This window comes from Arthrobacter sp. zg-Y895 (genome assembly GCF_020731025.1).
Lineage (GTDB): Bacteria > Actinomycetota > Actinomycetes > Actinomycetales > Micrococcaceae > Arthrobacter_B.
Genome location: NZ_JAJFZY010000007.1, coordinates 1 through 56,046 on the forward strand (window position 1 = coordinate 1; position 56,046 = coordinate 56,046).

At 66.4% G+C, this 56,046-nt stretch carries 59 protein-coding genes, 2 tRNA genes and 1 rRNA gene (1 of these 62 only partly in view); 48 read left to right on the top strand and 14 right to left on the bottom strand.

Annotation, left to right across the window (positions count from 1 at the left end; all coding sequences use genetic code 11):
- Positions 1-252: 252 nt before the first annotated feature.
- The 9 genes from rrf to thiL all read left to right on the top strand — a co-directional run bounded on the left by rrf (position 253) and on the right by thiL (position 6,441).
- Positions 253-369 (top strand): 5S ribosomal RNA (gene rrf, locus LJ760_RS12600).
- Positions 370-449: 80 nt separating this feature from the next.
- On the top strand, positions 450-1,199 hold the full coding sequence (locus LJ760_RS12605; RefSeq protein ID WP_227923561.1) for a DUF1648 domain-containing protein: 750 nt from the start codon (positions 450-452) through the stop codon (positions 1,197-1,199).
- A 45-nt stretch (positions 1,200-1,244) separates the two neighbouring features.
- On the top strand, positions 1,245-2,018 hold the full coding sequence (locus LJ760_RS12610; protein WP_227923562.1) for a fumarylacetoacetate hydrolase family protein: 774 nt from the start codon (positions 1,245-1,247) through the stop codon (positions 2,016-2,018).
- Between the two features lie 41 nt (positions 2,019-2,059).
- Positions 2,060-2,620: a hypothetical protein gene (locus LJ760_RS12615; RefSeq protein WP_227923564.1), complete on the top strand. Its 561-nt coding sequence runs from the start codon at positions 2,060-2,062 to the stop codon at positions 2,618-2,620.
- A 39-nt stretch (positions 2,621-2,659) separates the two neighbouring features.
- Entirely contained in the window at positions 2,660-4,177 is a 1,518-nt protein-coding gene (gltX, locus tag LJ760_RS12620) for a glutamate--tRNA ligase (protein ID WP_227923567.1), read from the top strand.
- A gap of 11 nt (positions 4,178-4,188) precedes the next feature.
- Complete coding sequence (locus LJ760_RS12625; RefSeq protein WP_227923570.1) at positions 4,189-4,914, top strand: HAD family hydrolase; 726 nt, start codon at positions 4,189-4,191, stop codon at positions 4,912-4,914.
- Between the two features lie 112 nt (positions 4,915-5,026).
- Positions 5,027-5,098 (top strand) — tRNA-Gln (locus LJ760_RS12630).
- Between the two features lie 124 nt (positions 5,099-5,222).
- A tRNA-Glu gene (locus tag LJ760_RS12635) sits at positions 5,223-5,295 on the top strand.
- Positions 5,296-5,427: 132 nt separating this feature from the next.
- Positions 5,428-6,441: a thiamine-phosphate kinase gene (thiL, locus tag LJ760_RS12640; protein WP_227923572.1), complete on the top strand. Its 1,014-nt coding sequence runs from the start codon at positions 5,428-5,430 to the stop codon at positions 6,439-6,441.
- 1 nt (position 6,442) lies between these two features.
- Here thiL and LJ760_RS12645 read toward each other — a convergent pair whose 3' ends face one another.
- On the bottom strand, positions 6,443-6,871 hold the full coding sequence (locus LJ760_RS12645; protein WP_227923575.1) for a potassium channel family protein: 429 nt from the start codon (positions 6,869-6,871) through the stop codon (positions 6,443-6,445).
- Between the two features lie 53 nt (positions 6,872-6,924).
- Positions 6,925-7,644, bottom strand: a complete 720-nt coding sequence (locus tag LJ760_RS12650; RefSeq protein ID WP_227923577.1) for an IclR family transcriptional regulator — start codon at positions 7,642-7,644, stop codon at positions 6,925-6,927.
- A 113-nt stretch (positions 7,645-7,757) separates the two neighbouring features.
- Here LJ760_RS12650 and leuC point away from each other — a divergent pair, with 113 nt between their 5' ends.
- The 6 genes from leuC to LJ760_RS12680 all read left to right on the top strand — a co-directional run bounded on the left by leuC (position 7,758) and on the right by LJ760_RS12680 (position 14,436).
- A complete protein-coding gene (leuC, locus tag LJ760_RS12655) occupies positions 7,758-9,212 on the top strand; it encodes a 3-isopropylmalate dehydratase large subunit (protein ID WP_227923579.1) in 1,455 nt (484 codons plus the stop codon).
- 10 nt (positions 9,213-9,222) lie between these two features.
- Complete coding sequence (leuD, locus tag LJ760_RS12660) at positions 9,223-9,822, top strand: 3-isopropylmalate dehydratase small subunit (RefSeq protein ID WP_227923581.1); 600 nt, start codon at positions 9,223-9,225, stop codon at positions 9,820-9,822.
- A 275-nt stretch (positions 9,823-10,097) separates the two neighbouring features.
- Positions 10,098-11,438 carry a UDP-N-acetylglucosamine 1-carboxyvinyltransferase gene (gene murA, locus LJ760_RS12665; RefSeq protein ID WP_227923583.1) on the top strand — a complete coding sequence of 447 codons (1,341 nt, stop codon included), beginning with the start codon at positions 10,098-10,100 and terminating at the stop codon, positions 11,436-11,438.
- Positions 11,439-11,447: 9 nt separating this feature from the next.
- Complete coding sequence (locus tag LJ760_RS12670; protein WP_227923586.1) at positions 11,448-12,242, top strand: lysophospholipid acyltransferase family protein; 795 nt, start codon at positions 11,448-11,450, stop codon at positions 12,240-12,242.
- Positions 12,239-13,282 (top strand): NAD(P)H-dependent glycerol-3-phosphate dehydrogenase, encoded by a 1,044-nt coding sequence (locus tag LJ760_RS12675; RefSeq protein WP_227923588.1) that lies wholly within the window; start codon positions 12,239-12,241, stop codon positions 13,280-13,282. The genes LJ760_RS12670 and LJ760_RS12675 overlap by 4 nt, the downstream gene beginning before the upstream one ends.
- Positions 13,279-14,436, top strand: coding sequence for a D-alanine--D-alanine ligase family protein (locus tag LJ760_RS12680; protein ID WP_442860663.1), 1,158 nt, complete (start codon positions 13,279-13,281; stop codon positions 14,434-14,436). The genes LJ760_RS12675 and LJ760_RS12680 overlap by 4 nt, the downstream gene beginning before the upstream one ends.
- On the opposite strand, the gene LJ760_RS12685 is transcribed toward LJ760_RS12680, so the two are convergent.
- On the bottom strand, positions 14,433-14,912 hold the full coding sequence (locus LJ760_RS12685; protein WP_227923597.1) for a DUF3515 domain-containing protein: 480 nt from the start codon (positions 14,910-14,912) through the stop codon (positions 14,433-14,435). The two genes, LJ760_RS12680 and LJ760_RS12685, sit on opposite strands and share 4 nt — an antisense overlap.
- A gap of 150 nt (positions 14,913-15,062) precedes the next feature.
- On the opposite strand from LJ760_RS12685, the gene LJ760_RS12690 reads away from it, so the two are divergent.
- The 4 genes from LJ760_RS12690 (at position 15,063) to rsmD (ending at position 20,051) form a co-directional block, all read left to right on the top strand.
- A complete protein-coding gene (locus tag LJ760_RS12690) occupies positions 15,063-16,016 on the top strand; it encodes an LCP family protein (protein WP_227923599.1) in 954 nt (317 codons plus the stop codon).
- Between the two features lie 203 nt (positions 16,017-16,219).
- Positions 16,220-17,179 (top strand): DAK2 domain-containing protein, encoded by a 960-nt coding sequence (locus LJ760_RS12695; RefSeq protein ID WP_227923694.1) that lies wholly within the window; start codon positions 16,220-16,222, stop codon positions 17,177-17,179.
- Positions 17,169-19,394, top strand: a complete 2,226-nt coding sequence (locus LJ760_RS12700) for an ATP-dependent DNA helicase RecG (protein ID WP_227923600.1) — start codon at positions 17,169-17,171, stop codon at positions 19,392-19,394. The genes LJ760_RS12695 and LJ760_RS12700 overlap by 11 nt, the downstream gene beginning before the upstream one ends.
- A 48-nt stretch (positions 19,395-19,442) precedes the next feature.
- A complete protein-coding gene (gene rsmD / locus LJ760_RS12705) occupies positions 19,443-20,051 on the top strand; it encodes a 16S rRNA (guanine(966)-N(2))-methyltransferase RsmD (protein WP_227923601.1) in 609 nt (202 codons plus the stop codon).
- Here the strand turns inward: rsmD and LJ760_RS12710 are convergent.
- Both LJ760_RS12710 and LJ760_RS12715 read right to left on the bottom strand, forming a co-directional pair.
- The gene (locus LJ760_RS12710; protein ID WP_227923602.1) at positions 20,048-20,854 is read right to left on the bottom strand and encodes a spermidine synthase; all 807 of its coding nucleotides are present in this window, start codon (positions 20,852-20,854) and stop codon (positions 20,048-20,050) included. The genes rsmD and LJ760_RS12710 overlap by 4 nt on opposite strands.
- The gene (locus LJ760_RS12715; RefSeq protein ID WP_227923604.1) at positions 20,851-22,104 is read right to left on the bottom strand and encodes an aminotransferase class I/II-fold pyridoxal phosphate-dependent enzyme; all 1,254 of its coding nucleotides are present in this window, start codon (positions 22,102-22,104) and stop codon (positions 20,851-20,853) included. The genes LJ760_RS12710 and LJ760_RS12715 overlap by 4 nt, the downstream gene beginning before the upstream one ends.
- A 40-nt stretch (positions 22,105-22,144) precedes the next feature.
- Between LJ760_RS12715 and coaD the strand changes: the two genes are divergently transcribed.
- The 5 genes from coaD to mutM all read left to right on the top strand — a co-directional run bounded on the left by coaD (position 22,145) and on the right by mutM (position 25,413).
- Positions 22,145-22,615: a pantetheine-phosphate adenylyltransferase gene (coaD, locus tag LJ760_RS12720; RefSeq protein WP_227923606.1), complete on the top strand. Its 471-nt coding sequence runs from the start codon at positions 22,145-22,147 to the stop codon at positions 22,613-22,615.
- 227 nt (positions 22,616-22,842) lie between these two features.
- Positions 22,843-23,409: a YceD family protein gene (locus LJ760_RS12725; RefSeq protein ID WP_227923697.1), complete on the top strand. Its 567-nt coding sequence runs from the start codon at positions 22,843-22,845 to the stop codon at positions 23,407-23,409.
- Between the two features lie 2 nt (positions 23,410-23,411).
- Positions 23,412-23,615, top strand: coding sequence for a 50S ribosomal protein L32 (gene rpmF, locus LJ760_RS12730; RefSeq protein ID WP_146364453.1), 204 nt, complete (start codon positions 23,412-23,414; stop codon positions 23,613-23,615).
- A gap of 85 nt (positions 23,616-23,700) precedes the next feature.
- Positions 23,701-24,408 carry a ribonuclease III gene (rnc, locus tag LJ760_RS12735; protein ID WP_227923609.1) on the top strand — a complete coding sequence of 236 codons (708 nt, stop codon included), beginning with the start codon at positions 23,701-23,703 and terminating at the stop codon, positions 24,406-24,408.
- 12 nt (positions 24,409-24,420) lie between these two features.
- Positions 24,421-25,413, top strand: coding sequence for a bifunctional DNA-formamidopyrimidine glycosylase/DNA-(apurinic or apyrimidinic site) lyase (mutM, locus tag LJ760_RS12740; protein WP_227923611.1), 993 nt, complete (start codon positions 24,421-24,423; stop codon positions 25,411-25,413).
- Here mutM and LJ760_RS12745 read toward each other — a convergent pair.
- A complete protein-coding gene (locus LJ760_RS12745) occupies positions 25,349-25,801 on the bottom strand; it encodes a VOC family protein (protein WP_227923614.1) in 453 nt (150 codons plus the stop codon). The two genes, mutM and LJ760_RS12745, sit on opposite strands and share 65 nt — an antisense overlap.
- 208 nt (positions 25,802-26,009) lie before the next feature.
- Here LJ760_RS12745 and LJ760_RS12750 point away from each other — a divergent pair, with 208 nt between their 5' ends.
- From LJ760_RS12750 to LJ760_RS12765, 4 genes are read left to right on the top strand one after another with little or no spacing between them, the layout of a single operon-like run.
- Complete coding sequence (locus LJ760_RS12750; RefSeq protein ID WP_227923616.1) at positions 26,010-26,522, top strand: ArsR/SmtB family transcription factor; 513 nt, start codon at positions 26,010-26,012, stop codon at positions 26,520-26,522.
- Between the two features lies 1 nt (position 26,523).
- On the top strand, positions 26,524-27,609 hold the full coding sequence (locus LJ760_RS12755) for a serine hydrolase domain-containing protein (protein WP_227923618.1): 1,086 nt from the start codon (positions 26,524-26,526) through the stop codon (positions 27,607-27,609).
- The gene (locus tag LJ760_RS12760; protein ID WP_227923620.1) at positions 27,609-28,268 is read left to right on the top strand and encodes a hypothetical protein; all 660 of its coding nucleotides are present in this window, start codon (positions 27,609-27,611) and stop codon (positions 28,266-28,268) included. The genes LJ760_RS12755 and LJ760_RS12760 overlap by 1 nt, the downstream gene beginning before the upstream one ends.
- Before the next feature lie 60 nt (positions 28,269-28,328).
- Positions 28,329-29,828, top strand: coding sequence for an HNH endonuclease (locus LJ760_RS12765; protein ID WP_227923623.1), 1,500 nt, complete (start codon positions 28,329-28,331; stop codon positions 29,826-29,828).
- Positions 29,829-29,839: 11 nt separating this feature from the next.
- Here the strand turns inward: LJ760_RS12765 and LJ760_RS12770 are convergent, their stop codons facing one another.
- Genes LJ760_RS12770 through LJ760_RS12785 form a run of 4 tightly spaced genes read right to left on the bottom strand, consistent with a single transcriptional unit; the run spans position 29,840 to position 35,307 of the window.
- Positions 29,840-30,658, bottom strand: coding sequence for a serine hydrolase domain-containing protein (locus tag LJ760_RS12770; protein WP_331460726.1), 819 nt, complete (start codon positions 30,656-30,658; stop codon positions 29,840-29,842).
- A gap of 10 nt (positions 30,659-30,668) precedes the next feature.
- Positions 30,669-31,667 carry an NAD-dependent epimerase/dehydratase family protein gene (locus LJ760_RS12775; protein ID WP_227923627.1) on the bottom strand — a complete coding sequence of 333 codons (999 nt, stop codon included), beginning with the start codon at positions 31,665-31,667 and terminating at the stop codon, positions 30,669-30,671.
- Positions 31,664-34,288, bottom strand: coding sequence for an alpha/beta fold hydrolase (locus tag LJ760_RS12780; protein ID WP_227923629.1), 2,625 nt, complete (start codon positions 34,286-34,288; stop codon positions 31,664-31,666). The genes LJ760_RS12775 and LJ760_RS12780 overlap by 4 nt, the downstream gene beginning before the upstream one ends.
- The gene (locus LJ760_RS12785) at positions 34,282-35,307 is read right to left on the bottom strand and encodes a 3-oxoacyl-ACP synthase III (protein ID WP_227923699.1); all 1,026 of its coding nucleotides are present in this window, start codon (positions 35,305-35,307) and stop codon (positions 34,282-34,284) included. Before LJ760_RS12785 ends, LJ760_RS12780 begins: the two co-directional genes overlap by 7 nt.
- A gap of 214 nt (positions 35,308-35,521) precedes the next feature.
- Between LJ760_RS12785 and smc the strand changes: the two genes are divergently transcribed.
- Positions 35,522-39,139, top strand: coding sequence for a chromosome segregation protein SMC (gene smc / locus LJ760_RS12790; protein WP_227923631.1), 3,618 nt, complete (start codon positions 35,522-35,524; stop codon positions 39,137-39,139).
- Here the strand turns inward: smc and LJ760_RS12795 are convergent.
- Together LJ760_RS12795 and LJ760_RS12800 are read right to left on the bottom strand one after the other, a co-directional pair.
- Positions 39,136-39,867 carry a glutamine amidotransferase gene (locus LJ760_RS12795; RefSeq protein ID WP_227923632.1) on the bottom strand — a complete coding sequence of 244 codons (732 nt, stop codon included), beginning with the start codon at positions 39,865-39,867 and terminating at the stop codon, positions 39,136-39,138. The genes smc and LJ760_RS12795 overlap by 4 nt on opposite strands.
- Positions 39,864-41,093, bottom strand: coding sequence for an MFS transporter (locus LJ760_RS12800; protein ID WP_227923633.1), 1,230 nt, complete (start codon positions 41,091-41,093; stop codon positions 39,864-39,866). The genes LJ760_RS12795 and LJ760_RS12800 overlap by 4 nt, the downstream gene beginning before the upstream one ends.
- A 62-nt stretch (positions 41,094-41,155) precedes the next feature.
- On the opposite strand from LJ760_RS12800, the gene ftsY reads away from it, so the two are divergent.
- The 18 genes from ftsY to LJ760_RS12890 all read left to right on the top strand — a co-directional run bounded on the left by ftsY (position 41,156) and on the right by LJ760_RS12890 (position 54,715).
- Positions 41,156-42,343 carry a signal recognition particle-docking protein FtsY gene (ftsY, locus tag LJ760_RS12805; RefSeq protein WP_227923642.1) on the top strand — a complete coding sequence of 396 codons (1,188 nt, stop codon included), beginning with the start codon at positions 41,156-41,158 and terminating at the stop codon, positions 42,341-42,343.
- A gap of 211 nt (positions 42,344-42,554) precedes the next feature.
- Positions 42,555-43,853, top strand: a complete 1,299-nt coding sequence (locus tag LJ760_RS12810) for an ammonium transporter (RefSeq protein ID WP_227923645.1) — start codon at positions 42,555-42,557, stop codon at positions 43,851-43,853.
- Complete coding sequence (locus tag LJ760_RS12815; RefSeq protein ID WP_227923647.1) at positions 43,850-44,188, top strand: P-II family nitrogen regulator; 339 nt, start codon at positions 43,850-43,852, stop codon at positions 44,186-44,188. Before LJ760_RS12810 ends, LJ760_RS12815 begins: the two co-directional genes overlap by 4 nt.
- A gap of 174 nt (positions 44,189-44,362) precedes the next feature.
- A complete protein-coding gene (ffh, locus tag LJ760_RS12820; protein WP_227923649.1) occupies positions 44,363-45,946 on the top strand; it encodes a signal recognition particle protein in 1,584 nt (527 codons plus the stop codon).
- 117 nt (positions 45,947-46,063) lie between these two features.
- Positions 46,064-46,609 (top strand): NUDIX domain-containing protein, encoded by a 546-nt coding sequence (locus tag LJ760_RS12825; protein ID WP_227923652.1) that lies wholly within the window; start codon positions 46,064-46,066, stop codon positions 46,607-46,609.
- 8 nt (positions 46,610-46,617) lie between these two features.
- Positions 46,618-47,190 (top strand): alpha/beta fold hydrolase, encoded by a 573-nt coding sequence (locus LJ760_RS12830; protein ID WP_227923654.1) that lies wholly within the window; start codon positions 46,618-46,620, stop codon positions 47,188-47,190.
- Positions 47,190-47,693: a GNAT family N-acetyltransferase gene (locus LJ760_RS12835; RefSeq protein ID WP_227923657.1), complete on the top strand. Its 504-nt coding sequence runs from the start codon at positions 47,190-47,192 to the stop codon at positions 47,691-47,693. Before LJ760_RS12830 ends, LJ760_RS12835 begins: the two co-directional genes overlap by 1 nt.
- Positions 47,694-47,728: 35 nt before the next feature.
- Positions 47,729-48,265 carry a DUF3592 domain-containing protein gene (locus LJ760_RS12840; protein WP_227923659.1) on the top strand — a complete coding sequence of 179 codons (537 nt, stop codon included), beginning with the start codon at positions 47,729-47,731 and terminating at the stop codon, positions 48,263-48,265.
- Between the two features lie 57 nt (positions 48,266-48,322).
- Positions 48,323-49,204 carry a VOC family protein gene (locus LJ760_RS12845; protein ID WP_227923661.1) on the top strand — a complete coding sequence of 294 codons (882 nt, stop codon included), beginning with the start codon at positions 48,323-48,325 and terminating at the stop codon, positions 49,202-49,204.
- A 194-nt stretch (positions 49,205-49,398) separates the two neighbouring features.
- Positions 49,399-49,806: a 30S ribosomal protein S16 gene (gene rpsP, locus LJ760_RS12850; protein WP_227923663.1), complete on the top strand. Its 408-nt coding sequence runs from the start codon at positions 49,399-49,401 to the stop codon at positions 49,804-49,806.
- Position 49,807: 1 nt separating this feature from the next.
- Positions 49,808-50,050 (top strand): RNA-binding protein, encoded by a 243-nt coding sequence (locus tag LJ760_RS12855; RefSeq protein ID WP_146364407.1) that lies wholly within the window; start codon positions 49,808-49,810, stop codon positions 50,048-50,050.
- A gap of 168 nt (positions 50,051-50,218) precedes the next feature.
- Positions 50,219-50,782 (top strand): ribosome maturation factor RimM, encoded by a 564-nt coding sequence (gene rimM / locus LJ760_RS12860; RefSeq protein ID WP_227923665.1) that lies wholly within the window; start codon positions 50,219-50,221, stop codon positions 50,780-50,782.
- Positions 50,783-51,562 carry a tRNA (guanosine(37)-N1)-methyltransferase TrmD gene (gene trmD, locus LJ760_RS12865; RefSeq protein ID WP_227923667.1) on the top strand — a complete coding sequence of 260 codons (780 nt, stop codon included), beginning with the start codon at positions 50,783-50,785 and terminating at the stop codon, positions 51,560-51,562. It begins immediately after the preceding gene.
- A gap of 239 nt (positions 51,563-51,801) precedes the next feature.
- Entirely contained in the window at positions 51,802-52,161 is a 360-nt protein-coding gene (gene rplS, locus LJ760_RS12870) for a 50S ribosomal protein L19 (RefSeq protein WP_146364401.1), read from the top strand.
- 5 nt (positions 52,162-52,166) lie between these two features.
- Positions 52,167-52,877 carry a signal peptidase I gene (gene lepB / locus LJ760_RS12875; protein ID WP_227923670.1) on the top strand — a complete coding sequence of 237 codons (711 nt, stop codon included), beginning with the start codon at positions 52,167-52,169 and terminating at the stop codon, positions 52,875-52,877.
- Positions 52,878-52,888: 11 nt separating this feature from the next.
- The gene (gene lepB / locus LJ760_RS12880; protein ID WP_227923672.1) at positions 52,889-53,653 is read left to right on the top strand and encodes a signal peptidase I; all 765 of its coding nucleotides are present in this window, start codon (positions 52,889-52,891) and stop codon (positions 53,651-53,653) included.
- A complete protein-coding gene (locus tag LJ760_RS12885) occupies positions 53,650-54,387 on the top strand; it encodes a ribonuclease HII (RefSeq protein ID WP_227923675.1) in 738 nt (245 codons plus the stop codon). Before lepB (LJ760_RS12880) ends, LJ760_RS12885 begins: the two co-directional genes overlap by 4 nt.
- 7 nt (positions 54,388-54,394) lie before the next feature.
- Positions 54,395-54,715 carry a DUF2469 domain-containing protein gene (locus tag LJ760_RS12890; RefSeq protein WP_227901490.1) on the top strand — a complete coding sequence of 107 codons (321 nt, stop codon included), beginning with the start codon at positions 54,395-54,397 and terminating at the stop codon, positions 54,713-54,715.
- On the opposite strand, the gene LJ760_RS12895 is transcribed toward LJ760_RS12890, so the two are convergent.
- Positions 54,687-55,277 carry a GNAT family N-acetyltransferase gene (locus tag LJ760_RS12895; protein WP_227923677.1) on the bottom strand — a complete coding sequence of 197 codons (591 nt, stop codon included), beginning with the start codon at positions 55,275-55,277 and terminating at the stop codon, positions 54,687-54,689. The two genes, LJ760_RS12890 and LJ760_RS12895, sit on opposite strands and share 29 nt — an antisense overlap.
- A gap of 43 nt (positions 55,278-55,320) precedes the next feature.
- Here LJ760_RS12895 and LJ760_RS12900 point away from each other — a divergent pair, with 43 nt between their 5' ends.
- On the top strand, positions 55,321-55,908 hold the full coding sequence (locus LJ760_RS12900) for a 2'-5' RNA ligase family protein (protein ID WP_227923679.1): 588 nt from the start codon (positions 55,321-55,323) through the stop codon (positions 55,906-55,908).
- 25 nt (positions 55,909-55,933) lie between these two features.
- On the opposite strand, the gene LJ760_RS17515 is transcribed toward LJ760_RS12900, so the two are convergent.
- Positions 55,934-56,046 carry the 3' end of an LPXTG cell wall anchor domain-containing protein gene (locus tag LJ760_RS17515; RefSeq protein WP_331460727.1) on the bottom strand. Its footprint extends 742 nt past the window's final position, so the window shows 113 of its 855 coding nt (coding positions 743-855); the start codon falls outside the window, past its right edge; it ends in the stop codon at positions 55,934-55,936.

Consider the following 56,046-nt stretch of genomic DNA (forward strand, 5'->3'; position numbering starts at 1 on the left):
TTCAAACGGTCCGTCAAAGTATAAAGGGTGTTGTTAGATCATGCTGCTTGCGTCCACTATGTGGTTCCCGGACAACAACCGTTGGTTGCTGCCCTGGAACACCGAATCCTTGCCCCTTGTCCAGGGGGCGGGTTCACAATTTACCGCACTGCCGGCACCCCTCCTTGCGAGGTGGTTCCGGGACGTGTTGTAACCATTGTTTTCCCCAGGCATACCCTGTTTTTACCGGGTGTGTGGTGCGGGTGGAAGGGTTACGGCGGTCATAGCGTGGGGGAAACGCCCGGTCCCATTCCGAACCCGGAAGCTAAGACCCACAGCGCCGATGGTACTGCATCCGGGAGGATGTGGGAGAGTAGGTCACCGCCGGACAATAATTGAAAGGTTGAGCCCGTACCAGTGTTGGTACGGGCTCTTCCTGTTTAACCTGCCAATCCGGATAGATTAAATACATGGAATCCAAGGTCGAGACAAAAATCACCAGCGGGCGAGGTATCTTCTGGCTGATCCATTTCGCTGCACTGCTTGTTTCGGCGTCCTGTTTCGCCTACGGAGCCACGATTTACGATTCCCTGCCGGAGACAATTCCGACCCACTGGGGCGCCGGCGGCCGCCCGGACGAGTGGGAAGCAAAATCTTTCGGCACCGCCTTCTTCCCCTTGATGATGGGCGCCGGCCTCAGCGTCCTGGTGGCCCTGGTGGCCGCCGTCGTGCCTGCCATGGTTCCCCCGGAGAAGGATCCGTCGGACTGGGAGCTGTATCGGCGGGAGGGGATGATCCGCGGCACGGTTGCTGCCCTGGGCGCAACCTCTTTCCTGATAGCGGCGCTGATCGGCGTGCTTACGGTCGCCGGCTGGCGCACCCCGGACCATGTCCCGGCCGGACCGGCCCTGATGATGGTTCCCTTGATCCTTGGCTGCCTGGTCCTCTCCTATACGTCTGCCTCCCGCTGGGCGAGGCGCACGGCTGAGCGGGACGGTGTCCGCCCGACAACAGAGGAACAGGAAGAGGATAAGCGATGGGTGGGCGGTATCCTCTACAACGATCCGGCTGACCCCCACATCCTGGTACCCAAGCGCGCCGGGTCCGGCACCGGCTTGACGGTGAATGTCGGCAACCGCGCCGGACGCACCGCCGTCGTTGTGTTCCTGGTCGTTTTTGTTGTCCTTCCTGCTGTTTTCGGAGTCTTCCTGGCCCTGTAGGTACCGCCTGCCGGCTTGGTCCGTTTCTCCACTAGGCTTATACCCATGCGTATTGCTCGATTTGTACAGGACAGCGACCCCGCCTTCGGCGTGGTCGGCGGAGAAGAAGGCAGCGAAGAAATCGCCGTCATTAAGGGTGACCCGTTCTTTTCGGGCGTCCAGCTGACGGGGGAGCGGCACAAGCTGGAAGACGTGCGCCTGCTGGCCCCGATCATCCCGCGAAGCAAGGTGGTCGGCATCGGCCGTAACTACGCGGACCACGCCAGCGAAATGGGCAACGACGTGCCGCCGGCGCCGTTGATGTTCCTCAAGCCGAACACCTCGGTGATCGGCCCCAACGATCCCGTGGTGCTGCCCTCCTTCTCGGACGAGGTTTCCTACGAAGCCGAACTCGCCGTCGTCATCGGACGCATCTGCAAGGATGTCCCGATTGAACGCGTGGACGAAGTCATCTTCGGCTACACCTGCGCCAACGACCTCACCGCCCGCGATGCCCAGCGCACCGACGACCAGTGGGCCCGCGCCAAGGGCTTTGACACCTCCTGCCCGCTGGGTCCGTGGATCGAAACCGAACTGGATCCCGAGAACACGGCGGTCCGCGGCTACCTCAACGGCGAACTGGTCCAGGACGGCAACACCAACTCGATGATCTGGGGAGTCAAGGAACTGGTTTCCTATGTCTCGCAGGCCTTCACCCTGCTGCCGGGCGACGTTATCCTTACCGGCACCCCCGCCGGCGTCGGCATCATCAGCGACGGCGAACGGTTCGAGGTCGATATCGAAGGCATCGGCCGGCTGGTCAACACCGTCCGCAGCTGATGCCCCGCGGAGCGGCCCGGGAGTCCGGCCGGAACACAGCCATGGCTGCGCTGATCTGGTCCTTCATCCTCCTGGCCGCTCCGTTTCTCGGCTTTCCACCCGACGCCGCCCTGCGTTGGGGTGCAGGGGCAGTGCTGCTGATGGGCGTTTTCCCTGCGGTCCTGGTCACCTACCTGCGGCGGCACAACGACCTCCGCAGCCTGCCGCCGTCGTCGCTGCCGCCCACCGTGCTTGGGGTGGCGGCTCTGGCGTTTATGTTCCAGCGGCTCATCCTCTGGCTGGACGGTCCGCTGCCGCTTTCTGCGGCGGTGTTCGCCCTGCTGGCCGCAGCCCTCGTGCTGCTGGTCGCCAATGCGTTCACGTCCTGGTCCTGGCTGGACCTCACCCTGGGGGCGGGCATCGTGATCCTCGGTTCGACGGCGGCCCTGCTGTTCCCGGGACTGTCGGGGACAGTGTCAGGTGTTGTGATTGCCGGCGGGCTGGCGCTTTTCCTCGCCGCCCGGCTGCCGCAGGGACGCCCGGCAGGCCATCTCTTCGCAGCGGCCGCCGGAGCGGCAGCCGGCGGCGGAGTCTTCCTCTGGCTGCTGTCCTACGCACAATAAGGCGGCTACCGGACGGAAGAGTCTAAACTGGGAAACATCATGACTAACGCTCCCACTCCCTTAGCTGACCTTCCCACCGTTACCGATGACACGCCCGTACGCGTGCGCTTCTGCCCGTCTCCCACGGGTACCCCGCACGTCGGCCTCATCCGGACCGCCCTTTTCAACTGGGCCTATGCCAAGCACACCAAGGGCACCATGGTGTTCCGCATCGAAGATACCGACACTGCGCGTGACAGCGAGGAGAGCTACCTCCAGCTCCTCGACGCGCTGAAGTGGCTTGGCATCACGTGGGATGAAGGCGTGGAAGTGGGCGGCCCGCACGAACCGTACCGGCAGTCCCAGCGCGGCGAAATCTACCAGGACGTCATCGCGAAGCTGCGCGAGGCCGGCTACGTTTACGAGTCCTACTCCACACCGGAGGAAATCGAAGCACGCCACCGCGCCGCCGGACGCGACATCAAGCTTGGCTATGACAACTATGACCGCGACCTGACCGCGGAGCAGATCGAGGCCTTCCGGGCCGAAGGCCGCTCGCCCGTGCTGCGCGTCCGGATGCCGGATGAAGACATCACCTTCACCGATCTGGTCCGCGGCGAGATCACCTTCAAGGCCGGCACCGTTCCCGACTTCGTAGTGGTCCGGGCCAACGGTGCACCGCTGTACACGCTGGTCAACCCGGTGGACGACGCGCTCATGGGCATCACCCACATCCTGCGCGGCGAGGACCTGCTGTCCTCCACCCCGCGCCAGGTTGCGCTCTACCGCGCCCTGATCGACGTCGGCGTGGCCAAGTACATGCCGCTGTTCGGACACCTCCCGTACGTGATGGGTGCCGGCAACAAGAAGCTGTCCAAGCGCGATCCGGAGTCCAGCCTCTTCCTGCACCGGGAACGCGGCTTCATCCCCGAAGGCCTGCTGAACTACCTGTCCCTGCTGGGTTGGTCGCTGTCCGCAGATGAGGACATCTTCACCGTCGACCAGCTGGTGGAGAACTTCGACATCCACAACGTGCTGGCCAACCCCGCCCGCTTCGACCTGAAGAAGGCCGAGGCCATCAACGGCACCCACGTGCGGATGCTCGAGGCCGAAGACTTCCGCAACCGGCTGGTGCCGTACCTGCAGCAGGCCGGTTTGGTAGGGGAGACCCTCACACCGCGTGAAGAGGAAATCCTGACCGAAGCCGCCCCTCTGGTACAGGAGCGCATCACCCTGCTGGGTGAGGCCCCGGACATGCTCGGGTTCCTCTTCAAGGCCGACGACGCCGTCGACGTTGCCGATGACGCCCGCAAGGGCCTGCCGGCAAACCTGGGCGAGGTCCTCGACGCCGCCCTGGCGGCCCTGGAGTCCGTGTCCGACTGGACCGCGGAGAACATCCAGGCAGCGCTGCGCCAGGCACTGGTGGAAGACATGGGCATCAAGCCCCGCCTGGCCTTCGGCCCGGTGCGCACTGCCGTCTCCGGACGCCGGATTTCACCGCCCCTGTTCGAGTCCATGGTCATCCTTGGCCGGGAATCCTCGCTCGCACGGATCCGCGCGTTCCGCGCAGCAGCATAGGGAACACCGAAATGGGCAGGTTCATCGATGCGGTGCTGTTCGACATCGACGAGACCCTCATCGATCTGCAGGCGGCCATGGGCACCACGCTGCAGGCGGTCAGCGCCGATGACCTGACCCACTTCACGGCGGCGGACTGGGAGGCGTACACCTCCCTGTTCGCCGCCGACCCCCAGGGGCACTATGACGCCTACCTGGCCGGACGGCTGGGCTTTGCCGACCAGCGGGTGCTGCGCCTGCAGCATGCCCGCGAACAGGCGGGGCTGGCGCCCTTGGACAGCGACGCGGCACGGGCGTGGAACCAGGCCTATGAACAAGCCCTCCCGCAGTACTTCCGCGCCTTTGACGACGTCGCACCGTTGCTCGATGCCTTGGAAGACCGCGGCATCGCGTACGGGGCAGTCAGCAACAACGTGCACGACTACCAGCGGGCCAAGCTGGACGCCGCCGGGCTGCAGCGCATCAAGGTCCTGGTTGGCATCGACACCGTCGGTGCCGCCAAACCGGAACCGGCAATCTTCCATGAAGGAGTACGCCTGCTGGGCAGCAGGTCGGAGCGGACCGCCTACGTAGGGGACAATCTGCAGGTAGACGCCGTGGGAGCGGCAGGCGCCGGCCTGCTGGGCATTTGGCTCGACCGCACGGGCAATCCTTCTCCGGTGCGCGACGACGGAGCAACAGCGCCGTCGGAAGTGCGCACCATTGGCTCGCTCGGCGAGCTGCTGGAGCTTATCTGATGCGGGCACCGGGCCCGTTTTGTACTTGGTCCGGAACCCGTGTATAGTTATATCTCGTGCTGAGGGGCTGCGGCCGGGGATAACTCCTCGAGAAGCAGCCGGAAAAGTGCATTGGGATATGGTGTAATTGGCAACACATCGGTTTCTGGTACCGACATTCTAGGTTCGAGTCCTGGTATCCCAGCGGTAATCAATTGGTGGTTTAGCCCCGATTGGTCTCCTCTGACAGAGTATGAAATACTCTACAGGCCGGTTCTCCGAAACCGGCAAGGAAGTGCCTGGGTTGAAAGACTCGGAGCACTGTACACGGCCCCATCGTATAGCGGCCTAGTACGCTGCCCTCTCACGGCGGTAACGCGGGTTCGAATCCCGCTGGGGTCACAGAATACCGGCTCCGGACAATATGTCCGGGGTCGGTTTTGTTTTGCCCCGGTGATAATGGCCGCGGCTCAGGATTGCCGCCGTGCTAATTTCGAAACGGTAGCCGCAAAACAATAACCAGAGGAACAGCCTGTGCCGCTCGAAGCCCTGACCGTGGACCAGCTCGATGAAAAGGCACTCCTGGCCCGGATCTTCCCAAGGCTCGGACCGACGACGGCACTCGTGGGTCCCGGTGATGACGCCGCAGTGATCGCTGCTCCGGACGGGCGAACGGTGATCTCCATTGACACCTTGGTCCAGGACGCCGACTTCCGCCTGCTCTGGCCCTCGGGGTACCGCACTACCGGATATGACGTGGGCTGGAAATGCGCAGCGCAGAACCTGTCCGACATCAACGCCATGGGTGCCGTGCCTACCTCGTTGGTGGTCAGCCTCACGCTTCCGGGCAGCACCGAGGTGGCATGGGTCGAGGACCTGGCGACCGGACTTGCGGCGGCGGTCCAAACCCTGATGTCCGACGCCGGCCGCTGCTCGGTGGTCGGCGGAGACCTGGGCAGGGGCAGCCAGATTGTCGTCACGGCCGCCGTCACCGGCGATCTCGAGGGCCGCCGGCCGGTTCTGCGCTCCGGAGCCCGCACCGGAGACGTGCTGGCACACTCCGGGGCGCTGGGGGCCGCGGCAGGTGGGCTGGCCGTGCTGGAAAGCGGCCTGGACTACTCAGCTGTCCGTGCGGAAGCCGACCAACTCCTCGCGGCCCTGGTGGCCTCGCAGAACCGGCCACATCCGCCCGTGCACAGGGGTCCGCGGGCGGCAAATGCGGGCGCGACTGCAATGCTGGACGTTTCCGACGGCCTCGTGCGCGACGCCGGCCGCATCGCCCGTGCCTCGGGCGTGGCCATTGACCTCGACGCCGGCTATCTCACCTCCCGGGCGGAGCTGCTGGCGCCGGCAGCTGCGCGCCTCGGTGCGGATCCGCTGGCGTGGGTGCTCGGCGGGGGAGAGGACCACGGTCTCCTGGCAACCTTCCCGCCGGACGCGGTCCTGCCGGCAGGGTTTGTCCGTGTGGGAGAGGTAACGGACGGCGGGGGAGTTACCTTCGGCGGAGAGGTGCCGCCGGCCACCGGCTGGGACCACTTCGCCGGCTAGCTCAGGAGTCCGGCATGATGCGCCGGTTGCGGATCCGTTCGGCCAGGTCCAGCAGCTGCTCCCGTGACAGGTCCGGCAGGTGCTCCAGTTCCTTGACGAAGTCATCCAGTGCGTTGGTGGCCCGGGCCTTAAGGAGTTCGGTGTAGAAGCCAACGATGATGCCGGTCATGAGGGCCACCACGAGGATCCCGTACAGGGTCACCACCACCGTGATAATCCGGCCGGCCGGTCCGGTAGCCACATAATCGCCGAAGCCGACGGTTGTGAAGGAAACGAACAGGTACCAGAGGCCGTCGCCGAAATCGGAGAACTGCGGTTCGAGCCGCGGCAGCAGGAAGCTGGCGACCCCAAGGACAATCAGGAAGCCAAAGAAAATGTAGTCGGCGCCGGAGATTCGGACAATGTGCCACAGCACCCGCATCCGCTTCATGGGAACTCCCTTGGGTCTTCGATCCCCAACGGTTCTAGGTTCCCAATATAGGGTTACTCGCCGCTGTTGCGCAGTGCCTCGGTGAGCTGGGCTCCGGCCTTGGCCACCACTTCGGCGTGAACGCGGCCCGGCTGGCGGGTGAGGCGTTCTATCGGCCCGGAAATCGAAACGGCGGCAATCACCCGGCCGGACGGACCGCGCACCGGAGCGGAAACGGAGGCAACACCGGGTTCGCGTTCGCCCAGGCTCTGGGCCCAGCCGCGGCGCCGGACACCAGCGAGGACGGTGGGGGTGAAGCGGGCATTCTGCAGGCCCTCGAGCAGACGGTCATGGTCCTCCCAGGCCAGCAGGCACTGGGCGGCGGAACCGGCTTTCATGGACAGCTGGGTGCCCACCGGGATGGTGTCCCGCAGGCCGATGGGCCGCTCGGCGGAGGCGACGCAGACCCGCCACTCGCCCTGCCGCCGGAAGACCTGGGAGCTTTCGCCCGTCGCGTCACGCAGCGACAGCAGCACCGGCCCGGCGGAGGCTATCAAACGGTCTTCGCCGGCCGCGGAGGCCAGTTCCACCAAGCGTCCGCCCAGGACAAACCGGCCCTGGATATCGCGGCCGACCAGCCGGTGGTGCACCAGTGCCAGCGCCAGCCGGTGCACTGTGGGGCGCGCCAGCCCCGTAGCGGAAACCAGCTGCGCCAGCGTGGTGGGGCCGGCTTCCAGTGCATCCAGCACCATGGCCGCTTTGTCGATAACGCCTACCCCGCTGACTGTGTCCATAAGTTGATACTGCCGTCTCACTATCTGAGATGCAAATCGGAAAGCTGGACCGTCGGCTCTGCCTGCTGGTTCTCTTGAGGAACTACGGATTGAACCAAATAAGGGGTACCGGTATGGGTGAGCATGTGGCAGGCAGGACGCTTGCGCAGAAAGTCTGGGACGAGCACGTGGTGAGCAAGGGGAAGGACGGTGCTCCCGACCTGCTCTACATCGATCTCCACCTCGTCCATGAAGTCACCTCTCCGCAGGCCTTCGAAGGCCTTCGGCTGTCAGGGCGCGGACTGCGCCGCCCGGACCTGACCATTGCCACCGAGGACCACAACACTCCCACGCTGGCCATCGACAAGCCCATTGCCGACCCGGTGAGCCGCACCCAGATCGAAACGCTGCGGGCCAACTGTGCCGAGTTCGGCGTGCGGCTGCATCCGCTGGGGGACGCCGAGCAGGGCATCGTCCATGTGGTGGGCCCCCAGCTTGGCCTGACCCAGCCCGGACTCACTGTGGTCTGCGGCGACTCCCACACCTCGACACACGGCGCGTTCGGTGCGCTGGCGATGGGTATCGGCACCTCCGAGGTCGAGCACGTCATGGCCACCCAGACACTGTCCCTCAAGCCGTTTCGGACCATGGCGATCAACGTCGAGGGAACCCTGCGGCCCGGTGTTACGTCCAAGGACATCATCCTCGCGGTGATCGCCAAGATCGGCACCGGCGGCGGACAGGGCTACGTGCTGGAATACCGCGGCTCCGCCATTCGCGCCCTGTCGATGGAGGCGCGGATGACCATCTGCAACATGTCCATCGAGGCCGGTGCCCGTGCAGGGATGGTCGCCCCGGACGAAACGACCTTCGCCTACCTTCGGCACCGCCCGCACGCACCACAGGGCCGGGACTGGGACGCCGCCGTCGAGCACTGGAAATCCCTTGCCACGGACGCTGACGCCGAGTTCGACGCCGAGGTTTTCCTGGACGCCGACACCCTGGAGCCTTTCGTCACCTGGGGAACCAACCCCGGGCAGGGAGTTTCGCTCTCCGAAGCCGTTCCCGCACCCGAAGATTTCAGCGACGAAAACGCGCGCGCCGCCGCCGAACGCGCGTTGGCCTACATGGACCTGGCTGCCGGCACACCCATGAAGGACATCCGTGTGGACACCGTCTTCCTGGGCTCCTGTACCAACAGCCGCATCGAGGACCTGCGGATAGCCGCGGACATTATCCGCGGCCGGCAGAAGGACCCCGCAGTCCGGATGATGGTGGTGCCCGGCTCCGCGCGGGTGCGCCTGGAGGCCGAGGCCGAAGGACTGGACCGGGTGTTCAAGGACTTCGGCGCCGAATGGCGGTTTGCCGGCTGTTCCATGTGCCTGGGCATGAACCCTGACCAGCTCGAACCGGGGGAGCGCTGCGCCTCCACCTCCAACCGCAACTTCGAGGGCCGGCAGGGCAAGGGTGGACGGACCCACCTGGTCTCCCCGGTGGTGGCAGCGGCCACTGCCGTCAGGGGAACCCTCAGCTCACCCTCCGACCTCGACCCGCTGCCGGGCGCCGTCGTCGGCACCGCCGCAGCCTAGGAGAACCGTTATGGAAAAGATCACCACCCACACCGGAATCGGCGTCCCGCTGCGCCAAAGCGACGTGGACACCGACCAGATCATTCCGGCCGTCTACCTCAAGCGGATCACCCGCACCGGATTCGAGGATGCGCTCTTCGCCGGGTGGCGGAAGAACGAGGACTTCATTCTGAACCGGGAACCCTACAGCCAGGGATCCGTGCTGGTGGCGGGGCCGGACTTCGGCACCGGTTCCTCCCGCGAACATGCCGTCTGGGCGCTGAAGGACTATGGCTTCCGGGCCGTGCTCTCCTCCCGCTTCGCCGACATTTTCCGCGGGAACGCCGGCAAGCAGGGCCTTGTCGCGGCCCAGGTTGCGCAGGACGACATCGAGCTGATCTGGAAGGTCCTGGAAAATTCCCCGGGAACAACGGTCACCGTTGATCTGCAGGCCCGGACCGCTGTCTGCGGCAGCGTCACGGCTCCCTTCGAAATTGACGAGTACACCCGTTGGCGCCTGCTGGAGGGATTGGACGACATTGCCCTGACCCTGCGCCATGAGTCCGACATCACCTCGTTCGAGGCCGAGCGACCCGCGTACAAGCCCACCACGCTCCCCGCCCTGCACTAGGGCGGTCCGGGCAGGGCCGGCGGACCCGGGAATGATCAGCAGGCTTCCGGTTTGCACTCCGGAGGTTTTTCTGCCTCTCTCCCCGCCCCGATATCATTGATAGGCCCCGCTTCGGCGGGGCCTATCCGCTTTCAATCGCGGGCATGACCGGAATCACATCGGTTCCAGCCTGCTGGGGGGGCGGCGTTATTTCAGTAAGCAGACCCTTGCTCATATGCTTGAGTGCAGTCTCTTATTGCTTCCGGGGCCAATCTATTTTAAGAAATCAGGTGTTCATGGGTAGCGTCCTCACCATCCGAGGCGGTGTTCCTCTCTCAGGGAAGGTACCGGTCCGCGGGGCGAAAAATCTGGTCCCCAAGGCGATGGTTGCGGCCCTGCTTGGCAACGGCCCGTCCACACTGCGCAACGTTCCTGAAATCAAGGACGTCGAGGTAGTTACGTCGCTGCTGCAGCTGCACGGCGTTGAGGTCACCAAGGACCCTGTCACGGGCGATCTCACCATGGATCCGAAGAACGCCAAGACGGCGGCGTCCAAGGACATCGACGCCCACGCCGGCGATTCCCGCATCCCGATCCTGCTCTGCGGGCCCCTGATGCACAGCCTGGGCGAAGCCTTCATTCCTGACCTCGGCGGCTGCAAAATCGGCGACCGGCCGATCGACTACCACCTGCAGATGCTGCGCAACTTCGGTGCCGTGGTGGAAAAGCGCCCCGGCGGCATCTCCATTTCCGCGCCCAAGGGCCTCAGCGGTGCCAAGCTTGAACTGCCGTACCCGAGCGTCGGAGCCACCGAACAGGTGCTCCTGACGGCGGTCAAGGCCGTGGGTATCACCGAGCTTCGCGGCGCGGCCGTGGAACCTGAAATCATGGACCTGATCGCCATCCTGCAGAAGATGGGCGCCATCATCTCCGTGCAGACGGACCGCGTGATCCGCATCGAGGGCGTTTCCGAACTCACCGGGTACAACCACCGGGCGCTTCCGGACCGCAACGAGGCTGCTTCCTGGGCCTCCGCCGCACTCGTCACCAAGGGTGACATCTACGTTGAGGGTGCGGAGCAGAAGGACCTCACCGCCTTCCTGAACACCTACCGCAAGATCGGCGGCGCGTTCGACGTCGACGACGGCGGCATCCGGTTCTACCACCCGGGCGGCGCCCTGAACCCGCTGGTGCTCGAAACCGACGTACACCCCGGCTTCATGACCGACTGGCAGCAGCCCCTGGTTGTCGCCCTGACGCAGGCCGAGGGCGTCTCCATCGTGCACGAAACCGTGTACGAGAACCGTTTCGGGTTCACGGATGCGCTCATCCGCATGGGTGCCAACATCCAGGTGCACCGTGAGTGCCTGGGCAGCGTGCCGTGCCGTTTCGGCCAGCGCAACTTCCTGCACTCGGCAGTTATTGCCGGATCCGTGCAGCTGCGCGGTGCGGAGATCGACATCCCGGACCTGCGCGGCGGCTTCAGCCACCTCATTGCGGCACTGGCTGCCGAAGGCACCTCGCGGGTGACCGGCATCGAGCTGATCAACCGCGGGTACGAGCACTTCCAGGGCAAGCTGGAGGGCCTCGGCGCTGACTTTGACGTCGCTTCCGGCGTATCTGCCGGACTCCGGTAGCCTGACGGAATGACGGAATCGAATAAGTCACGGGTTGTTTTTGCTCTGCTGGCCGGATCCCTGAGGCCGGTATTCAATATCTTCCTGAAAAAGCAGTGGCAGGGCGCAGAGAACCTGCCCAAGGACCCGGGCTTCATTGTCTGCCCGAACCACGTGACTGAAATCGATCCGGTGGTGGTGGGGCACTTCCTGTACAACCAGGGCCGCCCGCCGCACTTCCTGGCGAAGGCATCCCTCTTCAAGGTGCCCGTGCTGGGACCGGCGCTGTCCGCCACGAACCAGGTCCCGGTGGAGCGGATCACCACCGGGGCCGCCGGTTCGCTGGATGCCGCCCGTGCAGCCCTGGCGGCAGGGCGCACGCTGGTCATCTACCCCGAGGGCACCCTCACCCGGGACCCCGACCTCTGGCCGATGAAAGGCCGGACCGGGGCTGCGCGGCTGGCCCTGCAGACCGGGGTGCCCGTCATTCCGATTGCCCACTGGGGTGCGCAGGAAGCCTTCCCGCGCTATGCGAAGTTCCCCAAGCTGTTCCCGCGCAAGCGGGTGCGGCTGGTGGTAGGCAAGCCCGTGGACCTGTCCGAATTCTCCGGACTGCCGATCAGCAAGGCAGTGCTGGACGCAGCCACGGAACGGATCATGTCCGACCTTACGGACATGGTCTCCAAGCTCCGCGGCACCCAGCCGCCCACCGAGCGGTGGAACCCCGTGGCCCGGGGCCAGCGGCAGGTGGGACGTTCCTTCGAAAACGGAGCCGGCACATCCGGCACATCAACCAAACCAATCCAACCGGAGGCCGGACAGTGACCCCCCGCAGTGAACACCCCGCCGTCGTCGCCGTACTGGGCGCCGGCAGCTGGGGCACCGCCTTTGCCAAGATTGCCGCCGACTCGGGAGCCGAGCGCGGCACCGACGTCCGGCTCTGGGCCCGCCGCCCCGAGGTGGCCGCTGACATCAACGGCAGGCACCGCAACACCCAGTACCTCAAGGACACCGTCCTGCCGGCCAACCTGCGCGCCTTCACGGACCTCGGCGAGGTGCTCGCCGGAGCCGAAATGATAGTCCTCGCCGTCCCGGCACAGTCCCTGCGCGCACAGCTTAAGGACGTTGCCGGCCGGATTCCCGCCGACGCCGTCGTCGTGTCGCTGATGAAGGGCCTGGAGCGGGGCACGGACGCCCGGATGAGCCAGGTGATCGCCGAGGAACTGGGACTGCCCGCCGAGCGTATCGCCGTGGTTTCCGGGCCGAACCTCGCCATGGAAATTGCCCGGCAGGAGCCCACCGCGTCCGTGGTGGCCTGCACCGACCTGGATACGGCCGGCTGGATCGCCGAGGCCTGCACGGCGCCGTATTTCCGTCCCTACACCAATGAGGACGTGGTGGGCACAGAGATCGGCGGCATCGTCAAGAACGTTATTGCCCTCGCGGTGGGGATCTGCGACGGCAAGGGCATGGGGGACAACACCAAGGCCTCCGTGATGACCCGCGGACTCGCCGAAACCACCCGCCTGGCCCTGGCACTGGGCGGCAATGCGGAGACCATGGCCGGACTGGCCGGTATGGGCGACCTGATTGCCACCTGTTCCTCGCCGCTGTCGCGCAACCACACGGCAGGTACGCTGCTGGCCCAGGGCCTGAGCCTTGCCGAAGTCAACGCGTCCATGACCCAGACCGCCGAGGGCATCAAGTCCGCGCAGGCCGTGCTGGACCGCGCCACTCAGCTGGGCGTCTACATGCCCATCACCGAAAACGTTGTCGCCGTACTGCAGGGCGTAATTACTGTTGACGAACTGGGCCCGCGGTTGCTGGCCCGAGAACTGAAATCCGAAGGTGTGTCCGCCCCGTGACTGTTGAACCCCTGCCCGCCGGTACCGTAGAGGACCGTCCCGGAACTGAGCGCCCCCGGGTTGCCGTCCTCTTCGGCGGACGCTCCAGCGAGCACGCCGTCAGCTGCGTGACCGCGGCCGGTGTGCTGCAGGCCATTGATACGTCCAAGTACGACGTCGTTCCCATCGGCATCGCGAAGAACGGCCAGTGGAGCCTGGTGTCGGCTGACCCGGCCGAGTGGTCCCTGCGCGCCGCGACCCTGCCCGAGGTTCCGGTGTCGGAGGAATCCGTAGTGCTCTCCTCGCAGGACGGCAGCCGGGAACTGGTGGCACACGCCGCCGGCAGCCTGCCCCGCAGCCTCGGCCCCATCGACGTGGTGATGCCGCTGCTGCACGGTCCCTTCGGTGAGGACGGAACCCTCCAGGGCATGCTGGAAATGGCTGACATGCGGTATGTGGGAGCAGGTGTCCTGGCGTCCGCCGTCGGGATGGACAAGCACTACATGAAGGTGGTCTTCGAATCCGCCGGCCTGATGGTAGGCCCCTATGAGGTCATCACCGACCGGCAGTGGCTGCGCGACCCGCAGTCCTGCCTCGACCGTGCCGGTGCCCTTGAATTCCCGCTGTTCGTCAAGCCGGCCCGCGCCGGTTCCTCCATGGGCATCACCCGCGTTACGGACGCAGCGGAACTGCCGGCTGCCATCGAAGCGGCACGCCTGCACGATCCGAAGGTGGTAGTCGAAGCCGGGATCATCGGCCGGGAAATCGAAGTGGCCGTCCTGCAGGGGCGCGGCACGGAGGATCCGCGGACCAGCCAGCCCGGCGAGGTTGCCGTGCGCGACGGCGGCCACGAGTGGTACGACTTCGAAGCCAAGTACGTGGACGGGGCAGCAGCAGACCTGAGCTGCCCGGCCGACCTTCCGGCGGATATTACCGCCCGGGTCCGCAGGCTTGCCGGGACTGCCTTCGATGCAGTGGGCGGTGAAGGCCTGTCCCGGGTGGACTTCTTCTACACTCCGGACGGCGAACTGATCATCAACGAGATCAACACCATGCCCGGCTTCACACCCATCAGCATGTATCCGCAGATGTGGGCCAAATCCGGGTTGCCGTACACCGAGCTGATCGACGAACTGATCTCCCTGGCGCTGGCCCGGAAGACGGGGCTGCGCTAGCCCTGCCCGGCTTCGAGCTCCAGGGTGTCCTCGGGGCTCAGGCACTGGCTGGTGGGCTCGATTTTGGACACTGCGTTCTGCAGCTGGACCAGGAGGGTGGACGAGGCCACCTCGTTCGGATTGAAGATCACTTCCACAGCCGGTTCCCGGCCGTAGGTGGTGGCGGTCCAGGTGTCTTCGCCCTCACGCAGGATCCAGTCGACGCCGTTCACTGAGGCGCACGGATCGGTGGTCGGTCCCGGCACAGGGACACCGCACTTCAGGATCGCCCGCGACGGGTTGCCCCACGCAGCCGTCGACTGGCTGTCCGTGTCCCGCAGCGCGTAACCAGCCATCTCATCCGGCAAGGCCACCATGACGGCGGCGCAGTCCGGGTTGGCAGCGTCCGGGGCCGATTCGATGCTGGCTACCGGACTGCAACCGGTGGCGGCCACTGCCGAGAGAATAAGTACTGCTGGTAACGCATAGAACTTCATGATTCCAGCGTATCCGCCGCGGTGCCCCGGACCGGAATCGGAATGGATAGACTCATACCGCCCCCGAGCTGAGGAAAACACTTGAGCGAGTACCCCTTTTCCCCTGAAACTGACGTTCCCGCAGACACCACGCGCAGGAAGTCACACCCCGTGCGAAATGTGCTGCTGGGTTTTCTGGCCCTCGTTTTGGTTGCCGCGCTGGCAGCCGGTGGCTACCTGTGGCATCTGGCGCGGACCTTCGACAGTTCCACGGACACCATTGCCAATGCGCTTCCAGAGACACGTCCGGAGAAGGGCACGGCAGCAGGAGACTCGCAGAACATCCTGCTGATGGGCAGCGATACCCGCGATCCCGCTTCGGGCGATGCACGGTCGGACACGATGATGCTGGTCCATATTCCGGGGGATCGAAGCGGCGTGTACGTTATGTCGATCATGCGGGACACCTGGGTGGAGATTCCCGGGCACGGGGAACACAAAATCAATGCCGCCATGGCTCTCGGCGGAGTGTCCCTGACGGTTGACACCGTACAGACCCTGTTCGATGTCCCCATCGACCACGTGGCGATTATCGATTTTGAAGGTTTCCAGGGTCTGACGGATGCCCTGGGCGGGGTTACCCTCAACAACGACATCGCCTTCCAGTCCGAGGGCGGCCATGGCGAGTACTTTGCCGCCGGGCCGATCACCGTTGAGGGAGAGTCGGCGCTCAAGTACGTCCGCGAGCGGTACGCCTTTGCCGACGGGGACTACCAGCGGGTCAAAAACCAGCAGGCTTTCCTGAGCGGCGTGATCTCCGGTGTCCTCAACACGGAAACCCTGACCGACCCGGTAAAGGTCAGCAACATCGTGGGCGAAATTTCACCGTACCTGAGCGTTGATGAAGACCTGGACGCAGCGGCGGCAGGGGCGTTGGCGGTCAGCCTCCGCAACGTCCGGTCCGGAGATGTCCATATGTTCACCCTGCCGAACGCCGGGGTGGGCACGTCCTCCGACGGGCAGTCGATTGTGGTGCCGGACGAGGCAGCCATCGCCGAAATCGGTGCTGCGCTGGACGCTGACGACCTCGCCGGCTACCTCCGGTCCGCCGCTCCGCAGAGTTGACCGGCCCAACCGGCGGCAAATCGTTATCGGCCACTGTCAGTGCCCTGCGGTAGGCTTCCTAATGACATAGACGGTTAGCGGCAATGACGGCGAAGACCGGATAGGACGGGCCTCCATGAGCGGCACCAGCAGGAGCAGAGACAGCTCTACAAGCAGGAAACGGGATTACCTTGCAGACTAAAATCACCGCCAACGCGCAAGCGCTGAAGCGATGGTTGAGTAACGCAGAGGTCTCCTTGGGTAACCACAGCGACCGCCTCAACGCCATCAATATCTTTCCCGTGGCCGACGGCGATACCGGTACCAACCTCTACCTGACGCTCCGCTCCGCCTCGAGGGCTATTGCGGAAGAGGACACCGCCGACATCGGCGAGCTGCTGTCGGCCGCCGGGCGGGCCGCGATGGAAGAAGCCCGCGGCAACTCCGGAACCCTGTTTTCAGTCTTCCTCACCTCCATGGCAGAACCCCTGGCCGGCGCAACCCGGCTCTCCGCGCCGTTGCTCGCATCCGCCCTGCAGCGCGCGCAGCTGCGCTCCTGGTCGGTGCTCAGCGACCCGGTGCCCGGCACCATGCTCTCCGTCCTCGAAGCGGCAGCCCACGCCGCCTCCGACAGTGAAGCGGCAGTCACCGGAGATGACAGCAACGTGGGACTCGCGATCACGCTGCGCGCCATGATGGACGCCGCCCTGACCGCCGTCATCCGCACCGAAAGCCAGCTGGACGCGCTCGCCGCGGCCCACGTGGTGGACGCCGGCGGCGTCGGGTTCCTGCTGGTACTGGACGCCCTGCGAGCCGCAGCCCTGGGCGAGGAACTGCAGGAAGAACTGCTGGACGGACTGCACGGCTACGACGTCCAGGACCCGCACATCCACGCCCACATGCCCCGCATGGAAGGCGTGGAGGTCATGTGCACCATCACCCTCAGCCCGCTGGATGCCGCCACGCTGCGGCTCCAGCTGGACGAGCTGGGGGACTCCGTCATCATGAGCGCCGTCAGCCCGGTGGGAGACGGTTACCGCTGGCGGATCCACGTCCACACGCCCGACGCCGGTGCCGCCATCGACCTGCTGCGCACCCTGGGCGATCCCGAGAACCTGACCATCACCGAGTTGTCCGCAGACGGACACGAGACCAAAGAAGTCCCCGAGGCACATGGACTCTAGGCTCCCCGGAGAACTCGACTTTCCGCTGGACCGACGGATCGGCAAAACCACGGCCAATGCCATGGAGAAGTACCTCGGCCTGAAAACCGTCGGCGACCTGCTCCACCACTTCCCGCGGCGCTATCTGGAACGCGGCGAGCTGACCCCTATCGCCGAAATCCCGTTCGATGAGGACGTTACCCTGATCGCCCGGGTGCAGAGCAACAACCGGCGGCAGATGCGGGCCCGCAAGGGGACCATCGTCGAGGTAGTGGTCACCGACGATACCGACGGCAGCCTCGGCCAGCTGCACCTGACGTTCTTCAACGGGTTCAACGCGTTCAAGGAACTCACCGTCGGCACCCGGGCCATGTTCTCCGGCAAGGTGGGCGCCTACCGCGGCCAGCTGCAGCTGACCAATCCCAGTTACGCGCTGTTGGATGATGACGCCGTGGATGAAGAGGAGGCCAAACGGCCTATTCCCGTGTACCCGGCCTCGGCCAAAATAGCCAGCCCAACCATTGCCAAGTCCGTGTCGATGCTGCTGGACGTGCTTCAGGCAGCCCGGCTGCGCGATCCGATCCCGGAGTCGATCCGCCGTCGGGAGCACTTCCCCGACATCACGGAGGCCTATCAGCGGATCCACCGCCCGGCCACCATGGAGGAGGCCTACGCCGCCCGGCACAGGTTCCGGTACCAGGAAGCCCTGGTCCTGCAGACCGCACTGGCCCGGCGTCGTGCCCTGACCGCCGAAGAGGAAGCCACCGCGCGTCCGGCAGTGCCCGGCGGCCTCCTGGACCGCTTTGACGCGTCCCTTCCCTTCACCCTGACTCGCGGCCAGGCCGAAATCGGGCTCGACCTTTCCACCGAACTGGGCGGGGACCATCCCATGAACCGCCTCCTGCAGGGCGAGGTGGGCTCCGGCAAGACCCTGGTGGCCCTGCGCGCCATGCTGCAGGTGATCGACGCCGGGGGACAGGCCGCACTGCTGGCACCCACCGAGGTCCTGGCCGCCCAGCACTACGAATCCATCAGCGCCATGCTGGGACCACTGGGCCGCGGCGGCCAGCTCGACGGCGATCCGGACGGCACCCGCGTGGCCCTGCTCACCGGGTCGATGAACACCGCCGGGCGGCGGGCGGCCATGCTGGATGCTGCCAGCGGCGCGGCCGGAATCATCATCGGCACGCACGCCCTGCTGTCCGAGAACGTCTCCTTTGCCGACCTCGGCCTGGTGGTGGTGGATGAACAGCACCGGTTCGGCGTCGAGCAGCGCGATGTGCTGCGCACCAAGGGACACAGCACCCCGCACCTGCTGGTCATGACGGCTACCCCGATTCCCCGTACCGTGGCGATGACTGTCTTCGGTGACCTGGAGGTCTCCACCCTCACCGAGCTGCCCGCCGGGCGGGCCCCCATCTCCACCTACGTCTCGCCGCTGGCCGAGAAGCCGCAGTGGGAGCAGCGGATCTGGGCCCGCGCCCGGGAAGAGATCGACGCCGGCCGTCAGGTGTACGTGGTCTGCCCCAAGATCGGAGCCAAGGAAGAGGAACCCGGTACGGAGCTGGACCTGTTCGACGAGAGGGAAGCAGCCGCCGGCCGGGAGCGTGCCCAGCGGCAGGAGCTGACCTCCGTCACGGAGCTGGTCGAGTATCTCACCACCGTGCCGGTGCTCGCAGGGAAGGTCATTGCGCCGCTGCACGGCCGGCTGGACCCGAACGACAAGCACGAGACCATGGCCGCCTTCAACCGCGGCGACATTGACGTGCTCGTCTCCACCACCGTCATCGAAGTGGGGGTGGATGTGCCTAATGCCTCGCTGATGGTGATCATGGACGCGGACCGCTTCGGCATCTCCCAGCTGCACCAGCTGCGTGGCCGGGTGGGCCGCGGCGGGCTGCCCGGCACGTGCCTGCTCGTGACGCAGCTGGAGCCCGGACATCCGAGCCGTGAGCGGCTGGAGGCCGTGGCGGCCACCACCGACGGTTTCGAACTGTCCCGCAAGGACCTCGAACTGCGCCGCGAAGGCGACATCCTCGGCGCCAGTCAGTCCGGCGGCCGCTCCACCCTGAAACTGCTGCGCGCCGTCCAGGACGAAAAGCTCATTGAAAAGGCACGTGCCGACGCCGTGGCCCTGGTGGCCGAGGATCCGGACCTGCGCGACTACCCGGCCCTGGACGAAGCCATCGAGGCCTACCTGAACCCCGAAGCCGAGGCGTTCCTGGAACGCGGCTGACGCCCGCCTCCAGTCCTGACGGCTTCCGGCAGCGGATAAAGTGAAGGCATGAGCCGCATTATTGCCGGGGCTGCCGGCGGATCCTCCTTGTTCAGCGTTCCCGGTGACGGAACGCGTCCCACCACGGACCGGGTGAAGGAAGCCCTCTTTTCCCGCCTCGAGTCCTACGGCATCCTGCAGGAAGCCCGCGTGCTGGATCTGTTCGCCGGGTCCGGTGCCCTGGGTGTGGAGAGCGCCAGCCGCGGGGCGGCCGCCGTCGACCTGGTGGAACTGGCCGACAAGCCCGCTGCGACCTGCCGGCAGAACGCGGAACTGGTCAACAAGATCCTGGGCCGGACCTGCGTAAACGTGCACCGGGCCAAGGCTGAAACTTTCCTGCTGCGGGTTCCGGCGGACGTGCGCTGGGACGTGGTGTTTATTGATCCGCCCTACGCGTTCACCGAAGCGGAGCTGGCTACGGTCCTCACCCCGCTGGCCGGGCACCTCGCAGTCGGTGCGGTAGTGGTGCTCGAGCGCTCCACGCGTTCCCCCGAACCGGTCTGGCCGGAAGGCCTGGAGCGCTTCAGCGAGCGTAAATACGGTGAAACCACCCTGTGGTTCGCCGAACCTGCCGACGATGACGCAGAGTCCGACGACGCCGAGGCCGCGCAGGCCTAGCCTGCGAAGCGGTCCAGGTCCTCGCCGGTCAGCACTGCTGCCGGGTGCGGACCGGCAGCCAGTAGCTGCTGCGTCCACTCGGCGGGCCAGCGGAACCGGGTTGCCGCGAGCACGATGTTGCCGGGGTAGCGTCCCGTGAACATGTCCCGCTGTGCCAGCGCCGCCACGTCGCCGTCTGCAACCTCGCCGTCTGCAACCTCACCGGCCGCAACCAGCGAGGCCTGGACCTCGCGGACCTGCCGGCGGGCGAAGGCCAGCGGCGGATCGTCCCCGACATTGACCAGCAGCACCCCGGCGGGGGAGAGCAAGGCAATCAGCTCGGCGTAGAAGTCCGACGTCGCCAGGTGCGCGGGCGCATCGGGGCCGGCGAAGATGTCCAGGACAATGGCATCGAAATGCTGGCCGGCAAAGCGGTCCAGTGATTCCCGCGCGTCCCCGATGACGGTCTCCAGCCTGGTGCCCTCCGGCAGGGGAAGATGCGCCAGCACGAAGTCCAGCAGTTCGCGTTCCAGTTCCACCGCCGCCTGCTCGGACCCGGGGCGGGTGGCCTGGAGGTAGCGGGCGAGGGTCAGCGCTCCGGCGCCCAGATGCAGCGCACGCAGCGGCTCCCCCTCCGCTGCGGCCAGGTCCAGGACGTTGCCTATCCGGCGCAGGTACTCGTAGGAAATCTCCTGCGGGCGGGCCAGGTCCACGTGGGACTGGTCCGCGCCTCCGATGCTCAGGATGTAGGCCCCGGGGGTGAAGCCGTCTTCGGTGATGGTGGCGTGGGCGCCGATGCCCCGCAGCAGCCGGGACGCGTTCACAGCAGCCCGCCCAGCCGGGCGAGACGCTCGGAGGCGGAGTCCAGGACGTCCGTTTTCTTGCAGAACGCGAACCGGAGCAGGGACCGGGTGCGCTGCGCTCCATCCGCATGGCAGAACACGGCCACCGGAATGGCCGCCACGCCGATCAGTTCCGGCAGCCGCCGAGCCAGTTCCGTGGCGTCGGTAATGCCCAGGGGCGACGTGTCGGCGGTAACGAAGTATGTTCCGGAGGAGGGCAGGACTTCCATTCCGGCAGCCCGCAGCCCGGATCCGAGCAGGTCCCGCTTCGCCTGCAGTGCCGCGGCGGCTCCGGTGAAGTAGGAATCCTCCAGTCCCAGGCCGACGGCGACCGCGGACTGGAAGGGGGTGCCGGAGGTGTAGCTCAGGAAGGTCTTGACGGTGCGGACCGCAGCCACCAGCGGTGCCGGGCCCGTGAGCCAGCCGATTTTCCAGCCGGTTACGGAAAACGTTTTGCCCGCCGAGGAAATGGTCAGGGTCCGTTCCGCGGCACCGGGCAGCGTGGCTACGGGAATGTGCACCGGCCCGAAGGTCAGGTGTTCGTACACCTCGTCGGTGACGATCACGGCGTCGTGCTTCGCTGCCAGGTCCACGATCTGCTGCAGGACCTTGCGGGGAAGGACTGCGCCCGTGGGGTTGTGCGGGTTATTGACCAGCACCACCCGCGTGCGGTCGGTGAACGCCGCTTCGAGGGCGCCGTCGGCGGGGAGGAAATGCGGTGCGTCGAGGGCGACGGTGGTGTGCGTGGCACCGCTGAGCCCAATGACCGCGCCGTAGGAATCGTAGAAGGGTTCGAAGGTCAGCACCTCGTCTCCGGGACCCGTCAGGGCCAGGAGGGTCGACGCAATGGCTTCCGTGGCGCCGGTGCTGACGATGACCTCGCTGTCCGGGTCCACGTGCAGCCCGTAGAACCGCTCCTGGTGGGCCGCGACGGCGTTGCGCAGGACCGGCAGGCCCTGTCCCGGGGCGTACTGGTTGGCGCCGGAGGCAATGGCCTTCCGTGCGGCGTCGAGCATTACGGCCGGCCCGTCCTCATCGGGAAAACCCTGGCCGAGGTTGATGGCTCCGTGCTGTCCGGCAAGGGCGGTGATTTCCTCGAAAATGGTCACCCCGAGATTGCCGTCCGCCGCGAGCAGGTTGGCTCCCGCGGCGGTCCGCTGCCAGGGCTGGGCGGCGGCCGTGCCGGTGCCGGGCCGGGCACGGAGCAGGGACGCGGCTGTGCTGATACTCATGCCTCCAGTATTACCCGCCCGCACCCGGTAGATTCGACCTATGCGACGCGCTGTATGCCCCGGTTCCTTTGATCCCATCCACAACGGCCACGTGGAGGTGATTGCCCGTGCGGCAACCCTCTTCGACGAAGTCATCGTGGCGGTGTCCACCAACTATGCGAAGAAGTACCGTTTCAGTGCCGAGGAACGCCTGGAACTGGCAGCGGAAACCTTTGAGGCGCTGGGCGGGGTTTCCGTGGTCCCCATGGGGGACGGGCTCCTGGCCGACTTCTGCCGGGAACACGGAGCCTCCGCGATCGTGAAGGGGCTGCGGTCCGTCCAGGACTACCAGTACGAACTGCCCATGGCGGTCATGAACAGGCAGCTCACCGGCGTCGAAACCGTCTTCCTGGCCGCGGAAAGCAGCTACACCCACCTGTCCTCGTCCCTGATCAAGGAAGTGGCCGCCCTGGGCGGCGACGTCGCCGGCTATGTTCCCCCCACGGTGCTGAAGCGCCTGACGGACAGCTAGACGGGGTTGGCTCGGATGCACCGGAAGGGAAGCACCAGGCACGCCGATTAGCCGGATGCCCCTTGGCGGGTAAACTGGACTATGGAGCACGTGCCCGCACGTGTTCCTTGGCTGCGGTGCAGCCGCAGTTTGAGAGATTCCGGCAAGTCAGGCTAAGATGATATGTCGGTCTATGTTCTACAGGAGTTCTCATTAGCGAATTTTCGCGGTCCAATCCGGAAACTCCCCTGGCTATCAACGTCAGGGACCTCGGGCGCAGCCCGGGAACGATGCGGACCTTGCATGAACATGTACCGGCACCGAAAGACTTCGGTGTTGCGCTTATCGGCGTTCCGGAAGGATCCGGCCTCGAGCTCGATCTGAGGTTGGAGGCCGTGCACGAAGGGATTCTGGTATCCGGCGTAGTAATCGCCCCCGTAAAGGGCGAATGCGGCCGCTGCCTGAAGCCACTCGCGTACGACCAAGAAGTCGATGTGCAGGAACTCTTCTACTACGAGGACGCTGAGTCCTTCGAAGAAGAAGATGAAGAAGAGCAACACCGGATCGAGCGAGATGTCATCGATCTTGAGCCGGTATTGCGGGACGCAGTGGTTCTTACCATGCCGTTCCAGCCGGTGTGCCGGGAAGACTGCGAAGGCCTTTGCTCCGAATGCGGAGCGCGCCTTGAGGAGGATCCGGGTCACCACCATGAAGCAGTGGATCCTCGCTGGGCAGCCCTCGCCGGGCTGACCGGCACGGCCGCAGAAGATACTGCGGCACCAAGTACAGAGTCAGACGAGAGAGAAGAGAGTTAGCCGTGGCTGTTCCGAAGCGGAAAATGTCCCGCGCGAATACACGTGCACGCCGGTCCCAGTGGAAGGCGACCGCGCCCAACCTGGTGAAGACCGTGGAGAACGGCCGCGTCACCTATAGCCTGCCGCACCAGGCCAAGGTCGTAACCGACTCCGCCGGCACCGCGCTGTTCCTTGAATACAAGGGCCGCAAGGTCGCGGACGTCTAAGACCAGTGTTCGGCCCGGCTTTGCGCATCATTAGTGTTGTTGCGGACGGGCACGTGAATACTGCTTTTCGGGTTGTATCCAAAAAGTGAAGAATACTGAAGAGCTTATGAAGCGTCTCGGTGTCGATATCGACGCCGGGACGCTTCGTCTTGCACTCACGCACCGTTCCTACGCTTACGAGCAGGGCGGCATCCCCACGAACGAGCGCCTGGAATTCCTGGGTGACTCCATTCTGGGGTTCTCGGTAACCGATGCGCTCTACCGGGATAATCCTGATCTTTCCGAGGGCGAGCTGGCCAAGCGCCGCTCCGCCGTCGTGAGTACCCGTGCCCTCGCCGGCATTGCCCGCGGTCTGGGGCTGGGGGAGTACATCCTGCTGGGCCAGGGCGAAAAGCTGACCAACGGGCGCGACAAGTCCTCTATCCTTGCGGACACCACCGAGGCAATCATCGGTGCCGTGTACCTCGATCACGGAATAGAGGCCGCGCGGCAGATGGTGATGCGCCTTGTCGGTCCGCTGCTGTCCAACGCCGAGGCATTGGGCGCCGGGACGGACTGGAAGACGAGCATCCAGGAGATCGCTGCCGGCCGGAAAATGGGCGACATCGAATACCGGGTCTCCGGATCCGGTCCCGACCATTCCCGCAGCTTCGTTGCTGTCCTGCATATCGGCGACAAGGCCTACGGCACCGGCGTCGGCCACTCCAAGAAGGAAGCCGAGCAGGAAGCCGCCGCTGCTTCCTGGAAGATGATCAACGCCAAGGAAGCCGACTCCGCGGCTGCCGGTTCCTAGGCACTCCCGGCGATGCCTGAGCTTCCCGAAGTCGAGGTGGTCCGCCGCGGACTGGCATCATGGGTCCGCGGCCGCACCATCACCGGCGTCGAAGTCGTGGATCCCCGTTCCGTGCGGCGCCATGCGCCCGGCCCGGCCGACCTCGTTGCCAACCTTGAAGGCGCGGTGGTGGCCGACGTCGTGCGCCGCGGTAAGTTCCTCTGGCTGCCGCTGCTCGAGGCTGCTCCTTCACCGGCCGGTGCCGCTTCCGGCGCGGACGACGACGTCGTACCCCCGTTTGCATTGATGGCCCACCTGGGCATGAGCGGGCAGCTGCTGATGGAGGACTCGGCGCTTCCGGACGAAAAGCACCTGAAGGTCCGGTTCACGCTTAGTCCCGCCGTTGATGCCTCCGGTGTTGCGATGCCGGACGAGCTGCGCTTTGTAGACCAGCGGATTTTCGGCGGTGTGTTCCTCACCGACCTGGTGCCGACTCCCGACGGCGCTCCCGGCGGCCTGTCCGAAACCGGACTTCCGCTCGTGGCTGCCGAGGCGGCCCATATCGCCCGTGACCCGCTGGATCCGGCGTTTTCCTTTGACGAGTTCTACCGCCGGCTGCGAGGCAGGAAGACCGGGATCAAACGCGCCCTGCTGGACCAGGGGCTGATTTCCGGGGTCGGGAACATTTACGCCGACGAATCCCTGTGGGCGGCACGGATGCACTTTGCCCGCGCCACGGACACCATGCGCCGGGCCGACGCGCTGCGGCTTGTCGAAGCCGCCCGGGACGTGATGACCCGTGCATTGGCTGCGGGCGGCACCAGCTTCGACTCGCTGTACGTCAATGTGAACGGCGCCTCAGGGTACTTCTCCCGGTCCCTCAACGCCTATGGCCGCGAAGGGCTGCCCTGCCCGCGCTGTGAGGAACTGGGGCTGCATACCCTGATCCGGCGGGATTCGTTTATGAACCGGTCTTCGTACAGTTGTCCCGTGTGTCAGCCGCGGCCCCGGAACGGTCGCTGGTAGTTCTCCGTTCCACGAATTGGATCGGGTGTCCGTCGAAGTCCTCGACGAATGCAACCCGCAGTCTCGCGTCCAGGAACGGGTGCGGTCCTTGGAGGTCTTTTGCTCCGGCGTCGAGTGCAGCGGCGTAGGCGGCTGTGACGTCGTCCGTCCAGAGCGTGAGGCACGCGCGGTGTCCGGCCGTGACCGGGGTGAGCCCGTGGGCTTCGGCCGCCGGTCCAGGCAGTGCGAGCCCGAGCTCGAAGCCTTCCAATGCCATTTCCATTTTGACGGGTGCTGTCCCTGCTCCCGTTGCGCTGAACTCTTCATTGAAGCCGAGGGCCGCGTAGAAGCGTGCCGCCCGCGCGACGTCGGCGACGAACAAGATGACCTGCGGATTGTAGATTTTCACGGCTGTCCTCATCTCGGGCGTTGGAGTGCGCCCGTTCACGGCACCTTTGCGTCCGGTAACAAATCCGGGTGGTATCCGTCGCCCAGCAGCCGGCGTCACACCGGGCGCGCTCCGGACGGGCATCCAGGGCCGGTCCCGCCACCAGCGTCAGGAACAGAAAAATTACGAAACTCTTGCAATCTTTTTGGAATTACGTAATTCTCTATCCATGACCGCACGAGACGACGCCCGGCTGCAGGCGCTGGAAGCACGCGTGGCAGCCCTGGAGCAACGCGCGGAAGCCGCGGAGCCGACGCCGGCCGCGGACGGGGCAGACGTGTTCTGGGCCCTCGAAGGGGTGCGGAAGCGCCATCCCGAGCCGGGAGCCGTGCTGTTCACCGGCACCGCCACTACCGCCGCCGGTGCCCACTACGAGTACCAGTACGGGTTGGAGACCGGGCATCTGCTCGACGTCGACTGGACGCAGTTCGCCGAAACCCTTGCCTCCCTCGGCCATCCCGTCCGGCTGGCCGTGCTCCGCGCCGTGCTCGGCGGAACCGAGACCGTGGCAGAACTGGTGGAGGAACTGGGTTCCGGAACCTCCGGACAGATTTACCACCACGTTCACCAGCTGACCGCCTCGGGCTGGCTCGCACCGCACGCCCGGTCCCGCTACCAAATCCCGCCGGCCCGGGTCATCCCGCTGCTGGCGATTCTGACCGCTGCCTCCGGAGGTAACTGACATGCTTCAACGCAGACGCATTATCGTGGCCGTCCTTGCCGCTTCAGCTGTCCTGGCCGGCGGGCTCCTTGCTGCCCCGTGGACACCGCGCCTGTCGACGCAGGTTTCCGGCGACGCAGAACTCGCCGACGCCGTTCGGCCCCTGCTGCAGAAACCTGCCGATGCGGTCAGCGTCGTCTACCTGGAAAACGGCACCGTCCGGTTTGCCGGGTTCGGTGCCGATGAACGGACCGAGTTCGAAATCGGTTCGGTGTCCAAGACGTTCACGGCAGCGCTGCTTGCAAACGCCGTCGAGCGCGGCGAGGTGACGTTGGAGACCACCGTTGCCGAGATCCTGGGCCCGGAGCTGCGGGATCCGGAAGCCGAAATCGGCACGGTCACCCTGGCCGAGCTGGCCAGCCACCGTTCGGGGCTTCCCCGGCTCGCCACCGATCCGGGAGCGCTGGTCTCCCTGCTCGCCGGCACCGCCCTCCACCGCGACCCCTACACCGCCTCGCCTGCCGAGGTGCTGGAGCAGGCACAGAATGCGTCGGTGGGTGGAAGGGGAACGGTGGCCTACTCCAACCTCGGGTATGCCTTCCTCGGGCAGCTGCTCGCCAAGGCAGCCGGGATGGAATACGCCGATCTGCTGGAGCAGCGGATTTTCGAGCCACTGGGAATGAAGGACACATACGTGCCAATGACGGCCGACAACCTGCGCCCCGATGCTCCGACTGGCCGGAATGCAAGCGGACTGCCGGAGGGAGCCTGGACCGGCAACGGCGGGGCGCCGATGGGTGGGATCCGGTCTACCGCAGCGGATATGTCGCTCTACCTCCAGGCGCTGCTGACGGAGACCGCTCCGGGGGCCGCGGCCCTGGAACCGCAGTGGGATACGGGCGAGGACGGCGAGCAGGTGGGCCTGGGGTGGTTCACCCAGGTCTCTCCCTCGAGTGGGCGGGCTGCGACCTGGCACAACGGCATGACCGGAGGCTTCTCCGCCATGGCGGCGATGGACCGGGAGGCGGGCACCGCCGTGCTGATCCTTTCCAACGTGGCTGTCGGGCAGGAAGAAGCTGCCTTGGCTTTGCTGAAGGAAGGTCTCTGATGACATTCACCCTGATGTCCTGGATCCTCGGCGCCTGGCTGGTGGCGACCTGTCTGTCCGTGGCGGTTCCTGTCTGGCAACGGGCGGGACAGCCTTCCGGCCCCAGCCGGAGGTCGCTGCTGGCCGGTTTGATGGAAGCGGCTTCGCTCGCGGGCCTTTTGCGGCTGGTGGTGCCGTGGACCTCCTGGTCGATGGCCCTCTGGGTAGTGGCCGTCGTCGCACTCGCAGCGGCTGTTGCCGGAGCCGTTCTGCACTGGCCGGTGCTGCCGGGCCGGGTTGAGTCTGAGGGTCCGTTACGGGAGAAGGTATCCGAGGCTACGACGGGACCGGAGCCGGCCGGTTCGGAGCTGGTTCCGAACCCAGACATCCCTGCGGAGGCGTCGGATCAATCCCGGCTGCCGCAGCCCGCGGCGGCACAAGCCGCATCGGTGGAGCGGTCACGGCCACCGTTCTTTCCTGTGCGGGAAAGGGCGGCCGCACCCGACACCGGGAATTCCGACCCCGGAAGCCCCGACCCCGGAAAGCCTGACCGGAAGGCGAAGGCCGGGAAGCCCGGAGGGAAGGCGAAGGCCGGGAAGAAGAAGCCGAAGAAGGAGCCCGGAAACCTCGCGCTGGCGGGGAACGCTGCCCTGCTGCTCGGCGTCGTCGTGGTTTCTTAGGTGGTTGAACGGGTATTTTTCGCCTAGATCCGAGCTCCAGGCCCCGATAGACTCGAACACATGTTCGAATATTCTCACCCTGTGAACCATCAACGGACCGACGGATTGACTGCCGGTACCGCACGGGTGAACGCGTGGGTTGAGGTACTGGGGGACCAAGCTGAGGATCTTCCCTTCGTACAGCAGGATGACCGCGAGCTGATTGACCGGATCCGGGCACTTGAGGAGCTCAAAGCCGCAGCCTCGGCGGCACAGGCCCGGGCTGCTGCAGCATTCGATGCCTCGCAGCGCCGGAAGCAGGCCGAGGCCGGAGTGCGCCGCGAGGATCTGGGCCGCGGTGTCGCCGGACAGATTGCCCTGGCCCGCAGGGCATCACCGAGCCGCGGGGGACGGTTGCTCGGGTTCGCCAAGGTGCTGACGGAAGAGATGCCGTGCACGCTGCAGGCGTTGGCCCGCGGGAAAATCAGCGAATGGCGGGCAACGCTGCTGGTCCGCGAGACGGCCTGCCTGAGCTTGGAAGACCGGCGGCGGGTAGATGAAGAAGTGGCCGGAGACCCCGACGTGCTTGAAGCCCTGGGGGACCGGCAGGTCATCTCCCGCACCAGAGGCGCCGCTTATCGGCTCGATCCGCGAGCATCGGTCAAGCGCGCAGCCAAAGCCGAATCCGAACGCTTTGTTTCCTGCCGTCCGGCACCGGACACCATGACTTACCTAACCGGGCTACTGCCCGTCGCCCAGGGAGTGGGAGTCTTTGCCGCACTGTCCCGTGAAGCAGACCGGCTGCGGGCAACCGGAGATACCCGGGGGCGGGGCCAGATCATGGCGGACACTCTCGTGGAGCGCGTGACCGGCCAGGCGGAGACAGGGCAGCTGAAGGTGGAAGTTCAGCTGGTGATGTCGGACCGGACACTGTTCGGCGGCGATTCCGAGCCGGCCGTGGTCCCCGGGTACGGGCCGGTGCCGGCGCAGTGGGCAAGGGACCTGGTCCGGGGAAGGCGTCCGGGGCAAGAACCCGGGCAGGATACCCGTGGCGCTGAACCGGAACACGTCCGGGAACAAGCCGCAGGGCGGAAAGCGAAGCAGGACAAGCAGGAAGAACGCTGGATTCGACGGCTCTACACCGAACCGATTGCCGGTCAATTAGTCGCTATGGATTCCCGGGCGCGCTTGTTCCCGGCTTCGCTGGGACGGTTTATCGCGGCACGCGACCAGTCCTGCCGAATGCCGTGGTGCGGGGCGCCGATTCGGCATCTCGACCATATTCGTCCCCATCAGGACGGCGGCCCCACCGAAATCGCAAATGGGCAGGGACTCTGCGAGGCATGCAACCAGGCAAAGGAAGCACCCGATTGGAAGGCGCAAACGCTCCATCCGCCGACGGGATCAACTACACCGCACACCGTCGAGACCACCACCCCAACAGGGCACACCTATCGGTCCACGGCGCCTCCGCTCCCCGGAATCAGGGCCGAGGACAGCGCTGGCGATCGGACGGGAGGCAAGCCGCCCCCGAAGGGTTTCCTGGAAGCCTGCATCGTGGATCTGGTTTGGGCCGCGTAGCAGGCAGAACGCTACCGGTCGGCGAGTTCCGCAAGGACCCCGTCGGTAAAGGGCGGCCAGACGTCGGCGGCCCAGGGGCCGAAATCGCGGTCGGTGAGGCAGACAGCAGCAGCACGAGCCGCAGGATCCACCCAAAGGAAGGTTCCGGACTGGCCAAAGTGCCCGAAAGTGGCCGGCGAGCTGTTGGCGCCGGTCCAGTGCGGAGACTTCTGTGCCCGGATTTCGAAGCCGAGGCCCCAGTCGTTCTCTTTCTGCCGGCCGAAACCGGGAAGCACGCCCACCAGGCCGGGAAAGACCACCTGGGTGGCTTCGGTCAGCCGGCCCGGATCCGTGAGCGTGGGAGCCTGCAGTTCGGCCGCAAACCGGCTGAGGTCCGCTGCCGTGGAGATGGCGCCGGCAGCAGGGGAGCCCTCCAGCGTTGTGGAAGACATGCCCAGCGGAACCAGTACGCCTTCGCGCAGATATTCGCCGAAGGTCATACCCGTGGCCTGCTCCAGGGTTTCGCCGAGGACCTCAAAACCCGCGTTGGAATACAGTCGCCGGGTACCGGGGGTGTAGCGGACCGTGCGCTCGCCGAAATCGTAGCCGCCGGAATGGGCCAACAGGTGCCGGACGGTGGAGCCCTCAGGTCCTGCAGGCTGATCGAGTTCCAAGGCGCCCTCATCGAGGGACACCAGTACGGCGTACGCGCTCAGCAGCTTGGTGACCGAGGCCAGCCGAAAACGGCGGTCCTGGTCGCCGGCAGTTCCCAGCACCTCGCCGTCGACGGACACGACGGCGGCAGCGGCATGGTCTACGGGCCAGGACTCGATCTTCTGCAGGCTTTTCACGGAAATCATCCTAGGAGTAGTGCCGGGCAAGCCGGATCATGCCGTCTTCAATCGAAACTTCGGGCTTCCAATCCAGCACTTCGCGGGTTTCGCGCTGGTCAAACCAGTGCGACGTCGAGAGCTGCTCAGCGAGGAAACGGGTCATGGGCGGCTCGTCATGGACCAGACCCCGCCGACCGGCCACCAACCAGGCCTTCTCGATCAGGCTTCCGGCGCCGCGGGCAACCTTGCCGGGAACGCTCCAGCCCGGTGCAGCCACTCCTGCGGCTGCACAGATCCCGGCGATCAGTTCCCCTACCGGCCTCGGCTGCCCGTTCGTCACCACGAGGGCACGGCCCGCCGCAGCATCCATCCGCTCCAGCCCGCGGACTATGGCAGCCGCGGCGTTGTCGATGTACGTGGTGTCGATCAGCGCAGCACCGGCATCCAGCAGCGGCAGGCGGCCGGACCGGGCACGGTCGATCACGCGTTCCACCAGCTGCGTGTCGCCGGGACCCCAGACGATATGCGGGCGGATGGCCGTGACCCGGAAACCGGAGGAGTTCTGCGCCAGCGCAATGAGCTCGGCCTGGGCCTTGGACGCAGCATAGAAACCGCGGGCTCGGGCCGGGTCTGCCGTGCCGGCACCGGCGCCCGCAATCGGCTCGCCGAAGTGCGCCACGGACGGAGAGGAGACGAAAACGACGTCACGGACCCCGGCCGCCTGCGCGGCCTGCAGCAGGACCTGCGTACCAACGATGTTGGTTTCCTCGAACTCGTGCCACTCGCCGGTAAAGGAGACCTTCGCCGCGAGATGGATTACCGCGTCCATCCCGTCCACTGCGCGGGCAGCAGCAGCGGGATCGGCAACCGAACCGGCCACGGAGTCCCGACCCAGGACACCCGGGCGGCGCTGGAAGGTGCGGACCTTGTGACCCTTGGCTTCCAACAGGTCCGCAACGGCACCGCCCAGCAGACCGCTTGCACCGGTGACGAGGACATTCCGGGGAGGCAGGACGGCGGAGCTCATCGCCGTCCCTTGCCCAGGCCCGGCACCGGACCGCCGGCCAGCAGCCGGGAGGCCCAGTCGGCCAACGCGGTGCGGTCGATCTTGGAATTGTGCCGGATATCGGTAGGCATCTGCGGCAGCACCAGTACTGCCGCCAGATCGAGCCCCACCAGCTGGGCCACACGGGACCGCACAGCTGCGGTCAGCCCGGAGGACGCGGTCCCGGCCCGGCGGGCGGGCGGTTCCGTTTCCAGGACGGCGACGGGCACCTGGGCGCCGGCGGGTCCGACGCCGACCAGCGCAACCCTGCCTACGCCGTCGACCGTCTCGGCAGCCTGTTCGGCTGCCACCGGAGTCCGGACCCCGTCCGCAGAGGTGAGGATGTGCCCCAGGCGGCCCTCGACCCACAGCCGGCCCTCGTCGTCGAAGTGACCGACGTCGCCGGTGCGGTGCCAGCCGTCGATGGAGGAACTGTGGCGTTCCGTGATCCAGAGCCGGTCGTAGCGGTCCTTGACGTGCGGGGCACTGACCAGGATTTCACCGGTGCGGTTCGCGACGGTCAGGGGTTTGTCGCCGACCGTGCCGTCCGGGAAGACTTCGGCAATGGCCACTTCGGCCCGGGACACGGGGGTTCCGACGCAGACGCCGTTGCCGGCACCCGCGGCACGGATGCCCTCGAGGCTGATGTCGGTGACCGGCAGTGCTTCGGTCATGCCGTACGGGGTGTGCAGGGACGCCTTCGGCACCAGGTCCTGCACCTGGGCCAGAAGCGGTTCGGCTATCGGAGCACCGGCGGAAAGCAGCAGTTCCACCTGTGCCAGTGCGGCCCGCTGCGCAGCGTCCAGTTGGCCGGACGTCGCCAGCACGTTGGTGAGCGCCGCAGGGGAAGCGAAGATGGTGGTGGCGTCCACGGCGACGGCGGCATCAGCCAGGGCTGCCGCGGTCAGGGTGCGCGGGGAGGTGACGTCCATGTCCGGAGTCACTGACGTTGCCCCCAGTGCGGGCCCCAGCAGGGCGAACGGCGCGAAGCCGGCCACCAGCGAGGTCCCGGCCCGGAGGTTATAGGTGTCCTTGATGGCGTCGCGCATCGCGGCCAGCTGCCGGTGCGTGTACACCACGCCCTTGGCAGGGCCTGTCGAGCCGGAGGTGAACAGTACGGCGGCGTCGGCGTCGGGGTCCGCGGGATACCACGGCGCTTCGGAACCGGAACCGTCGGCAATGAGACCTTCGACGGAATGCCGCACCCCCAGCAGCCGTTTACGGGCCGGAGACAGCTCGGACACGCTGATCCGGGTTCCCGGCCAGCCAAGCGCCCGGGCACCGATCAGCGCCCGGTCGATGCCGATCAAAAACTCCGGACCGGCGCCCTTGATGGCGCGGCCGAGTCCCTTGGTGCCGAGGCCGGCGTCGGCCACCACAATGACGGCGTTCAGTCGCAGGCACGCGTAAATCAGCGAGGTCAGTTCAATTCCGGGCGGAACCAGCAGGTTCACCCGGGTTCCGGGACGCACGCCGGCCGCGGCGAGTCCCGCCGCGAGGGCATTCACGCGTTCCGCAAGCCCCGCCCAGGACAAGGTGCGCGGGGCCGTACCTTCGCCTCCGCCCAGCGGTGCCATGTCGACGACGGCGGGGCTCGTATCGCGCGCGCGCTCATCCAGCTCGGCAAGCATGGGGCGGAAGGGATCAGTGCGCCGGAGGGCGGAATCCGCAGGCTCTTCGACGGCGGTCCGCAGCCAGGAGAAGACGGGGGAGGCGATGTCGACGTCTTCGGGGAGCAGGTGCCCGGCCCCCTCGAACCGGTGCACGGAGGATTCCGGCAGCCGCTCCAGCAGGTCGCGCAGGTAGCGGTCGGAAAAGACCGGATCCCGAGGACCCCAGAGAACCAGCGAGGGAACGTTGAGCCGGCGGATGCCCTCGGCAACGGTGTTCAGTGCGCGCCAGCTCGGGTGGGAATCGACGGCGGGAATATCGGCAACGAAGTTCGCGACGCCCTGCCGGCGGGCCGCACCGCGGTACGGCAGCGCGAAGGCTTCCCGCACGGGAGCAGGCAGTGCGGGCTGCGCGAGGGAATGCGTGACCCGGATAAAGGCATCGGTGCTGCGCGTGCCCCAGGGGTGGACAGCCGGATGCAGGGCCAGCTTCAGGGCCGGCGGCAGCGAGTAGCCGGCCGGATGCACAGCGGTGTTGGTCAGGACGACGCCGGCCAGCTGGCGGCGGTGCCGCAGCGCCCAGCCCAGGGAGATCACGCCGCCCCAGTCATGCCCGACAGTGACCACGGGGCCCGTGATCCCGAGCGTGTCCGTGAGGTTGCCGAGGTCGGTGATCCGGTCCTCCAACCTCCGGAAGGCACCGGTGCGTTCGGAGAAGCCCATATCCAGCTGGTCAACGGCCACTACGCGCCACGGCTTGTCGGCGGACGCCCCGGCAGCCAGCAGGGTGCGCCAGAGGTAGGACCAGGTGGGGTTGCCGTGCACGCAGAGCAGGGTTCCGGCCGGTTCAATCCCGGCGGCGGCCAGGTCAGGGCCGTTGTCGAGGATGTGCCACTTGCGCACAGTGCCGGCGACGTCGACGGCGGCGGTGGAGGGAACGTGGACAAACGTGGACCAGGCGGGGTTAACGCCGGGCCAAAGCTCCTCTACCACGCAATCTCCATCATGGTTGTGTTCAGTCCGGAGCCCACGCCCATGCACAGCACACGGTCGCCGGGGTTCAGGGAACGGGATTCCTGGGCCAGGGTCATCGGCAGCGACGCCGGACCTACGTTGCCCCAGTTCGGGAACGTGATCGGCACCTTTTTCCGGTCCAGGTCCACGGCCTTGATGATGGCATTGGTATAGGAGTTGGACACCTGGTGGGTCACGTAGCGGTCCATACCGGACCAGTCCCAGCCGTTGCCGTGGGCTTCGTGCCACGCATCAACCACGAGTTCCAGGCCGCCGTCCAGCAGGCCCTTGGTGTCGGTGTACATGCCGTCGATGCCGCCCACGCACAGCTCGTGGTGCTGGGTGCCGGCACGCGAAACCCCGCCGAGGATGCGGTGCGAGCCGGGATGCCGGTCCGCCCGGCCGATGACGGCCGCCGCGGCACCGGAGCCAAGGGTGAGGGTGGCGAATTCCCGCAGGTAGTCGTCGCGGGTGGAATCGGGGGCGTTCAGGCGTCCGAAAGTGGCTTCCTGCACGCCCTGGGAATCTTCGCCGGCCACAATCAGGGCATAGTTGATCTGCCCGGAGTCGATCATGTTGGACGCCAGTGTGATGCCGTTGACGAAGCCCAGGCAGGCGTTGGCAAGGTCGAAGTTCATGGCGGAGGAGGGCAGTCCCAGGCCGTTGTGGATCTTCACGGCTACGGACGGCTCAAGGTTCCGGCGCGTCACCGAAGTGTTGATGAGCAGTCCGATTTCGGAAGCTTCGACGCCGGCTTCGGCCAGGGCCTTGGCACCGGCCTCGGTGGCACCGTCGTCGAACGCGGTGCCGGGAGCCCACCAGCGGCGTTCGCTTACGCCTGCCACCCGCTCAAGCAGGCGCTTGGAGAGCCGCAGCCGCTTGAGTGACGGCTCGAGGCGCTCGTCGAATTCACTGGAACTCATAACCACCGGAGCTTCAACGCTATTCACGCTGAGGATGGCGGAGTTGGAGTGCTGGAAGTTGAAGTTCCCGGTCAAAATGCCTGCCTTGTCTGCTGCTGAACCTATCGCGCTGGCGGCCGCCGTGAAGCCTGCATCCACGCCCTAAAATCATATGACTCTTGTAGAAGCCTACTTACCGGCCCCGCGATTCCGCAGGCAAAAGCCGGATTACGCTCTCCGAGTAGAGCGGAATTTTGACGCTAACCGCGTAGATTTAAGGAATCAACCCCGGCAGGAGAGATTAACCCCCGTGCATCTGAAGACCCTGACCATGCGAGGATTCAAGTCCTTTGCATCGGCCACCACCTTTGAGTTCGAACCCGGTGTGACGGCGGTGGTTGGCCCCAACGGGTCCGGGAAGTCCAACGTGGTGGATGCCCTGGCGTGGGTGATGGGCGAACAGGGTGCCAAGACGCTGCGCGGCGGAAAGATGGAAGACGTGATCTTCGCGGGCACGTCCGGCGCTTCCGGCCGTGCGCCGCTGGGACGGGCCCAGGTGTCGCTGACCATCGACAACGCCGACGGCGCCCTGCCGATCGAATACTCCGAAGTCACCATTTCGCGCACGCTCTTCCGCACCGGCGGATCCGAGTACGCCATTAACGGCAGCCCCTGCCGCCTGCTCGACATCCAGGAACTGCTCTCGGACTCCGGCCTGGGCCGTGAGATGCATGTCATAGTCGGGCAGGGTCAGCTGGACAAGGTGCTGCACGCTTCAGCGGAGGAACGCCGGGGCTTTATCGAGGAGGCCGCCGGAATCCTCAAGCACCGGCGGCGCAAGGAAAAAACCCTGCGCAAGCTGGACGCCATGGCCGCGAACCTCGCCCGCGTCACCGACCTCACTGCCGAACTGCGGCGCCAGCTGGGACCGCTGGGCAAACAGGCCGCCGTCGCCCGCCGGGCCAAGACGGTACAGCAGGATGTCCGGGATGCCCGTTCACGGCTGCTGGCCGATGACCTGGCCACCCTGAGGGCTGCCTACGAAAAGGAAACAGCCGATGAGTCGGCCCTGAAGGCACGCCGCACGGTAGTGGAGGCTGCGGTGGAAGAGGGCCGGAAGCGGCAGTCCGAACTCGAGGCACTGGCTGCGCAGGCCGCACCGCAGCTGAACGCCGCACGGGACACCTGGTACGAACTGTCCTCGCTGCAGGAGCGGTTCCGTTCCCTTGGCGCGCTTGCGGCCGAGCGTGCCCGGCTGCTGGGGGCAGCGGAACCCGCGGCCGGCAGCGGCCGGGACCCGGAACAGCTGCAGGCCTCCGCGGACCGGGTACGCGCGGAAGCTGCGGCCCTGGACGCCGAAATCGAAGACCGGCGGGCACGGCTGGAGGACGCCGTGGAGATCCGCGAGGCAGCCGAAGAGGAAGCGGCTGCGGAGGAAAAGCGGTACGCCGGGCTGCTCCGGGCCGCGGCGGACCGGCGCGAGGGCCTGGCCCGGCTGACCGGCTCGGTGGAAGCCGCCCGTTCGAGGGTGGCCTCGGCGCAGTCCGAAGCGGGCCGGCTGCGGGCCTCGATCACCGCTGCCGAGGAACGCCGTACCCGTGCCCGGGAAGAGTTCGAGCAGCTGGAAGGGTCCGCCGCCGGCGCCGAGGCAGGCGAAGCGGACCTGGATGCCGCGTATGAGGAAGCACAGGAAGCCCTCGAAGCCGCCGAGCAGGAACTCCGGCAGCTGCGGCAGGCCGAGCGGGAAGCAGTCCGCGAAACCGAGAACCTCGCTGCCCGCCGCGAGGCCCTCGCCGTCGGCCTGGACCGGCGCGACGGCAGCGCCTCCCTGCGCGGGGCCGGGGTGGACGGCGTGCTGGAACCGCTGGCGGAATTGGTCAGCGTCAAGCCGGGCTGTGAACGGACAGTGGCGGCAGCATTGGGATCCGCAGCGGACGCCCTGGCCGCCGCGGACCTCGACGCCGCGGGCCGGGCCCTGCAGCACCTGAAGGACACGGGCGAAGGACAGGTGGAACTGCTGCTGGGCGGGGCACCGGCCCGGGCAGCGGAACTGCCCGCGGATCTCCCGGCCGGCGCGGTGCCCGTGCTGTCCCTGGTGAGCGCCGATGCCAAGGTGCAGGAAGCGCTGAACGCACTGCTGGGCAATGCCGTGGCAGTCCCCGACCTGGCCGCCGCCGTGAGCCTGGTGGCCGCCGCGCCCGGCGCCGTCGCGGTGACGCCCGACGGGGATGTGCTGAGCGCCTTCAGCGCCCGGGGCGGATCCGCGTCTGCCCCGGGGCTGCTGGAAATCTCCGCCGCGGTGGAGGAAACGGATGCCCGCCTGGCAGCGGCACGCGCCCGGGCGGAGGAAGCCGGCACCGGCATCGGTGAGGCGGCCGCGCGGGTCGAGGCCTGCCGGCAGCGGGCGGACGCCGCGCTCGCGGCCCTGCATGAGTCCGACGCACGGCTGGCCGCGGTAGCTGAACGGTTGGGCACTCTGGGTTCCGCCCTGCGCGCCGCCTCGGGGGAGGCCGAGAGGCTTTCGTCCCTGGTGGCGGCAGCAGAAGCCAACGTCGTGGCGGAAGAAGCGAAACTGGCGGCCGTGTCCGAGCGCCTCGCCGCAGCAGGCCAGGAACACCGGCCCGAAGAAGACCCGTCTGCGGACCGGCGGGACGCTTTGGCGCTCGCCGCTGCGTCGGCACGGCAGGCGGAAATGGATGCCCGCCTGGGCCTGCGCTCAGCCGAAGAACAGCTCAAGGCCGTAGCCGGCCGTGCGGAGTCACTGGAACGCGCTGCCGGAGCCGAACGCCGGGCCCGGGCTGCAGCCGCGGAACGGGCCCGACGCCGTGCCGGACAGCATGCCCGCGCGGTTGCCGTGGGCGCGGCGGCAGAAGCAGTGCTGGCACACCTGCAGGTTTCCCTGGCACTGGCTGCCGAGGAACGCAGCCGTGCGGAGGAAGCCCGGACCGCACAGGAAGCCGAGCTGTCCGCCGTCCGCAGCGCCAACAACGACGCCGCTGCGGAACTGGCACGGCTCACGGACTCCGTCCACCGCGACGAGCTGGTCCGTGCACAGCAGCGGCTGCGCATCGAGACCCTCGAAGCCCGCGCCCTCGAGGAGCTGGGCATGACCGCGGAGCACCTGGTGGCGAACTTCGGGCCGGACCAGCCCGTCCCGGTGCCCGCCGAGCCGGTCAGCGGCGACAAGTGGGCGGCACTGCGCACGCCCGTGGACGAGGACGGCAATCCGCTCCTGGACGGCATCCCGTATGTCCGGGCGGAGCAGGAGAAACGGCTGAAGCGCGCCGAGCGGGACCTGGCGGCGCTCGGAAAGGTCAACCCCCTGGCGCTGGAGGAATTTGCCGCCCTGGAGGAACGCCACCAGTTCCTGTCCACGCAGCTGGAAGACCTTAAGGCCACCCGGAAGGACCTGCTGGACATCATTGCCGACGTTGACCGCCGCGTGGAAGAGGTTTTCACCGCCGCGTACCGGGACACGGCCGAGCAGTTCAAGCATGTCTTCGGCACGCTGTTCCCCGGCGGAGAGGGGCGGCTGGTGCTGACTGATCCGGACAACATGCTGACCACCGGAATCGAGGTCCATGCCCGGCCGGCCGGCAAGAAGATCAAGCGGCTTTCCCTGCTCTCCGGCGGGGAACGCTCACTGACGGCCGTGGCGTTGCTGGTGGCCATCTTCAAGGCCCGGCCCTCGCCGTTCTACGTGATGGACGAGGTGGAGGCCGCGCTGGATGACACGAACCTCGGCCGGCTGCTCACCATCTTCGAAGAACTGCGGGAGTCCAGCCAGCTGATCGTCATCACCCACCAGAAGCGCACCATGGAAGTGGCGGACGCGCTCTACGGCGTGACCATGCGCGGCGACGGGGTCTCGACCGTTATCAGCCAGCGGATCGAGCGCGGGACGGCGCCCGAAGCCGTCCGGAGCTAGGACGCGTAACGGCTCACGAAGTTGCGCAGCACCCGCGGCGGCACGTGCACGGCAGATCCGCGGACGGCGTCCATCACCGTCTCCGCCTCGTCCGGCTCAAAATAGCCGGCATGCCGGTACACGGAGATCCGCGTCAGCAGTCCGGCGACGTCCAGCTCGGGGTGGAACTGCGTGGCGTACAGGTTGAACTTCACCCGGAACATCTGCACCGGGCAGGTCGCCGAGCCGGCAAGGTTCACCGCCTGCGCCGGGAGCTCGGCGACGGCCTCCTTATGCCCCACGTACGCGGCGAAGGTGTCCGGTACGCCTTCCAACAGCGGGTCGCGGCGGCCTTCGGGCGTCAGCCGGACCTCGACCGGGCCCACCGGCTCGCCGTATCGGCGGTCCACGGTTGCACCCTGGTGCCGTCCCAGCGTGCCCACTCCGTAGCAGGCACCGAAGAACGGAAAGTCGCGGGCCACGACGTCGTCCAGCAGCTTGGCCATCTCCGACTCAACCCGCAGCTGGACCGGGGACTTGGACTCCTCGGGATCGCTCGAGTTGAACGGGCCGCCGCCCACAATTACGCCGCTGTAGGAATTCAGGTCCACCGGCGGCATCGGGCCGGCTTCCAGGCGGACCCGGTGCAGCTGGCCCTCGTCAAGCCCGCCGAAGCGCAGGAAAGAGGCGTACTCCTCGTCGGCGGCGTCATCTTCGGCGCGGGTGGCCAGGAGCAGGAAAGGCTTCATTCCTCGATGGTAGTGGGGGCCGGGGCCGCTTTCCGGGCAGGCAGGGTCTCCCGCGCCGTCAGCCAGGCGATGAAGCCCATGGCGGCAATGGCGCCGGTGACGCCGAACGCCCAGGAGTAGCCCAGCGAATCGGCGAGCATGCCGGCGAGGATGGGACCGGCAATGGCACCGGTGTCGCTGGCCATCTGGAAGGTGGCCAGGACCTTTCCGCCGCTGCGCCCGTTGCCGATGATGTCGCCCACGGCGGCCTGCTGGGCGGGATTGAGCAGGCCGGTGCCCATGCCGGCGATGACGGAGATGATCAGGAACTCCGGCACGCTGGAGCTGAAGCCCATCAACGCGGTGGCCGCGGCGTTCACGGCCAGTCCAATAAGGGCCAGTGGCTTGCGGCCCCAGCTGTCGGCCAGCCGGCCGGAGAACGTCAGGACGACGGCGGTGCCCACGGCGAAGGCGGTCAGGGAAATGCCTGCCACCTCCGGTCCGGCGGACAGCGCCGCGGCAGCGAACAGCGGAACCAGGGCGTTCCGCACGCCGAACGAGGACCAGCCGTTGGCGAAGGAGGACACCAGCGCCGCACGGTACGTCGGATCGCGCAGCGCCTCCGTGACGGTCAGTACCGGCAACGCGGCGGGCTTGGTGTCACCGGGGCCGGCCACCGGACGGGCGTCCTTCAGCCGGAGGAAGACGACGCCGGCGGCCAGCACCAGCGCGGCTGCGTAGACGAGGAACGGAACACGCAGTCCGAATCCGGCCAGCAGGCCGCCGAGCAGCGGGCCGCCGATATTGCCCAGCAGGAAGGAGGAGGCATAGGCGCTGGAAACCCTGCCGCGGATCTCCGCAGGTGCGAGCCGGATGATCAGCGCCATGGCCGAGATGGTGAACATGGTGGACCCGATGCCGCCCAGGCCGCGGAAGACCAGGAGCTGCCAGTAACTCTGCGCAAAGGCGCATGCGGCAGTGGACACGGCCACGATCAGCAGGCCGGCAATGTAGACCGGGCGCTCGCCGAGCTTTTCCAGCAGCATGCCGCCGGCCGGGGCGAACACCAGCCGGGTGAACGCAAACGCGCTGACGATGACGGCGGAAGCCGTGACGCCGACGTCGAAACTCTGCGCGAACTGCGGCAGCACCGGCGCCACCAGGCCAAAGCCAAGGGCTATGACGAAGGCGGCCGCGATGAGGACCTGGATTTCCTGCGGGATTCGGATTCTGGAAGAGCGCACCATGATAAGGCGATTCTCTCAGATCCCAGGGGATCGGATGAGCGGCATGTGAGAAGCTTGGGAGCGTGAATGAGACCCTTTCGATAGTGATCTATGTCCTTGTTGCGATCGCCGTTGTCGGCTTCTCCGCGACACTGCTGGTACGGACCCGGCGTACACCCAAGAGCATGTACCCCACCCGCCGGGACGCCAACGATCCGGTCACCGGAACCGGCGGCGGCACCGACACCCTGGAGGCGCCGCCGGGGGAGACCGACGTCGTCGTCCCGGATGACCTGCGTGACCTTGAGGAAGCCCCTGCCCCGCAGGCGCCGACCATCGAAACGCCTGAACCGGTGCAGGGCCGCCTGGCCCGGCTGCGGGCACGGCTGGCGAAATCCAACAACGCGCTGGGCAAGGCGCTGCTGGCGCTGCTCTCCCGCGACACGATCGACGAAGACGTCTGGGACGAGATTGAGGAAACCCTCCTCCTTGCCGACCTGGGCACCGAACCCACCATGGAACTCGTGGACGCGCTGCGTCAGCGGGTCAAGGTCTCCGGCAGCCAGGATCCGCAGGAAGTCCATGCGATGCTGCGCGAGGAACTGATCAAGCTGGTCGATCCGTCCATGGACCGCTCCCTGGCAGTGACCCGCCACGCCGAGACCCCCGCCGTCGTAATGGTCGTCGGCGTCAACGGCGTCGGCAAGACCACCACCGTGGGCAAGCTGGCCCGCGTACTCGTGGCCGAAGACAAGGACGTGCTGCTGGGTGCTGCCGACACCTTCCGTGCCGCCGCCGCCGAACAGCTGGCCACCTGGGGACAGCGCGTAGGCGTACCCACCGTGCGCTCCGAGATCGACGGCGCAGACCCCGCCTCCGTAGCGTTCGAGGCGGTCAAGGCCGGCATCGAGGGTGAAGTCGACGTGGTCCTGATTGACACCGCCGGACGGCTGCAGAACAAGGTCGGCCTGATGGACGAGCTCGGCAAGGTCAAGCGCGTCATCGAAAAGCAGGCCGCCGTGGACGAGGTCCTGCTGGTCCTTGATGCCACCACCGGCCAGAACGGGCTGACCCAGGCGAAGGTTTTCGCCGAGGTAGTCAACATCTCCGGCATCGTCCTGACCAAGCTGGACGGTACCGCCAAGGGCGGCATCGTCGTCGCGATCCAGCGGACCCTGGGCGTGCCCGTGAAGCTCGTGGGACTGGGCGAGGGTGCCGACGACCTGGCCCCGTTCGAAGCGGAGAGCTTCGTGGACGCACTGCTGGGCTAGGCAGGCCACTCGAACGCACAGCCCCGTTTCCCGCAAGGGAGGCGGGGCTTTTGCGTGTCCGGAAACGTTTCCGAAACGTCGTTGTCACGATCCTTTTACCTCAGGGCCGGGTTTGTAACGTCCCGGCAACACCTCCGGGCCCGGACGGAAATCTGGCCCCGGCAGAGTTCGTTGTGCGGGAGATGCCCGCCATATGTGAAGGGACGTGAAGATGGATCTGTCAGCAGGTCACGTCTGGGTAATGGTTTCGGCGGCACTTGTGCTGCTTATGACGCCGGGCGTGGCATTTTTCTACGGCGGCATGACCCGCGCCAAGGCCGCGTTGAACATGATGATGATGAGCTTCGTCTCGATCGGACTCATCGGCGTGGTCTGGATCCTCTGGGGCTTCTCCATGACCGGCGGGAACGGTATCGCCGGACTGTTCGGCAACCCCTTCACCTCCTTCGGGCTGAAAGACATCCTCGGCAGCGAGGACCTCATCACCGCCGGCTACGGGGCTACGTTCGCCATCATCACCGTTGCCCTGATCAGCGGCGCGGTGGCCGACCGGACCAAGTTCGGCGCCTGGGCGGTATTCGTGCCGGTCTGGGTGACCCTGGTCTACTGCCCGCTGGCGTTCATGGTCTGGGGCGGCGGACTCCTCGGCGCCGAGGGTGCCGTGGGCTCCGTGGTCGGTGAAGCCATCGACTTCGCCGGCGGCACCGTGGTCCATATCAACGCAGGCGTGGCGGGACTGGTCCTGGCCCTGATCCTCGGCAAGCGGAAGGGCTTCGGGAAGGACCCCAACCAGCGTCCGCACAACATCCCCTTCGTGATGCTCGGCGCCACATTGCTCTGGTTCGGGTGGTTCGGCTTCAACGGCGGCGCCGCGGGCACTGCCGAAGAAGCGGGGCTGATCTGGATCAACACCCTCGCCGCACCGGCCGCAGCGATGCTCGGCTGGCTCCTGACCGAACGGCTGCGCGACGGCCGCGCGACGTCGCTCGGAGCCGCCTCCGGCGTCGTGGCAGGACTCGTGGCCATCACCCCGGCCTGCGCCAACGTCAGCCCGCTCGCCGCGGTGGGGCTCGGCCTGGTCTCCGGTGTCCTGTCCGCCCTCGCCGTCGGGCTCAAATTCCGGTTCGGTTATGACGACTCGCTCGACGTCGTCGGCGTGCACCTCGTCGCCGGCCTTGCGGGCACCCTGGCCCTGGGCTTCATCGCCCTGCCGGTCGACGGCGCGGGCGGGGGCTTGTTCTACGGCGGCGGTTTGGGTCAGCTCGGCGCCCAGGCAGCAGCCGCGGCAGTGGCCATTGTCTTCTCGGGAGTCCTCACGCTGCTCATCGGCCTGGCGATCCACAAGACCATGGGCTTCCGGATCTCGGAGGAGGACGAAGTCAACGGCGTCGACCTGAGCGAACACGCCGAAACCGCCTACGAATTCGGCGGACTCGGCACCGGCGGATCCTTCAGCCCCTTCCAGGACACGGCACGCGCCACCACAACCAAGGAGACGGTCAACTCATGAAACTCGTAACCGCTATTGTCCGGCCGGAAAAGCTTGACGCCGTCCGGGGAAGCCTGGAGAGCTACGGGGTGCAGGGCCTGACCGTAAGCTCCGCCAACGGGTACGGCCGCCAGCGCGGACACACCGAGGTCTACCGCGGCGCCGAATACACCGTGGACCTGCTGCCCAAGGTCCGGGTGGAGATCCTGGTGGCCAATGACTGGGTCAACGACATTGTGGATGTCCTGGTTTCCACGGCCAACACGGGCCAGGCCGGTGACGGCAAGGTCTGGGTGGTGAACGTGGAGGAAGCCCTACGGGTCCGGACGGGGGAGCGGGGGGACTCGGCCCTCTAGCGCTCCGGCAGCGAAAGGAACCTACCGCCCGGCTGGTGCTCCAGCCGGGCGGTCCTGCGATCCGGCGAAGCGATCCGCCGGGGCAGGAGGGGCGAATAGCGGGACCGGCTTGGTACCCTTAACAGCTGGGCCTGCCAAACATGGCGAAGAACTGACGAAAGAAGTGCGCGGCACGTGTTCAATTCACTGTCTGACCGGTTGACTTCAACCTTCAAGAATCTCCGCGGCAAGGGCCGGCTCACCGAGGCCGACGTCGATGCCACCGTTCGCGAGATCCGCCGCGCCCTGCTGGACGCCGACGTCGCCGTTCCGGTGGTGCGTGCCTTCACCGCTACCGTCAAGGAACGCGCCCTCGGCCTGGAGGTCTCGCAGGCGCTGAACCCGGGCCAGCAGGTCGTCAAGATCGTCAACGAGGAGCTCAAGGGCATCCTCGGCGGCGAGACCCGGCGGCTGCGCCTGGCGAAGAACCCGCCCACGGTCATCATGCTCGCTGGCCTGCAGGGTGCCGGTAAGACCACCCTCGCCGGCAAGCTCTCCAAGCACCTGAAGTCCCAGGGCCACAGCCCGCTGCTGGTCGCAGCGGACCTGCAGCGCCCCAACGCAGTCCGCCAGCTGCAGGTCAACGGTGAGCGCGCCGGCGTCCCCGTCTACGCGCCGCACCCCGGCGTTTCCTCCGAGTTCGAGGCAGCCACCGGCGACCCGGTCGCCGTCGCCCGCCAGGGCATCGAGGAAGCACGCACCAAGCTCTACGACGTCGTCATTGTCGACACCGCCGGCCGCCTGGGCGTGGATGCCGAACTGATGCAGCAGGCCGCGGACATCCGCGCTGCGATCAACCCGGACGAAGTCCTGTTCGTTATTGACGCCATGATCGGCCAGGACGCCGTGAACACGGCGCAGGCCTTCAACGAGGGCGTCAACTTCACCGGCGTGGTCCTCACCAAGCTCGACGGCGACGCCCGCGGCGGTGCCGCACTGTCCGTGGCGTCGGTGACCGGCAAGCCGATCATGTTCGCCTCCACCGGCGAGGGCCTGACCGACTTCGAGGTCTTCCACCCGGACCGCATGGCCAGCCGCATCCTGGACCTCGGCGACGTCCTGACCCTGATCGAGCAGGCCGAGCAGAGCTGGGACAAGGACGAAGCCAACCGGATGGCGAAGAAGTTCGCCGACCAGGAAGACTTCACCCTCGACGACTTCCTCGCCCAGATGCAGCAGATCCGCAAGATGGGCTCCATGAAGAAGATGCTCATGATGATGCCCGGCGCCGCCGGCATGCGTGAGCAGCTGGAGAACTTCGACGAACGCGAAATCGACCGGGTGGAAGCGATTGTCCGCTCCATGACCCCGCACGAGCGGGTGGCACCCAAGATCATCAACGGCTCCCGGCGTGCCCGCATCGCCCGCGGTTCCGGCGTCCACGTCTCCGAGGTCAACGGCCTGCTCGAGCGTTTCGTGCAGGCGCAGAAGATGATGAAGAAAATGGCTGCCGGCGGCGGCATTCCGGGCATGCCCGGCATGGCAGGACCCGGCGGGTTCGGCGGCGCGCGCAAGAAGCAGCAGGCAGCCAAGGGCAAGAAGAAGGCCAAGTCGGGCAACCCGGCCAAGGCTGCCCAGGAACGGGCAGAGGCGGAGGCCCGGCGTGCGGGCGCCCGGCAGGCCCTGCCCACCGGCAGCGCTTTCGGCGGCCAGGAAGCGGACTTCGACCCGTCCTCGCTGAACCTGCCCAAGGGCTTCGACAAGTTCCTCGGTAAGTAGGGTCTGTACCGCACCCCCACACAACGCCGGACTACTCGTCCGGCGTTGTGTGTTTAATGGCGGATGCGTGCCTTCACGGCGCAGCGCCGAAGTTCGGCACCAGAGGAAGGGACCAGCATGGCGGCACAGGGACTGAGCGGCTTTTACGGGTCGGTCTTCCGGCGCAGCATCACCGTACGGGTCTTGATCCGCACCAGCGACGCCCGGGTGCTGATGCTGCGCAACGGCAACGCCTGGGAGCTGCCGGGAGGAGTGGTGAAGGGCGGGGAGGATCCACGCTCCGCCGCCCGCCGCATTGCCCGTGCAACCCTGGATCCCGAGTTCGACGTCGGCCGCGTGCTGGTGCTGGACTGCGTGCAGGGCACCCAGGGACAGGCGGACTCCATCGATTTCCTGTTCGACGGCGGCACGTTGTCCACCTCCGTGACGTCCTTTACCGGAGCCGGCGGGGAATGGGAGGCCGGCTTCATTCCCCTGGCGGATTGCGGTGCGGGGGACGAGGGGCATGGCGGGGAGTGGGGAGCCGCGTTGGAAGCCCTGGAACTGGGCACCATGGTGGAGCTTGTGAACGGTGAGCCTGTCACCGCGGGGCCGGTCGCCGCGCCGTCGCTGCGCAGGATGATGCCGCCGCTGGAGGGCTTCTCCGGAATTCTTGGACATTAGGAGTGGGTTTGGCTCGGGACCGAGTGGTGTTTGTGCATGGCGCCGGCAGTTTCGGCGCGGCCGCGTGGCCCCGGCAGCACGGGCTTGCCCTGGACTATGACTGCCTGTTCCTTCGGCGCCATGGCTATGACGCCGTCGCCGAGCCGCTGCCTCCGGACGTGGAAGCGGACATCGCCCTGATCCGGGAGGAGCTGGCCGACGGCGGGCACCTGGTGGCGCACTCGGCCGGCGCGGTTCCGGCCATGCTGGCGGCACTCCGCGATCCGGCTCGGGTCTCGTCCCTGGTCCTGTGCGAGCCTGCGGTCTTCTCCCTGACCCGCGACCTGCCGGCCACAGCAGCCCACCGAAACCTGCTGCAGCCCCTCTTTGACGACGCTCCGCTGGACATTGTTCCGGGTGTCCCCACCCTCGTCCTTACCGGCGGATGGGAGCCGCTGTACGAAGAGGTGGCGGATTTCCTGGTCTCGACGGGAGCCGAGCACCGGCAGGTCGGCGGGAACCACCGCCCGCAGGACACGGATGCCGGACGGCAGGCGATCCGGGAGTTCCTGGCCTCCGTCAGCCGGATCGGGGCCAACTGATGGGCGGACCGTCCATCCGGAGTGCCGGCCCCGGCGATCTTCCCGTGCTGCCCTCGTTGGAGGAAGCATCGGACACGCTGCTGGACGGGATGCTGCCCGCAGGCTCCGTGGAGCTTCCGGCTGCGGCCACTGGGCGGGAGCTCGCGGCTGCCCGCCGCATCCTGGTTGCGGGCGAGCCACCCGTCGGCTTCGCCCGCTTGGAGGAGGTTGACGGACAGGCCCACCTTGAGCAGCTCTCCGTGCACCCCGACGCCGCCGGTGCCGGGCTCGGGCGGGCACTGGTCGAGGCCGCTCTCGGCTGGGCGCGGGAGCAGGGGTACACCTCAATGACGCTGTGCACCTTTGCGGACGTGCCGTTCAACGCCCCGTTCTACGCCAGCTGCGGCTTCGAAGTTGTCTCTGAACCCGACGGCGAACTGGCGGCGCTGCGGCAACACGAAATCAGTCTTGGACTGGATTCCATTGGACGACGAGTGGCCATGCGTGCCCCGCTGCGGCGGTAACCGGGCCGTGCCGCTGCGTGTGTCATGATGCCCTCATGGCCGATCAACCCACCTCCGACCCCAGAGCGCGCAGAACCGAGATCATCGGAACGCTGATCGCCCATCTGTTGGTGATCTCCATCCCGGCTTTCGGCCTTGCGGTGGGACTTCCCTGGATCTCGTCCGTCCATAACGGCCATCAGCTCGTATCCGCAAACGTCAGGACGACCGGCACTGTCACTGACGTTCGGTTTTCCAACGGCAGCCGGAAAAGCAGCGGCCGCAGCGCAATAATGACGTATTCATTCACCGCCGAAAACGGGACAGAAGGAACCGTTGAAGACTCGCAAAGCTACAGCAAATGGCGCGATGGGCCTCGGGAGGAGCTGACGGAAAAGCTCCAAGGTACCGAAAAGACTGTGTTCTATGATCCCGACGATCCCGACGAAGCCATTGTCGAGGGAGACACGAGGTCCTACGTGCCACCGGTTATTTTCCTGACCCTCTTCACGGTCATCGGCGGCTTTTTCACGTATGTCATGGTGGAGCAGACCATCAAAGCCAGGAGAAAGAAGGAGGCGCAGACGGTCTAGTCGTGCCGGTGTTCCAGGGGGCTTGGAATTAGATGAAGCTTCAAGTAATCTCATTGCATGGACCTTCAAGTAAAAGACCGCCTGCCCGCCGACCTCGCCATGGGCACGGTAATGCTCAAGGTGGGCGACCTGGCAAAGGTCTCCGCCTACTACTGCGGTGCCTTGGGGCTGGAGATCGTGGCGGAGGCCGACGGCGGCCAGTACCTGGGGCGCGGAAGCGTCCCGGTGGTGCATTTGGCGCCGGCGCCCGGACTGCAGGTGCCCTCCCGCGGCGAGGCCGGACTGTTCCACACCGCCATCCTCTTCGAAACCCAGGCAGACCTTGCTGCCACCGTTGCCTCTGCGGCCCGGTATGACCCGTCGGCCTTTGTCGGCTCCGCGGACCACCTCGTCAGTGAGGCGTTCTACTTCACCGATCCCGAAGGCAACGGCATCGAGCTCTACTATGACAAGCCGCGCGAAACCTGGGACTGGGATCGGACGGAGACCGGCAGGGAAGTGCGGATGGCGTCGTTGCCGCTGTCTCCGCAGGCCTACTTCCGCAACCATCTCACCGAAGCGGCACTGGACGGACTCTCCGCTGCCGATGCCGCCGTCGGGCACGTTCACCTGCAGGTAGGTGACACGGAAACCGCTGCCGCGTTCTACGTGGACACGCTGGGGTTCGAGCGGACCGCCGGTTTCCACGGGCAGGCCCTCTTTGTCTCCGCCGGCGGCTACCACCACCACATGGCGATGAACGTCTGGAACAGCCGCGGCGCCGGACCGCGCCGCGACACGCTGGGCCTGGGCGAGGTGCTGATTAGCGTTCCAACCGCCGACGACGTCGCCGGGCTTGCGGACCGCCTTCGGGTTGCCGGGATTTCCAGCCACTCCACCGGAGCCGAGCTGCGTTTCGAGGACCCGTGGCGGAACCGGCTGCGTGTCGCCGTCGGCTGAAAATACGCGGAAATCCGTTTCGGCCGCGCGAGTCGCAAAAGATGAAGTCATCTGGCACAATGGTCAGGTACTCGATCTGCGCGGGCCCTCTCTCCGTGCATGCATCTTGTCCTTTTGAACCCCAACGTTATGGCCCGCCCCACGGGAGCAGAAGTACGGGTTCGCCCCATTTCAGATCAGGAGTGACCACAAAAGTGGCCGTAAAGATTCGCCTTAAGCGCCTTGGCAAGAAGTTCTCAGCACACTACCGCGTTGTTGTCATGGATTCCCGTGCCAAGCGCGATGGCCGTGCCATCGAAGAAATCGGACTCTACCGTCCGACCGAAGAGCCGTCGTACATCGACATCAAGTCGGACCGTGCGCAGTACTGGCTCGGCGTCGGCGCCCAGCCCACCGAGCAGGTCGCAGCACTGCTGAAGATCACCGGTGACTGGCAGAAGTTCAAGAACATCGACGGCCAGGAAGGTACCCTGCGTACCAAGGCCCCGAAGGAAGCCTTCGTGGCTCCCGAAAAGAAGTCCGTGATTGTCCCCGAGGCCATCACCCCGAAGGCCAAGAAGGAAGAGGCCCCCGAGGCCTCCACCGAGGCTGAGGCAGAGTAACTTGCTCGCTGAAGCGCTGGAGCACCTCGTGCGCGGAATCGTTGACAGTCCTGAGGACGTCAAGGTTTCCGCCAAGAGCAACCGCCGTGGGGAAACCCTCGAGGTTCGGGTTCACCAGGACGACCTCGGCCGGGTCATCGGCAGGCAGGGACGGACCGCACGCGCACTGCGCACGGTCATCGCAGCCCTTGCCAACGGTGAGCAGGTCCGAGTGGACGTAGTGGACACGGACCGGCGCCGCTGATCTAAAATGATCACCGAAGGCGCAGCGGAAGCGAACAGTTCTTCACTGCAGTACCGGAAGTAAAGCAGTACACAGGATCCGGCCCCGACACCAGATAATGGTGAAGGGGCCGGATTTTTTTCAGGCGCCGGCCAATCCAGGCGACGAAAACCCCACAGAGGAGAATCCATGCAGTTACAGGTGGCACGCATCGGCAAGCCGCACGGCATCCGCGGTGAAGTGACCGTCCAGGTGCTGACCGACGCACCCGAGGACCGCTTTGTCCCGGGCACGGAGCTCACCGTAGAGCCGGCTGCCAAGGGCCCGCTGACGGTGATCAGTGCGCGTTGGAACAAGGACATCCTGCTGCTGGGCTTCGAAGAAATCACGGACCGCAACGGCGCAGAGGAACTGCGCGGCGTGAAGCTGTTCATCGACACCGAAACGGTGGACGAGGACGACGACGACGAGGGCTGGTACGAACACGAACTGGTGGGCCTGAAGGCACGGGTGGGCGACGACGTCGTCGGCACCGTCAGCGGCCTGCGCACCCTCACCGTCCAGGACCTGCTGGTGGTTGAGGACGCCCGCGGCGAGGAAATCCTCGTACCGTTCGTCGAGGCCATCGTTCCGGAAGTGAATATCGAGGACGGCTATGTCCTGCTCACTCCGCCGGAGGGGCTCTTTGAGCTGAATAAGCCCGAGGACAAGAAGGACGCGGCCCCGGCCGACACGAAGGAAGCCGGACAGTAAGTGCGCATCGACGTCGTCAGTATTTTCCCGGAGTATCTGGCAGCCCTTGAGCTGTCCCTGATCGGCAAGGCCCGGCAGGAAGGCCTGCTGGACCTGGCCGTGCATGACCTGCGGGAGTTCACCACCGATCGGCACCGTACCGTGGATGACACCCCCTACGGCGGGGGAGCGGGCATGGTCATGAAGCCCGAGCCCTGGGCCGCCGCGCTGGACGCGGTGGCGGGCGACGGCGACGAGCGGCCGGTCTTGATCGTCCCCTCGCCGGCCGGTGCAGTCTTCACGCAGGCCATGGCCTACGAGCTGGCCGAGGAGAAGCACCTTGTTTTCGCCTGCGGCCGCTACGAAGGAATCGACGAGAGGGTGCTGGAATGGGCCGGGGAACGCTTTGACGTCCGTCCCGTCAGCCTCGGAGACTACGTGCTCAACGGCGGAGAGGTCGCGGTGCTTGCCATGGTCGAGGCCGTAGGCAGACTGGTGCCCGGCGTCGTCGGGAATCCCGAGTCCCTGGTGGAGGAATCCCACTCGGACGGGCTGCTGGAATACCCGGTCTACACCAAGCCCTCGGCCTGGCGCGAGCGTGCCGTCCCGGAGGTCCTGCTCAGCGGCAACCACGGCAAGATCGCCCGGTTCCGGCGGGACGAACAGCTGCGGCGCACCGCGGCACGCCGGCCCGATCTGATCGAAAAGCTCGACGCCGCGTCGCTGGACAAGGCCGACCGGGCCACTTTGGCGGCTCTGGGCTACGAAATACGCGACGGCAGGGTCTGCCCGCCCGCCTGACGGCAGCGCCGGATTGGTGCCGTTCGGATGCGTATGGCAAAATGGGGAGTTGTGTCATCTGGGTCCGTACCTGCCACAGGGGGAACGCGGCCAACAGATATGTACACACCGGCATTCCATCCTAGGTCCTGCCGGTCTACTAACTTCGACAGCATCCGTGCAGCCCGCATTTTGGGGGCGCATTCTTGCTGCCGTTACCAAAGTGAATGACCTGTGGCGTTCACCAGGAGTGATAAACAATGCACATCCTAGATTCTGTTGACGCAGCGTCCCTGCGTACGGACATCCCCGAGTTCCGCGCCGGTGACACGGTCAAGGTTCACGTAAACATCATCGAAGGCAAGAACACCCGTGTTCAGGTCTTCCAGGGCTTCGTGCTCAAGCGCCAGGGCGATGGCCTCCGCGCGACCTTCACGGTCCGCAAGGTCAGCTTCGGCGTCGGCGTTGAGCGTACCTTCCCGGTACACTCCCCGGTCATCGACAAGCTCGAGGTCGTCTCCAAGGGTGACGTCCGCCGTGCGAAGCTGTACTACATGCGCGATCTGCGCGGCAAGGCAGCCAAGATCAAGGAAAAGCGCGACTTCCGTCCCGCCAAGTAACTTACTTGACTGCAGCATCCGCCTCCGGGGGTCCCTCCGCGAAGCACACGAAACGCCGGCCCCGGTTTGTGGGCTGGCGTTTTGTGCTATGTGCTCTCGCCGCGGCCGTGATCCTCGCCGCCCTCGTGCGGGCATTCCTGTTCGACGTCTTCTACATCCCCTCGGATTCCATGCAGCCGCTGCTCGAACCCGGTGACCGGATCCTCGTCTCCCGCACCGCCTACGATTCGGCTGAGATCCGGCGCGGCGATGTGGTGGTGTTCGACGGCCGGGGCTCGCTGGCGCCGCTGCACAGCGGGCGTCCGGCACTGGCCGACGCCGCAGTCACCGTGGGGCGCTGGGTCGGGCTGGCCGGCAGCGACACCGTCTATGTAAAGCGGGTTGTCGGTGTGGCGGGGGACAGGGTGAGCTGCTGCACGGACGGGGATCCACGGATAACCATCAACGGAACTCCCATGGAGGAGCCGTACGTTTACTCTGGAGACGCTCCCAGCGACCATGCGTTCGACGTCGTCGTTCCCGAAGGCAGGCTGTGGCTGATGGGGGACCACCGGTCCGTTTCGGCGGATTCCCGGTCCCTGCTGGGAGCTCCCGGCGGCGGCCTGATCTCCACGGAACGGGTGATCGGACAGGCCCAGCGGATTCTTTGGCCGCTCGAGCGCGGCACCAATATTGACCGGCTATCCTTAGGAGCCGAGTGGAACACGGAGAAATAAGAGGAAACGCAATGTCGCAGCAACCGGACCAGTCCCCTGACGGGACGCCCGGCTCCGGGGAGCAGCGGGACCACGCAGCGCACTCGACCGCACCGAAGGAAAAGAAACGCGGTTTCGGCGCCTGGCTGCGTGAAGTCCTCACGATCGTGGTGATAGCCCTGGTGCTGTCGTTCCTGATCAAGACCTTCCTTTTCCGGGCGTTTTACATCCCCTCGGGGTCCATGGAAGAGACGCTGGAAATCAACGACCGGATCTTCGTCAACCTTCTGGTCCCTGAACCGATGGACCTGAACCGCGGCGATGTCGTGGTCTTCAAGGACACCAAGGGCTGGCTGCCGGAGACCGCGGAGAAGGAAACGAATCCGGTCAAGGATGCCCTGACCTTTGTGGGCCTGCTCCCGGACGAGTCCCAGCAGCACCTGGTCAAGCGTGTCATCGGCACCGAAGGAGACCACGTGGTCTGCTGTGATGCCGACGGCAGGATCACCGTCAACGGCGAACCCCTGGACGAGCCCTACCTGTACCCCGGCGCCGCCCCCTCCGACATCCCGTTTGACGTGGTTGTCCCCGAGGGCAAGGTCTGGGTGATGGGGGACCACCGCAACGCCTCTGCGGATTCCCGCGAACACCAGTACGGTGAGGGCGGCGGTTTCGTAGACGTGGAGGACATTGAGGGCAAAGCCGTAGTGACGGCTTGGCCGCTGAACCGCGTCGGCGGGGTCGACGACTATTCGGAAGTCTTCGAGGACGTCCCGGAACCGAGCGGCAGCAAGTGAGTTCCACCGCCAAGCCGCCGACCCTTCGGTATGAGCGCACCTTCGCTGCCTCCGGGCACCGGATCCTGGCCGGCTGCGACGAAGTGGGCCGCGGCGCCCTGGCCGGACCGGTGTCCGTAGGGATGGTGGCCGTGGACCTGGCTACTGTGCGTTCCCTAAAGGGAGTGCGGGACAGCAAGCTGCTTTCCGTTGCTGACCGGAATACGCTGGTTCCGCAGATCAAGAAATGGGCCCTGGCCTGGGGCGTGGGCCATGCCAGTGCAGCGGAGATCGACCTGCACGGGCTGACCGTCGCCCTTCGCCTGGCCGGAACACGCGCCTGGGACCAGATGTGCTCAACCCTGCGTCCCGACGTCGTACTCCTGGACGGCAACTACAACTGGCTCTCGCCCGAGCGGCAGGGCAGCCTGTTCGACGATCCCGATGAACCGGCCGGAGGCTGCACGGCACCGGTGCACACCCGGATCAAGGCGGACATGCAGTGCCTGAGCGTAGCCGCCGCCAGCGTGCTGGCGAAAGTGGAACGCGACGCCATGATGGTAGAGTTTGCCGCTTCTCACCCGCACTATGCGTGGGAGATCAACAAGGGTTATGCCACCGAGTCGCACCGCGCGGCCATCGACGTCCACGGACCCACGCCGCTGCACCGCATGTCCTGGCGGCTGGGCTCCAAGCCCCGCCCGGGTGAACCGGTGCTGGAACCGGAAGACGACTTGAGCACAGTTGGGGGATGATAGGAACATGAGCGCCGAAGACCTTGAGAACTATGAAACGGACATGGAGCTCCAGCTGTACCGGGAGTACCGCGACGTCGTAGGCCTCTTCAGCTACGTGGTGGAAACCGAACGGCGCTTTTACCTGGCCAACCATGTGGACCTGCAGGCACGGTCCGCCGACGGCGAGATCTACTTCGACCTCACGCTTCAGGACGCATGGGTCTGGGACGTCTACCGGTCCGCACGGTTCGTCAAAAGCGTACGGGTGATCACCTTCAAGGACGTCAACGTTGAGGAATTGACCCGCAACGACGACCTCACACTGCCGAAGGCCGACGAACTGTAAGTTCCGCCTCTGTGTTCTCCCAGCTGACGGATGGGCTCCTTGGGTCATTCCGGGCGAGGCTGGAAATCCAGCCCTCAACCATCGTTCCGCGGTGGTTCAGCAGGTAAGGCACCGCGATCGGCGGCGGGAAACCGCAGCGCCAGACGGTCTTATAGCTGCCGGTGTTTCCCGCATTCGCCTTCCACGTGACCACATCCCAGTCCAGGTCCTCGAAGGCGTGGCCCACTGCCAGCCGGACCGCGCGGGACATCAGGCCGCGGCCCCGGTATTCCGGCGACGTGACGAATCCCAGCGAACCGGAAGCTGCACCTTCGAAGCGCAGGTCGATGGTGCCTGCATAGCTGCCGCCGACGTCGAGCGCCCAGGACACGGCGTTATCCTGCGGTACCGAGATAGCCGCCAGGTACTGCTGCGCCATCTCCGGCGTGTAGCCCAGCGGAATCGTGGTCCACTGGACCGACACGGGGTCGATGCAGCGGGCGTGCACGGCGTCGAGGTCGGCAGCCGTGTGTGGACGGAGCAGGAGGAAGTCGTCGCTGAGCAGCGGGATCGCGAAAGCCATCCCGACAGCCTAGCGGGTGTAATCCGGACCTAGACTTAGCGTCATGCCCGAGTCCCGGCGTGGCTTCGACGCCAACCTCCGCCTGTACGCACAGATGCAGCCCGACGGTCCGTCACTGGCCCACCTGCTGTCCCTGCAGGAGTCGTTGCCGGCCGGCACCCGGCTGGTGCCGCGGAAACAGCTGCACCTGACGCTGATCCACTTCGGGAAGGTGCTGGACGTGCACCGGGCCGTCAATGCCCAAACCGGGATTTCACGTTCTGCCTACGAGCAGCTGCTCGCCGGGTACGTGGCCCGGACCGAGGCGCTGCTGCCCGCGGTTTCCTTCCGGCTGGGACCGGTGGGGTTTGCCGGGTTCGGTACGCGCGGCTCGACCTTAGTAGTGGAGTATCTGCCGACGCCGGATCTCGCTTTGCTGCATCGGGACCTGTATCGCGAGCTGGTGGGTTTCCTCGGCGCCGCCGGCATTCGGGATACCGCGGCCTTCATGGCCGGTGATCCGAACTTGATGCATGCCGGGACACTGCGCCCCCACATCTCCCTGGCGCGGGGGTTTGCGGGCGCCCTGCCTTCACTGCAGCTGGAATCCGTGACCCTGCAGCCGATGCCGGTGGTGTACCCCGGGCACTGACGGCGCCCGGGGTACACCTTTGGGCTTAGGCCTTCCTGCGGCGGGCAATGACCACCAGAACCGCTCCCACAGCCAGGATGGCTGCGCCGGCAGCGGCAAGCCACGTTCCGCCGGCACCCGTGTGGGCGAGCCCGGCAT

Bases quoted from the DNA above. Each gene is read 5' to 3' on its own strand.
- LJ760_RS12605 (WP_227923561.1), top strand. From the start codon at position 450: ATGGAATCCAAGGTCGAGACAAAAATCACCAGCGGGCGAGGTATCTTC.
- LJ760_RS12610 (WP_227923562.1), top strand. From the start codon at position 1,245: ATGCGTATTGCTCGATTTGTACAGGACAGCGACCCCGCCTTCGGCGTG.
- LJ760_RS12615 (WP_227923564.1), top strand. From the start codon at position 2,060: ATGGCTGCGCTGATCTGGTCCTTCATCCTCCTGGCCGCTCCGTTTCTC.
- gltX (WP_227923567.1), top strand. From the start codon at position 2,660: ATGACTAACGCTCCCACTCCCTTAGCTGACCTTCCCACCGTTACCGAT.
- LJ760_RS12625 (WP_227923570.1), top strand. From the start codon at position 4,189: ATGGGCAGGTTCATCGATGCGGTGCTGTTCGACATCGACGAGACCCTC.
- LJ760_RS12645 (WP_227923575.1), bottom strand. From the start codon at position 6,871: ATGAAGCGGATGCGGGTGCTGTGGCACATTGTCCGAATCTCCGGCGCC.
- LJ760_RS12650 (WP_227923577.1), bottom strand. From the start codon at position 7,644: ATGGACACAGTCAGCGGGGTAGGCGTTATCGACAAAGCGGCCATGGTG.
- leuC (WP_227923579.1), top strand. From the start codon at position 7,758: ATGGGTGAGCATGTGGCAGGCAGGACGCTTGCGCAGAAAGTCTGGGAC.
- leuD (WP_227923581.1), top strand. From the start codon at position 9,223: ATGGAAAAGATCACCACCCACACCGGAATCGGCGTCCCGCTGCGCCAA.
- murA (WP_227923583.1), top strand. From the start codon at position 10,098: ATGGGTAGCGTCCTCACCATCCGAGGCGGTGTTCCTCTCTCAGGGAAG.
- LJ760_RS12670 (WP_227923586.1), top strand. From the start codon at position 11,448: ATGACGGAATCGAATAAGTCACGGGTTGTTTTTGCTCTGCTGGCCGGA.
- LJ760_RS12685 (WP_227923597.1), bottom strand. From the start codon at position 14,912: ATGAAGTTCTATGCGTTACCAGCAGTACTTATTCTCTCGGCAGTGGCC.
- LJ760_RS12700 (WP_227923600.1), top strand. From the start codon at position 17,169: ATGGACTCTAGGCTCCCCGGAGAACTCGACTTTCCGCTGGACCGACGG.
- rsmD (WP_227923601.1), top strand. From the start codon at position 19,443: ATGAGCCGCATTATTGCCGGGGCTGCCGGCGGATCCTCCTTGTTCAGC.
- LJ760_RS12715 (WP_227923604.1), bottom strand. From the start codon at position 22,104: ATGAGTATCAGCACAGCCGCGTCCCTGCTCCGTGCCCGGCCCGGCACC.
- coaD (WP_227923606.1), top strand. From the start codon at position 22,145: ATGCGACGCGCTGTATGCCCCGGTTCCTTTGATCCCATCCACAACGGC.
- mutM (WP_227923611.1), top strand. From the start codon at position 24,421: ATGCCTGAGCTTCCCGAAGTCGAGGTGGTCCGCCGCGGACTGGCATCA.
- LJ760_RS12750 (WP_227923616.1), top strand. From the start codon at position 26,010: ATGACCGCACGAGACGACGCCCGGCTGCAGGCGCTGGAAGCACGCGTG.
- LJ760_RS12755 (WP_227923618.1), top strand. From the start codon at position 26,524: ATGCTTCAACGCAGACGCATTATCGTGGCCGTCCTTGCCGCTTCAGCT.
- LJ760_RS12760 (WP_227923620.1), top strand. From the start codon at position 27,609: ATGACATTCACCCTGATGTCCTGGATCCTCGGCGCCTGGCTGGTGGCG.
- LJ760_RS12765 (WP_227923623.1), top strand. From the start codon at position 28,329: ATGTTCGAATATTCTCACCCTGTGAACCATCAACGGACCGACGGATTG.
- LJ760_RS12775 (WP_227923627.1), bottom strand. From the start codon at position 31,667: ATGAGCTCCGCCGTCCTGCCTCCCCGGAATGTCCTCGTCACCGGTGCA.
- LJ760_RS12795 (WP_227923632.1), bottom strand. From the start codon at position 39,867: ATGAAGCCTTTCCTGCTCCTGGCCACCCGCGCCGAAGATGACGCCGCC.
- LJ760_RS12800 (WP_227923633.1), bottom strand. From the start codon at position 41,093: ATGGTGCGCTCTTCCAGAATCCGAATCCCGCAGGAAATCCAGGTCCTC.
- LJ760_RS12810 (WP_227923645.1), top strand. From the start codon at position 42,555: ATGGATCTGTCAGCAGGTCACGTCTGGGTAATGGTTTCGGCGGCACTT.
- LJ760_RS12815 (WP_227923647.1), top strand. From the start codon at position 43,850: ATGAAACTCGTAACCGCTATTGTCCGGCCGGAAAAGCTTGACGCCGTC.
- LJ760_RS12825 (WP_227923652.1), top strand. From the start codon at position 46,064: ATGGCGGCACAGGGACTGAGCGGCTTTTACGGGTCGGTCTTCCGGCGC.
- LJ760_RS12835 (WP_227923657.1), top strand. From the start codon at position 47,190: ATGGGCGGACCGTCCATCCGGAGTGCCGGCCCCGGCGATCTTCCCGTG.
- LJ760_RS12840 (WP_227923659.1), top strand. From the start codon at position 47,729: ATGGCCGATCAACCCACCTCCGACCCCAGAGCGCGCAGAACCGAGATC.
- LJ760_RS12845 (WP_227923661.1), top strand. From the start codon at position 48,323: ATGGACCTTCAAGTAAAAGACCGCCTGCCCGCCGACCTCGCCATGGGC.
- rimM (WP_227923665.1), top strand. From the start codon at position 50,219: ATGCAGTTACAGGTGGCACGCATCGGCAAGCCGCACGGCATCCGCGGT.
- rplS (WP_146364401.1), top strand. From the start codon at position 51,802: ATGCACATCCTAGATTCTGTTGACGCAGCGTCCCTGCGTACGGACATC.
- lepB (WP_227923672.1), top strand. From the start codon at position 52,889: ATGTCGCAGCAACCGGACCAGTCCCCTGACGGGACGCCCGGCTCCGGG.
- LJ760_RS12890 (WP_227901490.1), top strand. From the start codon at position 54,395: ATGAGCGCCGAAGACCTTGAGAACTATGAAACGGACATGGAGCTCCAG.
- LJ760_RS12895 (WP_227923677.1), bottom strand. From the start codon at position 55,277: ATGGCTTTCGCGATCCCGCTGCTCAGCGACGACTTCCTCCTGCTCCGT.
- LJ760_RS12900 (WP_227923679.1), top strand. From the start codon at position 55,321: ATGCCCGAGTCCCGGCGTGGCTTCGACGCCAACCTCCGCCTGTACGCA.